Source organism: Burkholderia sp. AU45251, from assembly GCF_030482905.1.
In the GTDB taxonomy this organism is placed as follows: domain Bacteria; phylum Pseudomonadota; class Gammaproteobacteria; order Burkholderiales; family Burkholderiaceae; genus Burkholderia; species Burkholderia aenigmatica.
The window spans coordinates 402,381-457,864 of the sequence record NZ_JAUJQH010000002.1 but is presented as its reverse complement, the minus strand read 5'-3'; the positions used below and the strand labels follow the sequence as shown (position 1 = coordinate 457,864).

General features: G+C 66.4%; 56 protein-coding genes (2 of these 56 cut by a window edge). 26 read left to right on the top strand and 30 right to left on the bottom strand.

Translation table 11 applies throughout. From position 1 onward, the window contains the following. The 5 genes from QZM67_RS08795 to QZM67_RS08775 form a co-directional block, all read left to right on the top strand. Positions 1–331, top strand: the final stretch of a protein-coding gene (locus tag QZM67_RS08795) for an NADH-quinone oxidoreductase subunit C (RefSeq protein WP_301801905.1). The gene continues 1,232 nt to the left of window position 1, outside the view; only the last 331 of its 1,563 coding nucleotides appear in the window; the start codon falls outside the window, past its left edge; its stop codon occupies positions 329–331. Then, positions 331–846: an NADH-quinone oxidoreductase subunit B family protein gene (locus tag QZM67_RS08790; protein WP_301801903.1), complete on the top strand. Its 516-nt coding sequence runs from the start codon at positions 331–333 to the stop codon at positions 844–846. The genes QZM67_RS08795 and QZM67_RS08790 overlap by 1 nt, the downstream gene beginning before the upstream one ends. 284 nt (positions 847–1,130) lie before the next feature. Then, entirely contained in the window at positions 1,131–1,865 is a 735-nt protein-coding gene (locus QZM67_RS08785; RefSeq protein WP_235995867.1) for a fused MFS/spermidine synthase, read from the top strand. 155 nt (positions 1,866–2,020) lie between these two features. Further along, the gene (locus QZM67_RS08780; RefSeq protein WP_175021766.1) at positions 2,021–2,218 is read left to right on the top strand and encodes a DUF2970 domain-containing protein; all 198 of its coding nucleotides are present in this window, start codon (positions 2,021–2,023) and stop codon (positions 2,216–2,218) included. 68 nt (positions 2,219–2,286) lie between these two features. Further along, positions 2,287–2,667 carry a hypothetical protein gene (locus tag QZM67_RS08775; RefSeq protein ID WP_301801901.1) on the top strand — a complete coding sequence of 127 codons (381 nt, stop codon included), beginning with the start codon at positions 2,287–2,289 and terminating at the stop codon, positions 2,665–2,667. A gap of 336 nt (positions 2,668–3,003) precedes the next feature. Here the strand turns inward: QZM67_RS08775 and QZM67_RS08770 are convergent, their stop codons facing one another. The 4 genes from QZM67_RS08770 to QZM67_RS08755 all read right to left on the bottom strand — a co-directional run bounded on the left by QZM67_RS08770 (position 3,004) and on the right by QZM67_RS08755 (position 4,617). Beyond that, positions 3,004–3,543, bottom strand: coding sequence for a GNAT family N-acetyltransferase (locus tag QZM67_RS08770; protein WP_043187854.1), 540 nt, complete (start codon positions 3,541–3,543; stop codon positions 3,004–3,006). A 41-nt stretch (positions 3,544–3,584) separates the two neighbouring features. Further along, on the bottom strand, positions 3,585–3,923 hold the full coding sequence (locus tag QZM67_RS08765; RefSeq protein ID WP_301801899.1) for a hypothetical protein: 339 nt from the start codon (positions 3,921–3,923) through the stop codon (positions 3,585–3,587). Positions 3,924–4,068: 145 nt separating this feature from the next. Beyond that, positions 4,069–4,290, bottom strand: a complete 222-nt coding sequence (locus tag QZM67_RS08760) for a hypothetical protein (protein ID WP_021158205.1) — start codon at positions 4,288–4,290, stop codon at positions 4,069–4,071. 63 nt (positions 4,291–4,353) lie between these two features. Further along, a complete protein-coding gene (locus QZM67_RS08755) occupies positions 4,354–4,617 on the bottom strand; it encodes an HPr family phosphocarrier protein (protein WP_043187851.1) in 264 nt (87 codons plus the stop codon). A gap of 362 nt (positions 4,618–4,979) precedes the next feature. Here QZM67_RS08755 and QZM67_RS08750 point away from each other — a divergent pair, with 362 nt between their 5' ends. Together QZM67_RS08750 and QZM67_RS08745 are read left to right on the top strand one after the other, a co-directional pair. Continuing rightward, complete coding sequence (locus QZM67_RS08750) at positions 4,980–5,324, top strand: zinc ribbon domain-containing protein YjdM (protein ID WP_021158207.1); 345 nt, start codon at positions 4,980–4,982, stop codon at positions 5,322–5,324. A 43-nt stretch (positions 5,325–5,367) separates the two neighbouring features. Further along, positions 5,368–6,204 (top strand): spermidine synthase, encoded by an 837-nt coding sequence (locus QZM67_RS08745; protein ID WP_175021768.1) that lies wholly within the window; start codon positions 5,368–5,370, stop codon positions 6,202–6,204. A 33-nt stretch (positions 6,205–6,237) separates the two neighbouring features. Here the strand turns inward: QZM67_RS08745 and QZM67_RS08740 are convergent, their stop codons facing one another. Then, positions 6,238–6,423, bottom strand: coding sequence for a ribbon-helix-helix protein, CopG family (locus QZM67_RS08740; RefSeq protein WP_021158209.1), 186 nt, complete (start codon positions 6,421–6,423; stop codon positions 6,238–6,240). Between the two features lie 87 nt (positions 6,424–6,510). Further along, positions 6,511–7,269 carry a YoaK family protein gene (locus QZM67_RS08735; RefSeq protein WP_301802205.1) on the bottom strand — a complete coding sequence of 253 codons (759 nt, stop codon included), beginning with the start codon at positions 7,267–7,269 and terminating at the stop codon, positions 6,511–6,513. Between the two features lie 176 nt (positions 7,270–7,445). Here QZM67_RS08735 and QZM67_RS08730 point away from each other — a divergent pair, with 176 nt between their 5' ends. Further along, positions 7,446–7,796, top strand: a complete 351-nt coding sequence (locus tag QZM67_RS08730) for a hypothetical protein (RefSeq protein WP_175021769.1) — start codon at positions 7,446–7,448, stop codon at positions 7,794–7,796. Then, entirely contained in the window at positions 7,793–8,005 is a 213-nt protein-coding gene (locus QZM67_RS08725) for a twin transmembrane helix small protein (protein WP_006489184.1), read from the top strand. Before QZM67_RS08730 ends, QZM67_RS08725 begins: the two co-directional genes overlap by 4 nt. A gap of 308 nt (positions 8,006–8,313) precedes the next feature. Here the strand turns inward: QZM67_RS08725 and gcvA are convergent, their stop codons facing one another. Continuing rightward, positions 8,314–9,204 carry a transcriptional regulator GcvA gene (gcvA, locus tag QZM67_RS08720; protein WP_301801896.1) on the bottom strand — a complete coding sequence of 297 codons (891 nt, stop codon included), beginning with the start codon at positions 9,202–9,204 and terminating at the stop codon, positions 8,314–8,316. A 129-nt stretch (positions 9,205–9,333) separates the two neighbouring features. On the opposite strand from gcvA, the gene QZM67_RS08715 reads away from it, so the two are divergent. The 3 genes from QZM67_RS08715 to QZM67_RS08705 are packed head-to-tail and all read left to right on the top strand — an operon-like array spanning position 9,334 to position 11,578. Then, the gene (locus QZM67_RS08715; protein ID WP_301801894.1) at positions 9,334–10,731 is read left to right on the top strand and encodes an MFS transporter; all 1,398 of its coding nucleotides are present in this window, start codon (positions 9,334–9,336) and stop codon (positions 10,729–10,731) included. Next, positions 10,728–11,351: a glutathione S-transferase family protein gene (locus tag QZM67_RS08710; protein WP_301801892.1), complete on the top strand. Its 624-nt coding sequence runs from the start codon at positions 10,728–10,730 to the stop codon at positions 11,349–11,351. Before QZM67_RS08715 ends, QZM67_RS08710 begins: the two co-directional genes overlap by 4 nt. Then, complete coding sequence (locus tag QZM67_RS08705; RefSeq protein WP_301801890.1) at positions 11,348–11,578, top strand: hypothetical protein; 231 nt, start codon at positions 11,348–11,350, stop codon at positions 11,576–11,578. The genes QZM67_RS08710 and QZM67_RS08705 overlap by 4 nt, the downstream gene beginning before the upstream one ends. A 372-nt stretch (positions 11,579–11,950) precedes the next feature. Here QZM67_RS08705 and QZM67_RS08700 read toward each other — a convergent pair whose 3' ends face one another. From QZM67_RS08700 to QZM67_RS08690, 3 genes are all read right to left on the bottom strand, one after another. Next, complete coding sequence (locus QZM67_RS08700) at positions 11,951–12,505, bottom strand: hypothetical protein (protein WP_301801889.1); 555 nt, start codon at positions 12,503–12,505, stop codon at positions 11,951–11,953. Between the two features lie 407 nt (positions 12,506–12,912). Further along, positions 12,913–13,608, bottom strand: a complete 696-nt coding sequence (locus tag QZM67_RS08695) for a hypothetical protein (RefSeq protein WP_175026580.1) — start codon at positions 13,606–13,608, stop codon at positions 12,913–12,915. Beyond that, positions 13,605–14,159, bottom strand: coding sequence for an RNA polymerase sigma factor (locus QZM67_RS08690; protein WP_175026581.1), 555 nt, complete (start codon positions 14,157–14,159; stop codon positions 13,605–13,607). The genes QZM67_RS08695 and QZM67_RS08690 overlap by 4 nt, the downstream gene beginning before the upstream one ends. A gap of 371 nt (positions 14,160–14,530) precedes the next feature. Here QZM67_RS08690 and QZM67_RS08685 point away from each other — a divergent pair, with 371 nt between their 5' ends. Together QZM67_RS08685 and QZM67_RS08680 are read left to right on the top strand one after the other, a co-directional pair. Next, entirely contained in the window at positions 14,531–15,466 is a 936-nt protein-coding gene (locus tag QZM67_RS08685; protein WP_301801886.1) for a hypothetical protein, read from the top strand. Between the two features lie 114 nt (positions 15,467–15,580). Further along, the gene (locus QZM67_RS08680; protein ID WP_301801884.1) at positions 15,581–16,333 is read left to right on the top strand and encodes a hypothetical protein; all 753 of its coding nucleotides are present in this window, start codon (positions 15,581–15,583) and stop codon (positions 16,331–16,333) included. A 37-nt stretch (positions 16,334–16,370) separates the two neighbouring features. On the opposite strand, the gene QZM67_RS08675 is transcribed toward QZM67_RS08680, so the two are convergent. The 13 genes from QZM67_RS08675 to QZM67_RS08615 form a co-directional block, all read right to left on the bottom strand. After that, positions 16,371–17,993, bottom strand: a complete 1,623-nt coding sequence (locus tag QZM67_RS08675) for a SulP family inorganic anion transporter (protein WP_301801882.1) — start codon at positions 17,991–17,993, stop codon at positions 16,371–16,373. Positions 17,994–18,005: 12 nt separating this feature from the next. Then, positions 18,006–18,440, bottom strand: a complete 435-nt coding sequence (locus tag QZM67_RS08670) for a hypothetical protein (RefSeq protein ID WP_175026585.1) — start codon at positions 18,438–18,440, stop codon at positions 18,006–18,008. Continuing rightward, positions 18,437–19,891, bottom strand: a complete 1,455-nt coding sequence (locus tag QZM67_RS08665) for a caspase family protein (protein ID WP_175026586.1) — start codon at positions 19,889–19,891, stop codon at positions 18,437–18,439. The genes QZM67_RS08670 and QZM67_RS08665 overlap by 4 nt, the downstream gene beginning before the upstream one ends. After that, the gene (locus QZM67_RS08660) at positions 19,885–21,012 is read right to left on the bottom strand and encodes a hypothetical protein (RefSeq protein WP_301801879.1); all 1,128 of its coding nucleotides are present in this window, start codon (positions 21,010–21,012) and stop codon (positions 19,885–19,887) included. Before QZM67_RS08660 ends, QZM67_RS08665 begins: the two co-directional genes overlap by 7 nt. 32 nt (positions 21,013–21,044) lie before the next feature. Next, positions 21,045–21,464 carry a hypothetical protein gene (locus tag QZM67_RS08655; protein WP_155630218.1) on the bottom strand — a complete coding sequence of 140 codons (420 nt, stop codon included), beginning with the start codon at positions 21,462–21,464 and terminating at the stop codon, positions 21,045–21,047. 2 nt (positions 21,465–21,466) lie between these two features. After that, complete coding sequence (locus tag QZM67_RS08650) at positions 21,467–22,435, bottom strand: hypothetical protein (RefSeq protein WP_301801877.1); 969 nt, start codon at positions 22,433–22,435, stop codon at positions 21,467–21,469. Beyond that, a complete protein-coding gene (locus tag QZM67_RS08645) occupies positions 22,428–22,700 on the bottom strand; it encodes a hypothetical protein (protein WP_301801876.1) in 273 nt (90 codons plus the stop codon). The genes QZM67_RS08650 and QZM67_RS08645 overlap by 8 nt, the downstream gene beginning before the upstream one ends. Continuing rightward, complete coding sequence (locus QZM67_RS08640; protein ID WP_301801874.1) at positions 22,697–22,972, bottom strand: hypothetical protein; 276 nt, start codon at positions 22,970–22,972, stop codon at positions 22,697–22,699. Before QZM67_RS08640 ends, QZM67_RS08645 begins: the two co-directional genes overlap by 4 nt. After that, on the bottom strand, positions 22,972–25,968 hold the full coding sequence (locus tag QZM67_RS08635; RefSeq protein WP_301801872.1) for an FtsK/SpoIIIE domain-containing protein: 2,997 nt from the start codon (positions 25,966–25,968) through the stop codon (positions 22,972–22,974). Before QZM67_RS08635 ends, QZM67_RS08640 begins: the two co-directional genes overlap by 1 nt. A 56-nt stretch (positions 25,969–26,024) precedes the next feature. Next, a complete protein-coding gene (locus QZM67_RS08630; RefSeq protein WP_059888653.1) occupies positions 26,025–26,846 on the bottom strand; it encodes a thioredoxin fold domain-containing protein in 822 nt (273 codons plus the stop codon). Between the two features lie 162 nt (positions 26,847–27,008). Then, on the bottom strand, positions 27,009–28,268 hold the full coding sequence (locus QZM67_RS08625; RefSeq protein WP_301801870.1) for a hypothetical protein: 1,260 nt from the start codon (positions 28,266–28,268) through the stop codon (positions 27,009–27,011). A gap of 28 nt (positions 28,269–28,296) precedes the next feature. Continuing rightward, positions 28,297–28,980, bottom strand: coding sequence for a hypothetical protein (locus QZM67_RS08620; protein WP_226112300.1), 684 nt, complete (start codon positions 28,978–28,980; stop codon positions 28,297–28,299). Between the two features lie 19 nt (positions 28,981–28,999). Next, positions 29,000–30,478 (bottom strand): zinc ribbon domain-containing protein, encoded by a 1,479-nt coding sequence (locus tag QZM67_RS08615; RefSeq protein ID WP_301801868.1) that lies wholly within the window; start codon positions 30,476–30,478, stop codon positions 29,000–29,002. A 639-nt stretch (positions 30,479–31,117) separates the two neighbouring features. Between QZM67_RS08615 and QZM67_RS08610 the strand changes: the two genes are divergently transcribed. Continuing rightward, entirely contained in the window at positions 31,118–32,515 is a 1,398-nt protein-coding gene (locus QZM67_RS08610) for a caspase family protein (protein ID WP_301801866.1), read from the top strand. 21 nt (positions 32,516–32,536) lie between these two features. Here QZM67_RS08610 and QZM67_RS08605 read toward each other — a convergent pair whose 3' ends face one another. Then, on the bottom strand, positions 32,537–32,890 hold the full coding sequence (locus QZM67_RS08605) for a helix-turn-helix domain-containing protein (RefSeq protein ID WP_175025586.1): 354 nt from the start codon (positions 32,888–32,890) through the stop codon (positions 32,537–32,539). A gap of 298 nt (positions 32,891–33,188) precedes the next feature. On the opposite strand from QZM67_RS08605, the gene QZM67_RS08600 reads away from it, so the two are divergent. From QZM67_RS08600 to QZM67_RS08590, 3 genes are all read left to right on the top strand, one after another. Beyond that, positions 33,189–33,458 carry a hypothetical protein gene (locus QZM67_RS08600; protein WP_059888641.1) on the top strand — a complete coding sequence of 90 codons (270 nt, stop codon included), beginning with the start codon at positions 33,189–33,191 and terminating at the stop codon, positions 33,456–33,458. 62 nt (positions 33,459–33,520) lie between these two features. After that, positions 33,521–34,804, top strand: coding sequence for a hypothetical protein (locus QZM67_RS08595; RefSeq protein WP_301801862.1), 1,284 nt, complete (start codon positions 33,521–33,523; stop codon positions 34,802–34,804). A gap of 773 nt (positions 34,805–35,577) precedes the next feature. Further along, positions 35,578–36,795, top strand: a complete 1,218-nt coding sequence (locus tag QZM67_RS08590) for an acyl-CoA dehydrogenase family protein (RefSeq protein ID WP_301801860.1) — start codon at positions 35,578–35,580, stop codon at positions 36,793–36,795. Positions 36,796–36,833: 38 nt separating this feature from the next. On the opposite strand, the gene QZM67_RS08585 is transcribed toward QZM67_RS08590, so the two are convergent. Together QZM67_RS08585 and QZM67_RS08580 are read right to left on the bottom strand one after the other, a co-directional pair. Further along, positions 36,834–38,021: an LLM class flavin-dependent oxidoreductase gene (locus QZM67_RS08585; protein WP_301801858.1), complete on the bottom strand. Its 1,188-nt coding sequence runs from the start codon at positions 38,019–38,021 to the stop codon at positions 36,834–36,836. 392 nt (positions 38,022–38,413) lie between these two features. Then, positions 38,414–39,598 carry a porin gene (locus QZM67_RS08580; protein WP_301801856.1) on the bottom strand — a complete coding sequence of 395 codons (1,185 nt, stop codon included), beginning with the start codon at positions 39,596–39,598 and terminating at the stop codon, positions 38,414–38,416. A 486-nt stretch (positions 39,599–40,084) separates the two neighbouring features. Between QZM67_RS08580 and QZM67_RS08575 the strand changes: the two genes are divergently transcribed. Together QZM67_RS08575 and QZM67_RS08570 are read left to right on the top strand one after the other, a co-directional pair. Then, positions 40,085–40,429 (top strand): DUF3088 domain-containing protein, encoded by a 345-nt coding sequence (locus QZM67_RS08575; RefSeq protein WP_301801854.1) that lies wholly within the window; start codon positions 40,085–40,087, stop codon positions 40,427–40,429. Between the two features lie 50 nt (positions 40,430–40,479). After that, complete coding sequence (locus QZM67_RS08570; protein ID WP_301801851.1) at positions 40,480–41,478, top strand: ABC transporter substrate-binding protein; 999 nt, start codon at positions 40,480–40,482, stop codon at positions 41,476–41,478. Positions 41,479–41,612: 134 nt separating this feature from the next. On the opposite strand, the gene QZM67_RS08565 is transcribed toward QZM67_RS08570, so the two are convergent. Further along, positions 41,613–42,224: a hypothetical protein gene (locus QZM67_RS08565; protein WP_235996253.1), complete on the bottom strand. Its 612-nt coding sequence runs from the start codon at positions 42,222–42,224 to the stop codon at positions 41,613–41,615. Positions 42,225–42,348: 124 nt separating this feature from the next. Between QZM67_RS08565 and QZM67_RS08560 the strand changes: the two genes are divergently transcribed. Both QZM67_RS08560 and QZM67_RS08555 read left to right on the top strand, forming a co-directional pair. Beyond that, entirely contained in the window at positions 42,349–46,113 is a 3,765-nt protein-coding gene (locus tag QZM67_RS08560; RefSeq protein ID WP_301801847.1) for a tetratricopeptide repeat protein, read from the top strand. A gap of 282 nt (positions 46,114–46,395) precedes the next feature. Next, a complete protein-coding gene (locus QZM67_RS08555; protein WP_301801845.1) occupies positions 46,396–47,985 on the top strand; it encodes a tetratricopeptide repeat protein in 1,590 nt (529 codons plus the stop codon). Positions 47,986–48,153: 168 nt separating this feature from the next. Here the strand turns inward: QZM67_RS08555 and QZM67_RS08550 are convergent, their stop codons facing one another. After that, the gene (locus QZM67_RS08550) at positions 48,154–49,395 is read right to left on the bottom strand and encodes a glycosyltransferase family 9 protein (RefSeq protein ID WP_301801843.1); all 1,242 of its coding nucleotides are present in this window, start codon (positions 49,393–49,395) and stop codon (positions 48,154–48,156) included. Positions 49,396–49,829: 434 nt separating this feature from the next. Here QZM67_RS08550 and QZM67_RS08545 point away from each other — a divergent pair, with 434 nt between their 5' ends. From QZM67_RS08545 to QZM67_RS08530, 4 genes are all read left to right on the top strand, one after another. After that, positions 49,830–50,261 carry a carboxymuconolactone decarboxylase family protein gene (locus QZM67_RS08545; protein WP_301801841.1) on the top strand — a complete coding sequence of 144 codons (432 nt, stop codon included), beginning with the start codon at positions 49,830–49,832 and terminating at the stop codon, positions 50,259–50,261. A gap of 507 nt (positions 50,262–50,768) precedes the next feature. Continuing rightward, entirely contained in the window at positions 50,769–52,241 is a 1,473-nt protein-coding gene (locus QZM67_RS08540) for a benzaldehyde dehydrogenase (protein ID WP_301801839.1), read from the top strand. A 14-nt stretch (positions 52,242–52,255) separates the two neighbouring features. Beyond that, on the top strand, positions 52,256–53,383 hold the full coding sequence (locus tag QZM67_RS08535) for an NAD(P)-dependent alcohol dehydrogenase (RefSeq protein WP_301801837.1): 1,128 nt from the start codon (positions 52,256–52,258) through the stop codon (positions 53,381–53,383). Positions 53,384–53,549: 166 nt separating this feature from the next. Then, positions 53,550–54,713: a helix-turn-helix domain-containing protein gene (locus tag QZM67_RS08530; protein WP_301802203.1), complete on the top strand. Its 1,164-nt coding sequence runs from the start codon at positions 53,550–53,552 to the stop codon at positions 54,711–54,713. Between the two features lie 249 nt (positions 54,714–54,962). On the opposite strand, the gene QZM67_RS08525 is transcribed toward QZM67_RS08530, so the two are convergent. Further along, positions 54,963–55,394, bottom strand: coding sequence for a MarR family winged helix-turn-helix transcriptional regulator (locus tag QZM67_RS08525; RefSeq protein ID WP_301801835.1), 432 nt, complete (start codon positions 55,392–55,394; stop codon positions 54,963–54,965). Continuing rightward, on the bottom strand, positions 55,387–55,484 hold the 3' end of the coding sequence (locus tag QZM67_RS08520) for an SRPBCC family protein (protein ID WP_301801833.1). Its footprint extends 325 nt past the window's final position; the window shows 98 of its 423 coding nt (coding positions 326–423); the start codon falls outside the window, past its right edge; the stop codon is at positions 55,387–55,389. The genes QZM67_RS08525 and QZM67_RS08520 overlap by 8 nt, the downstream gene beginning before the upstream one ends.

The window sequence follows — 55,484 nt, the reverse complement described above, 5'->3', positions numbered from 1 at the left end:
TGCGCGCGTCGCCGTCCGTTTTGCCGAGATCGACGAATCGCTCCGTTTGATCCGGTTGCTGCTGGCGAATCTTCCGCGGGGGCCGATCGTCGTCGACGTGACGCCCGCAGCCGGACGTTCCCGGGGAATCGGCTGGGTCGAAGGCTGGCGCGGTGACGTGTTCGTTGCACTCGAGACAGCACCGGACGATGCGGTCGTGCGGTGCCATTGCCACGATCCGTCGTGGCAAAACTGGCCGGCGCTTGAGCACGCGATCATCGGCAACATCGTTCCCGATTTCCCGTTGATCAACAAGTCGTTCAATCTGAACTACGCGGGGCATGATCTCTGATGTGGCAACTCATTCGTCAGTTCGTGCGCACTGATTTTCCGAACGAACCCGTGCCTGCGGTGGAAGATGCGTGGCGTCACGAGGCGCAGCGAATTCGCCAGGACATTCTCGATTTGCTTGGGCGAGCACTGTGCATTCGACAGATCGACGCGGGCTCGTGCAATGGCTGTGAGCTGGAAATCCACGCACTGAACAATCCGTACTACAACATCGAAGGACTCGGCATCAAGTTCGTCGCGAGTCCGCGGCACGCGGATCTGTTGCTCGTGACCGGGCCCGTGACGTTGAACATGCGAGCGGCCGTGCTCGCCGCGTACGACGCGACGCCCGCGCCGAAGCTGGTGGTCGCTGCGGGCGAATGCGCGTGTACCGGCGGCATCTTTGCCAACAGCTATGCGGTGTGTGGACCGGTCTCGTCGATCATGCCGGTCGACGTCACGATTCCCGGATGTCCGCCGCCCCCCGTCGACTTGCTGCGCGGCATTTTGACCGCTTGCCGATCACGCGAGGATTGAGGCGCCGTGTCAATGAAAGTGAGTCGAGCCGACGGGACTGCCCATTGGACGGTGAGAGCCGTGGCTCTCCCGAGTCCCTTCCGGGCGCGTCGTCGGGGGATCGTGGAACGGAGAATCGCAACCGATTTGAACGAAATCAGGACCACTGACGCTGGTCAAAACTCTGCGGTAAAGGACAGGAATTGAAAGGATCTTCCTTTGATGTGCTGAAACATGAATCCGTGACCAAGGCCAAGGTTCATGAAAAAAAGCGGGCGAAGAAAAAATATCATCACGTTACGCCAATGGTGATTGAGAACGACGAAACCATTTCCCTCTACTTTGACTCAACAGCGGTCCAGAGCACGATGCTGCTCGATGACCCCTACGTACTAACCTTGGGTTATACGCGAACCATGATGGGATTTTTGCTTTTTAATTCCAATCCGCGACGGATCTCAATGATCGGCCTGGGCGGTGGTTCGCTCGCCAAGTACTGTTATCGGCACCTGCCCGATACGGAGATTGTGGTGATTGAAATCAATCCTGAGGTTATCGCTTTGCGCGATCGGTTTTCAATACCTACTGACGATCAGCGTTTCCAGATTCTCTGCGACGATGCCGCGCATTACGTCAAAGTCAAGAGTCAACGGCCGGACGTGCTGATCGTGGATGGTTATGACGTGGACGGTTTACCCGAGGAACTTGGAAGCCGAGCGTTCTACCAGGCGTGCTATCGTCACTTGAGCGACGATGGGATGTTAGTGATGAATCTGATCACGGACGACCCCGACTTCCACCGCTATTTGAGTGCTCTGAGGGGCATATTTGCCGACGCAATCACGTTGGTTCCCTCGGAGGATAGCGATTCCAATGTTACGGTGTTCGCCTGGAAAGGCGCGCAGCGATTGCCGTCCCTCGCGGATATGCTGGATCGCGCACGCACCTTGGCATCGGGGCATACGGTGAATTTGCATGCGACCGCTACCCGCATCGAGTATGGCAAGCGTTTCAATTGGAAGCGCTATGATCAGCGGTGAAAAAGTCATCGAGAAGCAAGCGTTCAGTTCTTTGCGAAACGAGAAAAATGAAGTTGGCCTGGAAGCGACTCGTCGTGGTTTTATATTCGATAGTCGGCGGAAATTGACTTGCCAAGTGAAGGCCGCAAGCGTTATTCAGTTGAAGGAGAGAGAAGATGGCCGAAAGCGGTAAAGATCAGATTGTTCGTGCATTTCGCGCAGTGTTTTTTGCTTTTTTGGGTGTCAATAAACGAAAAAATCTCGAGACGGACGCGACGCAACTTAACCCCCTTGTTGTTGTAATTGCCGCACTCGTTGCCGTTGGCATATTTATCGGCGTGCTGCTTTTTGTCGTGCATCTGGTCACGGGTTGACCGCCGAACTAACGCGCGGCGCTGCAGCTGACGCCGCATGATCCTGGCCGATCTGGCCATCCGGCGCGATGCTATCGACGATCACCTTCAATTACGACCAACTGACGCAGCGCACCGAAGCGGAGATTCGCGCCTGGATGGCGCGTGCCAATCAAGCCGGCTTGCGCAAACGGGAGCGGGTCCAAGGCCGTGAACGTGCGATCGGAGCGCTACAGCTTTGGCTCGCGCTGACGCACCCACATGTCCTTGGTTCGAGTTTGGCCGTGCGGGTGACGCATGCGGCCGACGCGGCAAGGATGTGCGAGCGGGTCGGTCTGCCCGAGCAGGCCGCCCGCTGGCGTATCGCACCGTTTGCCGGTCGTGGATCGGGAGCGGTCGCTACCTCGGAGCGCGAGGCAGACGAAGCCCCAATACCCTGGCGGGTTTTCGATCGCCCCGGAGGGCGTTGACCTGGGCCGCACCGATGCCGCTTCGACGGCTCAATCAGGCCTCACCGTTCCGGTAGCGGTGCGATGTCGAAAGCGCGTCGGTCATGTCGATCCAGCACGGTGGTTCGTCGATGGCGACCATGATCGGTTGGAGACCCGTGAAGGCGACGAACGCTCGCCACGCCGGAAGGCTGGCGTTCGGTGAAGCCGGGGCTCGATGAGCGCGGAAACTGTTCCGTCCGATGGACAACGGATGCTTTACCCGTCTTTATGCACCGGTTGCGGCGTGAGCGGGGCGGGCGCGCCGGCGCCGCAAGCGCATGCGGCACGCCCGCGATAACCGGTACGCCATCCCGCTTACCGACTCGCGCGCGAAAACAGCAATGAGTCGGTGTCGTTGAACCGGATCCGCGTCGGCTCGCCGTAACCGGCTTTCTCCGCCACGCGGATCGATGCGACGTTGGTCGGCGCGATCACGCATACGCTGCGCTCGAACCGCTGCTGCCCGTCGAGCCACGCCAGCGCGGCCGCGAGTGCCTCGGTCGCGTAGCCCTTGCCGTGCGCCCACGTCGCGAGTGCCCAGCCGGCTTCCGGCACGCCGCGAATCGACGGCTCGATCAGACGGTAAAAATCGGCGAAGCCGAGATCGCCGACATAGCGGCCCGACGCCTTCTCGCGAATCGCCCAGTAGCCATAGCCGAGCAGCGGCCACAGCCCGCGATACGCGAGCATGCGCATCCACGAGTCGCGCGTCGCGGACGGCTCGCCGTTGAAGATGTGCTCGACGACCTTCGGCTCGGCCCACATCGTGGCAAGCGCATCGAAGTCGCCGAGCGGATGGCCTTCGAGGATGAGGCGCGGCGTGTCGAGAACGGGCGGGGAGGAGACTGGCGGCATCTTGATTTCCGGAAAGGAGGGAGCTTGGGACGGCCAGGCCGTCAGCACGTCGATGCCGCGCTGGTCGTGTCCCGTCCGCGCACCCGCTGGCAGATCGGGCGGCGATGTTCCTCGACGAGCAGCGGCGTGCGATCGACGACCGACGACGGCGGCACTCTGCGAGCGGGCATGTCCATTTCGGCAAGACAGGGAGCCGGAATGATAGCAAAACCCTTGCCCGGGCGGGCGCCGCGCCGAGCGGCCGGGATTGACTCCGCCGCATTGGCGGCGGCCGCGAACGGGAAGGGGGCGGTGCCGCCGGCGACCTTGCGGACTTGCGCATAGACGCCGGCGCTTGCGCAGGTGGCGAATTCGATGGCGGGAACGGCGATGCGGCGCATGACTGGCTTCCTGACCCGAACGCTGCCTGATGCCTGTTCGTTCGAGGGGAGGCCACTTCAGAAGTGGCAGCATGATCCGCACAAGACGCACATTCGGCAATACGATGCTCAAAAAGGATCGAGCCGATTCGCCGCCGCTGGCAATCTACTTCCGGCTTTTCAGGAAGGTCCGCCCTTCGGCCGTGATCGACGCGCCGGAGCGGCCATGGGCGGAATGGCTGACGAAGCCCGCGCTGACGAGCTCACGCGCGATCGACCAGCCGAGTGCCGGCGCATCGCGCCCATAGCGGACGTCGGCGAGGCGTTCGAGCGCCCAGATGGCGGAGGCCGACAGGTTCGGGGTGTTTGACGTGAAGTTGTCGCTCATCGCTTCCTCGTGAGGTGGGGATTCGGGGTGGGCGGGATGCCATGACATCGGATGGCGCGCGAATCAGCGCGCCTGCAGCACGGGCAGCAGCGCCTGCAGTGCCGCCTCCTCGTCGGGGCCGGTGGCCAGCACTTGCGCGGACGTGCCGCCGTGCACCTGCAGCGCCGCGACGGCGGCGCTGTCTTTCGCGTCGCTGCTGATCCCGTTCGCGATCAGCAGGATGTCGCTTGCGAAGCCGCGCGCCGCGTCAACGGCTGCTTCTCGTGCGGCGTAGCCGCGGTTGCGGTTCCACGCGGGGCCGATTTCAACGTACACAACGGTTGCCACGATGTCGGAAAGCCTCTGGACGGGACGTCGGAATCGGTGTGCGGCGCCGGGCCGGCAGTGCGCCAGGCACGCGTGAAACGCGCTGCCCCGCACGACTCGGGGCGGCCGGCAGCGCAGCCGGGGTATGTCATCCTGCTTGGATGTGCCGGCATTCTCGGTGAAACGGGCCGCAAATCCGGCGAACGACCCGAAAGCGGGAATTATAATACAGAGGCCAAGATATGTGTATTGCATTATAATGCCGTGTGCGCTGACGGCGGCCCGCCGATCCGTCGGCGCGTGCCTCCCGGCCATTCGGGCGACGCTGCCAGCGCGCCCGGCATTTTTATCGACGACCCAACTCCTCCCGAATGGAAGCTGCAATGAACGCCGCCCCCGCCTGCCCGCAATGCGCGATGGAAAACACTTACCCGGACGGCACGCTGACCGTATGCGCGGACTGCGGCCATGAATGGTCGGCCGGCGCCGGCGCCGAAACGGGCGACGAACCGGCGGGCGACGTCGTCAAGGACGCGAACGGCAACGTGCTGTCGGATGGCGATTCCGTCGTGCTGATCAAGGACTTGCGTGTGAAGGGCTCTTCGATCACGCTGAAGATGGGTACCAAGGTCAAGAGCATCCGCCTGGTCGGCGGCGATCACGAGGTCGACTGCAAGACCGACATGGGCGGCTTCATGCTGAAGGCCTGCTACCTGAAGAAAGTCTGAGCGCGCACACCCCGATCGACCGTTTGCAACCCAATACCCACGTATGGCCGAGGAACGAATTTCCTACGACGCGTTCGTCAGATTCCTGGCGACGCCGCTGAACGACGGCCGGCCATTCGTGCTGGAGACGCAGCACGCGCTTTCGCTGCACTTCGACCATTTCGGCACGCAGAGCTTCATGTCGCTCCGGGATCCGGGGCGGCTTGAGCTCGGCTATACGCGCGTGATGATGGGCTTTCTGCTGTTGCAACCCGAACCCGCGCACATCTGCATGCTCGGGCTCGGCGGCGGTTCGCTGGCGAAGTACTGCTACCGGCACCTGCCCGGCGCGGCGATCGACGCGGTCGAGATCAACCCGGACGTGATCGCACTGCGCGACACATTCAGAATTCCTGCTGATGACAACCGATTCAAGGTGGTGTGCGCCGACGGCGCGGATCATCTGGAGCGGGCGGATATCAGGACGGACGTGATCCTGCACGATGCGTTTGTCGCCGACGGCCTGCGTGGCCGGTGTACGGGCGCCGCATTCCTCGCGGCATGCCGCGAGCGTCTGAGCGAAACCGGCGTGCTGGCGATCAACTTCATGGACGACGATCCGGCGTTGCCGCAGCATCTCGAGCACCTGCGATCGGTGTTCGGTGCGTCGTATACGCTGGTGCCGTGCGGCGACGATAACAACTTCATCGCGTTTGCGTGGAAGGGCGGCACCCGGTTGCCGTCGTTGCGCATCCTGCTCGAACGCGCACTGGCATGTGCCCAGGCTGGCGAGCTCAAGCTGGCAGCGACGGCGCGGCGCATGAAAGCCGGGGAGGGCGTCGAGCCTCGGCGGCTGGTGCAGCGCGCGCAGCCGCACGAGCGATGGGAGATCGGCGCGTAACCGGCGTCGCGGGTGTGGCCTGTGCGGCCGCGCTTACTTCACACGCTTGCCGAGCGCGCTCTTGGTCTTGTACGTCACGCCGTGGCGGTCGAGATACTCGCGGATCAGTTGCCGCACGACCTGCGAAGGCGTGAGATCCTGCTCGGCGCAGAGCATCTCGAAGGCTTCCTTCTTTGCGGGGTCGATCAGGACGGTCAGGCGGGCAGTTTTCGTTTCCATTGCGGGGCGAGGGTGATCGGTATGTTAATCAAATTATAATCGATCCGCCTTCGGCGCCGACGCCGAAAGTGCTCTCCTGGTGCGCGATCAGCGCTTGCTGCGGAGCAGCGCGAGCAGGTCGTCGATCACCGGCACGATCGCGAGCGTGACGAGCACCGCGGCGAGCGGTACGGTCGATACGTAGCCGACATGCGTGAAGCCGATCGCGCCGGCCAGGCCGCCGATGAAGAACGACGCGAGCATCGTCGCGTGAATCCGTAGTTTCGAGCGGTTGGCGATGACCGCATGCGCGTCGACGTCGACCGCCGTCCGGTTCCAGTAGAACAGCTTCCCGAGCTCGATGCCGAGGTCGGTCGCGATGCCGGTCATGTGCGTCGTGCGGATTTCCGCACCCGACAGCTTCGTGATCGTCGCGTTCTGCAGCCCCATGATGAAACACAGCAGCGTCACGGTTACCGGCACGAAGAAGGTTTCCCGCGGCGCGAGGTGGCTGCCGAGCAGCCCGAACAGGAGCAGCAACGCGGCCTCGACCGGCAGCGGCAGCCCGAACTGGCTGTGCAGGCCGCGGCGGCGGCCCCAGTTGACGAGAATCGCCGAGCAACTTGCGCCGACCAGGAACGACCCCAGCGAGCTGATGCCCGCCAGCGCGAGCCGCACATCGCCGAGTGCCGTCTGGTCGGCGATCGCCGACACGATGCCGCTCATGTGCGACGTGTATTGCTTGAACGCGAGGAAGCCGCCGGCAATGGCCGTGCCGGCGACGAACGCCAGCGAAAACCCGGGCTGACGGTTCGCGGTCGCGCTGCGGTGTATTCCCGTCAGGTTTCGAAAGTCCTGCGCTGGCAGCTTCGCTCGATCGCCGAGGATCGCTCGAATTATGTGACGAAAATGATAATAACATTATCATGCTCTGTTAGCCGCATAGGGCTTTCAGTACAATGTCATGCGGCGCGGCCTGACGGCGGCTTCGCTGTCGCATGGCCGCGCCGCCCGCATTCGCGATCACTTCTGCCCACCGCTTCATGACCCCGATCAAGTTCATTCTTCGCTACACGGCGATCCCGTTCACGGCCATCGTGGCCGTGGTGATCTGGACTGTCATACCATCGTCGAAAGAGATCGATGCGAGACAATATGCAGCGCTGTCGCGCGCGTACGCGAGTTTCCCGCTGCCGTTCCGGCGCGAGATCTCGGAAACGATGGACCAGGGCCGGATCAATGACCGGCGCTACCAGGCGCTCGTGCGTGATTCGCTGGGCAATGGCGTCGCGCTGGACTGGCCGGCGTCGGGCGTTGGCGACCTCGCCGACGAGCGGCAAAAACTGGCCGAACTGATACAGGCCGATTCCGATCTTCAAGGGCATCACCAATGAAAACTCTGCTGGTTTCCGTGGCATTCGCGATGATCATCGCGAGCCTGATCTTCGCGCTGTATTTCATGAATCACGATCGCGGCAAGTCCAAGCGGATGGCCTGGTCGCTCGCGGCCCGCGTCGGGCTGTCGGTCACGCTGTTTCTGTCGCTGCTGATCGCTTACAAGCTGGGCTGGATCGAGCCGACGGGGCTGCCGATCGGGCGCTGAAAGACGGACGCCCCGTGGCATGCGGGGCGTTCGCGAAAATGCAGGTTTGGATCTTGAATAGAGCTATTGTGATAAGAATACTTATCCTGATGTGTCGATTTCCTGCTCGAGTTCAGGTTGAGCGCAACGTGTGATCGGGACTGGCGGCGCCGCAACGGCGCCGCACGAAAGCTGACATCGCTCTTCGCGACGCCGCACGGTGCAAATCAATGCCCGGCAGACAACTTGGCCATGGCCGGATCCGGCGACGATAGGGCAGTTCGCCGGTGCGGCGATGACAAGGAAGAACCGATAACGAAGGAGGTTGTTCAGGCCGATGCTTGCGCTTCTTCCTCGATCCAATTCGCGAACGCCTTGACTTCCGGGCGCTGCATGGCACCTGGCAGCGTCACGAGGTAATAGGCGAAACGTGCCGGCCAGGGCTTGTCCAGCACCTGCACCAAACGTCCAGCGGCGATTTCCTCGCGTGCGTATTCCTGCGGCACCAGGGCTAGTCCTTGACCCGCCTCGGCCGCCCGGATCAGCAGGTAGTCGTCCTCGAACGCAGTGCCGCGCTCCGCCCGTGGATCGTCGGTCACGCCGTGCGCCGCGAACCACAGCGGCCAGTCAGCCCGGTCGCAATCGTGCAGAAGCGGGTAGTTCAGGCAGTCTCCCGGTTCTTTGACGGCATGACTGTCTGCCACCAAGCCGGGGCAGGCCACCGGCACCAACACCGGGGCCATCAGGCGAGTGACCTCCAGGCCAGGGTAGTTTCCCAGCCCATGCCGCAGCGCGACATCCACCCGGTCGCGGCGCATGTCTGTCAGCGCTGAAGTCGCCTCGACCCGCACTTCGATCTGCGGATGCCGCTCGTTGAAGCGCCCCAGGCGCGGCACGAGCCACGATGCGGCAAAGGTGGCGACGGTACTGACTGTCAGGGTGTGGCGTCCTTTGATCGCTTCCAGCCTGTCGACGGCCTTGTCGATTTGCGCAAAGGCTTCGAGCAACGACGGATGCACGCTGGCCCCGGCTTCGGTCAGACGCAAACCCTGCCGCTCCCGAGTGAACAGCACCATCCCAAGCCGGTCTTCCAGCAAGCGGATCTGCTGACTGACCGCGCCGGATGTGACGTGCAACGCTTCGGCAGCAGCCTTGATGCTGCCGCGCTGGCCGACTTCAACAAAGGTGCGGAGCGCTTGCAGAGGGAGTGATACGGCCATTTGATTTAGGTTTTCTAAAGACTAAAAGCAAAAATGATCGCTTCTGATTTCTCATAGCGACGGCCATGATGGCACAAGTCTATGGACGATGCGCTGATTTAGTAAACCTATATTGACTGGACGACAACCATGACCCATCCGCATTGGCGGCTATGCCTGATCCTGCTTTGCACGACGCAGTTCGTTGCGTTGCTCGACTTTTCCATCACCATGATCCCGCTGCCCCAAATCCAGCAAAGCCTGGGTTTCACGCCCGGCGGGTTGCAATGGGTCATCAATGCGTATGGCGTAGCCATCGCGGGCTTTCTGCTGCTGGGCGGCCGCGCTGCCGATATGTTTGGCCGGCGACGGGTGTTTCTGATCGGGCTGACGCTCTTTACCGCGGGTTCGCTGCTGGGCGGCTTTGCACAAAGCCCGGCGATGCTGATTACCACCCGCGCCATGCAGGGCTTGGGTGCCGCGATGTTTTCGCCTGCGGCCTTCTCGTTGCTGCTGGCGGTCTTTCTCGACCCTCGGCAACGAAACCGGGCGCTGGGCGCCTGGACGGCGGTGGCCGCTAGCGGGTTCGTCGCGGGCCTGATCCTGGGCGGCATCATCACGGACGTGCTGGGATGGCGCTGGGTGTTGTGGATCAACGTGCCGGTCGGTGTGCTGGTCATCGCCTTGTCGGGCGTTCTGCCGCTCGGCAAGCCGGATGCACACACCGCGTCCGGCCGCCTGGATGTATGGGGCGCGGTACTGGTCGCCAGCGGCGCGGCAACCTTGGTCTTTGCTTTTGCCAATAGCGAGCACGTCGGCCTGGCATCCCCTGCGACCTTCGGGCTGATTCTGCTGGCGCTGGGCCTGCTGGCTGGCTTCGTGCAGGTGGAAAGCAAGGTCGCATCTCCGTTGATGCCGTTGCCGATTTTCTGGCGGCGCTCGACGGGCGGGGCGAACCTCGTCTCCTTGCTGGCGAACACGGCGTTGGGGCCGACGTTCGTGGTGGTCGCGCTCTACATGCAGGAGGTCCTGGGTTTCACCGCAACACAGACCGGGCTGGGCCTGCTTCCGATGGCAACCGCTTTCACGCTCTCCAGCGCATGGGTCGGGCCCGTCCTGATCGCAAGAATGGGCACCAAGCCCGTCATCCTTGGCGGGATGGTGCTGTTCATCGGTGGTCTTGCCTTGCTGGGCACGTCGTTGTCCGCGGATGCCTCGTGGCGCGCGTCCATTCTGCCTGGCACCTTGCTGGCCGGCATCGGCTATGGCGTCGCTTTTCCTGCGTGGACAGTCGCCGGTATCGAAGGCATCGATCCTGCCGATCATGGCTTGGCGGGCGGTATGCTCACCACCACCCAGGAAATCGGCTCGGCAGTCGGCCTTGCGGTCGGTGTTGCCGTGAGCATTGCCGTCCTCGCCAGTGGCGGCAGCGCGGCCCAAGGGTTCAGCGATGCCATCCTCGTTTCCGCCTGCATGGTTCTGGTCGGTCTGGTCTGCGCGGCAGCCATCCTTCCGGGGCAAGCCACCCGTTTGGGCGTGACGCGATGATCGACCTTTACACCGACAGCTCACCCAATGGCTTCAAGGCAACGATCGCCCTGGAAGAACTGGTGCTGCCTTACCGCCTGCATCATGTCCGCATCGAGGCGGGCGAGCATCAGCAGCCGGATTTCCTGGCCCTGAACCCGCATGGCCGCATTCCGGTCATCACCGACGATGACACCGGTATCACGCTGTTCGAGTCGGCCGCCATCCTGCTTTACCTGGCCGAGAAGACCGGCCGGCTGCTGCCGCAGGAGCCGGCGGCACGCTGGGAGGCGATCAAGTGGCTGCAATTCCACTCGTCCAGCGTCGGCCCGATCATCGGGCAGCGGGTGCACTTCGAGCTGTTCGCCGAGGAAAAGATACCCGCCGCCATCGAGCGTTACCGCCGCCTGACGGAAGGGGTGTTCGCCGTGCTCGACAGTCATCTGGCCCGGCGCCCGTACCTGGCCGGGGACGACTATTCCATCGCCGACATTGCGCATTTCGGCTGGACGCACATCGCCCGCATCATCGGCTTCGATTTCGGCCGTCACCGGCACATGAGCGTCTGGCATGAACGTGTGGCGCAGCGGCCCGCCGTGCGCAAGGGCATCACGCTGCCCGAACCGGCAACGGGCGCATGAAGGTCGCTGACACGATGCGCTCCGCCACGATCCCGACCATCAAGGGCGCGTCGTTGTCAGCGTTCCAGGCGCATCCCGGTTACCGGCGCTCGCTCGCGCCACAGCGTCCGACTATTGGTGTTTTCCTGCCGCTGCGCTTCCATGACGGCGACAAGTGCGCGCTGGCCGGACGGGCGGAACGGGTGGAATTTGGCTTTGCCGGGAGGGCGATAAGACCGCAGCCGTGATGCGCGGACACCGGCAGCGGCATGCTGCCCGCGAGATCTTCGCACGATGCAGATTGCCAGCGTGTTCAGCGAAGTTCGAGGTGTTGCGATCGATATCGGATGCAATTGACGCCGACGCATTCAAGCTGGCGCAATGAAGTGGGGGGCTTGTTGGGGGCGATCACCCATCAGGCTGTCCTGCGTGGTGCTTGCAGCAACTGACGCATGCGAATCGCCGGCATTGCGCGATGTTGATCGACCCGGTCAGTACGAACATCAGCGTGCGACCTCGGAACCCCCCGAATCCAATTTCGCGAAGTTGATTCGTCATCCGAAATTAAAAGTGAGGCGGGGCGTATCTTTCAACGCAGGCTCACGTCTTTCCCACGATATCTATTCGACGTCCGAGGACACACGACGGCTGTCCAGGTCCTTCAATGCCGGAAACGCGTCGCGGTCCCACGAATGCAAGCCATACGACTTCCAGACGATATTGCGCCTGACGAATATTTCAAAGGTAGGTGTTCCGGGCGACAGGTTGCCCAGTCGCTGGCGTCGCTCAAACAGCCATTGGACAACCGGAGGATAGCTGTCGATGGTTTCGGGCACGGCGATGGCCTCCCGTTCCACGATGAACAAATGGACGTCGGGATGCGTCTTGGCCCACGACTCGAAATCCCCTTTGCCGCCCAATGAACCTTCCCAGCGCTGGCAATAGACGCAGTCCTTTGCCGAATGCACGATCAGGACGATCGGCTCGCCCTTTCGCACTTTTGCCTGACGAATTCGATCTGCCCAGGAGAGCTTCGGCGCTGGCTCGGGCGTGGTCTGGCCGGTGTTCGCAGTCGGCTCGTCGCCGGCCAGGACGACTTGCGGTGAAACCAGTGCCAGCGATAAAGACGCGGTAGCCACCCATGCCAAGCGCGAGACCCACTTGCGAGGCGCCATTTTCGTGCTCCTGCGAAGAATCGCGGACGTCAATTGACGAAAGGACAGGGTCCGCCACGGAAAATATTGTAGTGACTGCGCATCGGCGATTGCAAACTTTAAACCCCTGTTCGTTCGGCCGTGTCGATGCGTCAACCCTCTCCGCATGATCGCCCGTGCGTCCACGTGTATGCCGCTGCGCATGCAATCGGCCTCGGGGCCGTCGAACGCGTGCGGCATAGTCAAGATTGACCCTGTACGTCTTGCGCGTCTTCGCCGATCAATTCACTGACGCAGCGCGAAGACCAGACTTTGCGTTCGTTTGATTGGCGCGGAGACGCCGGCCATGGCCGCGTAATCGTCTGCGAATCCGCACGCCACCAGACCAACGACGCCAGCTTTCCCGCACCCCGCGCCGAATCAACGCATTACTTTCCGCACCCCTGCGGTCGATCGATCTGTGCGGCGAGTCGTGCAGCTTCGCTGCTTCCCAGCAGCGCCGCGCGCGCGTCCGCATCGGTGGACGCGATACGGTAGCGGCCGGAGCCGTCCGGGCCTGCAACGATGCTGCTGCCGTAGAGCGTCAGCCACTGGCGAATCGCCTGTTCGGTGACGCCGTCCCGGAAAGTGACCCACACGTCGGTGCATTGGCCCGTCGTACCCCGCACGACAGCGTCCGGCACCGTGTCCGGCTCGGTGCCGCGCATCAGTTGCACGATCGCGACGGCCTGTACGACGACGAGCGCGGTCAAGGCCGGCTGCATGACGAGCGAGTGTTCGCGCATCCAGTCCTGCACGCGCGCAAACCAGGATTGGCGACGCTCGGGTTGCGGCGCGCTGCGCGGGGCGTCGGCCGCCGTGCGCGCATGCGCGGCGTCGCGGGCACCGAGCGCGGCCTGAAGCCGTGCGAACGCGGCATCGTTCGTCGCCGCGGTACGCGCTTCCTGCGCGATGTCGGCGGCGGCCTCCAGTACGTCGAGCGTGTCCCGGAGCGCCGCATCGTGTGCGAGCCGCTCGACGAACCGTGCATGTTCGTCCGGCGTGAGTTCGCCCCGCACGTAGGCCAGGGCGAGGTCGCGATCCGGTTCGTCCGGATCGGTGGTGTGGCGGGGTGCGTTGCTCATGCCGTTTCTCCCGTCTGATCCTGCACGCAGGCAATCACGCGAGCCTTTGCTTCGGAAATGCGACGTCGTACCGACACGGGCGAACCGGCCTTCGTCATCTGCTGAATCTCGACATCCTTGTGTCCGCCCAGCGCGAGCATGAACGTCTCGCGCGCCGTCTCCGTCAGTTTCGACAGGCAGCGCTCGACCGCGGCGCGCGTGCGCGCAAGTATCGCGGCGGCTTCGGGGCTCGGCGCCAGTTCACCGAGGTCGGACAGCAGCGCGTCGAGCGCGTGCTCGTTTTCCAGCCACTGCTCGAGCGACGTCAGCCGGACCGATTCGACGCCGAGCTTGCGCAGGCGGGTAATCAGCTGCTTGGTGGCCGCGCCGGTCACGTAGCCCGCGACGCGTGCATCGAACGTCGCGTCGTCCATCCGTGCGGCATCGTCGAGCGAGAACGCGCTCGTCGGCTCGAACAGCGAGAGCAGCGCCGACTGCAGCGCGTCCTCGATGTCGGCGTCGCGGCTCCACGGATAGAGGCGGCGGGCCTGCCGCGCAAATCGGTTGTTCACCTGCCGGAAGAATGCGGCGAAGCGCCCTTTGTCACGTTGCAGCCGCTCAAGGGCGACGACGGTCGTGGATCTCGCGTCGCGGTCATCGGAGGGAAGGAATCGTGGCGTCATCGAAGACATCTTGGGTCGCTTGGAATGGGGACGGCAGCCGCGACGCGTAGGGTGGCCGGCGCCGCCGGAATTATATATGCGGGTGCGAATTCTGCACGGCATGAAAAATCGGGCGAACAAATCGGCGCGGCACGCGAATAGAACGACAAGACGCGAGCGAAGTCCGCCGTCGGCCGTGAGCCGGCGCGGTGAAAGCGAGTGTCGATATCACGGCTCACGCTGCCGCGAACTGCCCCTTCGAACGAGAGAACTGCCAAGCCATGAACGCGACCCATACCTGTACCCAATGCCACTCGAGCATGCCGGAGCGCGTGCCTTTCTGCCCGCGTTGCGGGAGCCGCACCGACGCCGTGGCGGCCACCGCCGCACCGGATTCGCCCGCGAGCACCCGGACGCGCGGCCGCGTGCTGCGCGACACCGTCGCTGGCGACGGCCTGCTGGTCGCGCTCGGACGCCAGTACGCGTTTTCGCTTGAAACGCACTGGAAGAGCGACGTGGCGCCGACGGTCAACATGGCGGTCGACGTCGATTTCGACGGCAGCGGTGCCGTCACCGCGGTGCGCGCGGTCTCCGGCGCGACCGTCGGACAGGAGCGGATGCGCGACGCGGTCGACGGCGTGCGCGAGGTCTCGGGCCGCGCGCTCGGCGAAGCGGCGGCGATCGGCTTGCCGCTTGCCGCGCGCGTCGTGTCGACGGTCGGATACGCGAATCTCGGCGCGATCGCACTGTTGCTGATCGGCTGGTTCTCGCTGAATGCGATCGCGATCCAGGTGACGGCGTCGACGGCGAGCGGGCTCACGTTCTACGACCTGCTGCGCGCGCTGCACTCGATGAACAACTTCTATGCGCTCGAGAGCGTCAGTCAGATGAGCGCTGGATGGTACGGCTTCGTCTGCAATCTGACGCTCGCGCTGTGCCTCGCCCCGTTCCTGTTCCGCCGCAAATCGCTGTGGCTCGGCCTTGCCGCGCCGCTGGCATGGATGGTCGCGGTCTACGCGGGCATCTACTGGAAGATCTCCTCCGCCGTGAGCGAGATCGGCGGTGCGGCCGGGATGACCGGCCTGTCGGCGGACTTCGCGCGCGAAATGGCCGCGGAAGTGTCGAAGGCCATCTCGTTCGGCGCGGGCTTCTATGTCGCCGGCGCGGCTGCGCTCTATCTCGCCGTCAAGGGCGTCAAGCAATACCTGTCGGCCTGAGCGGCCGACGCGCAGGCCCGGCGCGTACGCCGGGCGAAGCGCCGCATATCGCGATTGCCCCGGAACCGGGCTCGCGCACGTTTTCTCATCCACACACGACTGGAGTCCCTCACCATGAAGAAGATGTCTACTGCCGCTACGACCTTGTTGATCGCGCTGTGTGCGTCGGGCCTCGGCGCCTGCAGCAAATCCGATGATGCGCCGAAGGCGCCGGACGCCGCCGCACGGCCCGCGGTGGACCTGGCCGGGCTGGCTTCGCCGGACAAGCAGCAGCAGATCGCCGACCGCGCGCTGCCGCAAGGCGACGCCGCGCGGCCGCTCGCCGACTATCGCGGGATCGATAGCGGCAACGACGTGATGTTCCTGTACTACGGTATTTCGAAGCTGCCCGTCGATTACGACAAGGCCGCGCAGTATTACTCGCGCGATTACCAGAACACGTCGGATGGCTTCAAGAAGCAGGACATGCTGAACACGCTGAAGCCGCGCATCGACGCATTGGTCGCGGCGGCGCAGAACAGCCGTTATGTCGTCCTGACGACGCCGAACGCGACGCTCGACTCGTACGACTTCACGAAGAAGGGTTTTCAGCTGACCAACGTCGCGCAACCGGGCTCGTTCCAGTACTTCTTCGACAACGCGAACTACAAGATCGCGTACACGAACGGGCCGGACTTCAATTTCGTGAAGGTGACCGACGAAGCGCAGGCGCGTTCGATCGAGGATCTGCGCAGCCACTACAAGCCGATTACCGCGCGCGTCTACGCGTACGCGCAGGATGTCGACCCGGCGAACAATCAAGTGAAGCTGCAGATGCTGCATGTGCAGCTGCTCGACGGCGGCGGTCACGTGCTCGCGGCGATGTGACGACCCGGCTCGTCGGTCGCGCAGGCAGGCGGGACGCTCATCCCCGCGTGACCGAGAACGTCGCGAGCGCGGCGCGCAGGTCGGTCTGCCGCGCGGCCAGCACGAAACGCAGCGACACGCCGCGTGCAGCAAGCAGGTCGCCGAGCTGGCGCAGTGACCTGCACGCGGACGCGTCGAAGCGTCGTACGCCGCACAGGTCGATATCGACGGCCTGGATCGCCGTGCCCGGCGCGAGCTGCGCGAGCACCGGCTCCACCATCTTGCGATCGACGAAGCAGCCGATCAATGCGCCGGTCGCGCGCACGGTCATGCCGTCCGGTTGCACGTCGCAGGCGATGGCGAAGCGCCGGGGCGCGCGCAGCAGGCTGAGCAGCGCGGCCACGCAGCCGACCGCGAAGCCTTTGCCCGGCTGTCCCGTGATCGCGGTCACCGCAGTCACCGCCGCGAACGTCCACACGGCGGCGGCGACCACATCCGTGGGCCCGCGCCCGGACAGGCAATGGCCGACGATCTGGCGCGACCAGTCGTCGATCATGTCGAGCGCCATCGCAATCATCACGGCGGCCGCCGCCAGCTTGGGCAGCAGCGCGAGCAGCGACGTGCCGGCGACGACGAGCGCGAGCAGCATCGCCGCGTGCAGCACGGCCACCCCGCGCGTCCGTCCGCCGGCGTTCCACGCGAGCTTGGAGCGGGTCAGCGAACCGACGATCGGCAGCAGGCCGGCCGCCGCCGCGACGAGGTTCGCGACGCCGTGCGCGGCGAGATCGCGGTTGGGCCGCGCCCGCTGGCGGCTGTCCGCTTCGACGTTGCCGGCTGCGATCAGCGTATCGAGCGAGGCCAGCACCCCGATCATCGCGCCGTACAGCACGAGCATCGCGAGCAAGCCAGCGTCGAGGCGCGCGAACACCGACGGCCATTGCAGCAGGCCGGGCCGACCGAGCAGGCCGGGATCGAAACCGACCGTGCCGAACGTGCGGCACGCGAGCGGCGCCGCGTCGATTGCATCGAGGCCGTAGAACGCCGCGGTGCCGGCGAGCAGCGCCGCGAACAGCGACAACCCCTTCGGCCAGCGCAGGCGCGGCGCGAACGTCGCCCACAGGAAATGCGCGCCGACGCCGCTGGCCACGACGACGACCGTCGGCCACCAGTCGAGCGCGCAGCGGGTGACCGCGTGTGCCTGGTCGGCGATGGCCAGTATCGCCGAACCGAACAGCAGGCCGGACAGCGCCGATGCCGGCAGCATGCGCACGAGCATGCCGCCGCGCAGCGCGGCCAGGCCGAGCTGCGTGACACCGGCGCAGGCGAGCGCAAGCGACGCGCACCCCAATGCGCCGAACAGGCCGAGCGATGCGATCGACGGCGTGTTGAGCAGCGTGCCGACGAGTTGCGACATCAGTACCGTCGCGGCGATCCGCGGCCCGGAAATCAGCGGCTGGGTGCCGCCGCCGAAGGCGACGACGAGCAGACCGACGATCGCGGTCGCGAGGCCGATCGCAGCGCCGAGCGCGGCGGCCTGCGCGCCATGCGCGGCCGCAAGCGCCTGGACGCCGAGGCCGATGTACTCGGCGGCGGACGAGGCGGTCAGCAGCAGCGCGGGCACGAAATCGGAGCGCAGCGCCGACGCGGCGCCGGTTGCGCGGGGGCGGGCGGTGTGGGGCATCGTTGCGCGGCCCTAGCGACAGGCGGCCGACAGGCCGAGATCCGCGACGATCGGCGCATCGCGCAGCGCCTGCAACGTGGCGGCACGCGCGTCACCCGGCGCCACGCGCACTTCGTACGCGCCGTTTTCGTCCGGACCGTACACGATCGTCGCGCCGTACTGCACGAGCAGCAGCGTCATGTCCCGCTCGGTCGCCGTGCGGCGGAACGTGACGGCGGCATCCGCACACACGGCGCCCGCCGCCCCGCGCGTCGCACCGGCCTGGGGGGCGCGCTGGGCGCGCAGATCGGCGGCGACCTGGGCGACGCCGAGCAGCAGCCCGGCCTCGAGGAGCAGGAGCATGAGGACGAACGCGCTGCGCGACCCGAGCCATTCGGCGGCGGCGGCGAACGCGGCGGCAGGCGCGCGGGAACGGGCGCGCGGGATGGAGCGGGTCGGATCGGTCATCGGGAGGCGCTCGCCGGCGTCGTGGAGAAGTCGTAGTCGCGGCCGTAGATGCGGCGGTATTTGGCCAGGTACATGCCGAGGTTGCCGTCGCCCGTCACCGCGAGGAGTTGCAGCAGCCGTGGCAGGCTCTCCGCGAAACCGTGGTCGACCGCCGCCCGGAACTCCCGGATGACCGCCGCGCTGTCCGCGGGCGAGGCGACGGTCAGCATCCGCACGCCGGCCCGCATCGCTTCGGCCATCGGATAGTTGCGGTCGGCGGCCGCGTTCATGTACATCAATCCTTCGCCGACCCGGATCTGCGCTTCCTGCGGCGGTGTGCCGTTCGGCACGGCGACGAGCGCCATCGCCAGCGCGGTCATCGCGAACAGGTCGCCGTTGCGGGCGTCGCGCCGCACCTGCGCGACGACGGTCGGATTGACCGCCATCTGGATCACCAGCGCCTGCAACCGCAGCGTTTCGGCACGCCATTTGCGCGCGAGCGCGCGCTCATCGACGGCCATCGGATCGTTGTCGAGGAGCGGGGCATCGAGCGGTGCGTCGCCGGCGCCGGCTGCGTTGTCCGCGAGCGGTGCCTCGCCTGCCGGCGCACCACGGCCGGGCTGCGTGAGCGGCGCGCGTTGCCGCACGCTCGCCTGCGCGGCGGGCGCCGCGGTGTCGGACAGCCGCAGCGTGCCGATCAGGCCGCTGTTGTACCACGGGCGCTGCGCGTCTTCGGTCGCGACGGCCACCGCCACTTGCGTGTTGCGCAGGATCGTCGTGATGTCGCCGGCACTCGTCAGCTCCTGGCTGAGGTAATACGCGAACGGGCTGTGGTTGTGCCGGACCGAACCGAGCGCAAAGTTGTCGAGAGCGACGCCGCCAGGCTGCGTCGCGAACGCGACGAGGGTGCCATGCGGCGCGCGCACCGCCGTCATCGACGCGCCGGTTGCGCCTCGGGTCGCCGAACTGCGGCACGCGTCGAGCAGGATCAGCAGCGCGCGCGGGTCGCCGCGGCTGACCGAACTCTGGATATAGCGCAGCGGCACCGCGTAGCGCTGCAGGTCGCCTTGCGACACCTGGCCGACGCCGACCGGCAGGTCGACCGGAATCAGGTAGTTTTCCCCGCCGGCTTCGAAGCCGTGCCCGGCGTAATAGACCAGCGCGATCGATGCGCCCGCCGCCCGCTGGCCGAAGGCATCGAGATCGGCAAGCAACTGCGCGCGAGACCGGTTCTGCTCGAGCGTGACCTGGAAGCCGATGCCGCGCAGTGCACGTGCGACGAGTTCGGCGTCGCCGGTCGGCGCTTCGAGCCGGTCGGTTCCGCGATAGGTCGCGTTGCCGATCACGAGCGCGACGCGCGGCGCATCCGCGGCACGCGCCGGCGCGATGCCCGCCAGCGCGACGAGCGCGAGCGCCGCCGCGACGTACCGCGCGGCGTCTCGCACGAAGCGCGCAACGACGGCGTTCAGCATCGCAGGTTGTTCGCGGCACAGGTTTCACGTGCGAACGCGTTCCCCTGCGCGGCTGCCATCTGGAGCAACTGCGTGCCTTCGCCGCGATTGCGGTGGAACGGTCGCTGGCCCAGCAGCATTGCTCGTCCCGAGACGGCCATCGCCAGCGTATCGTTGTCGGCCGCGGCGCTGCTGATCAGGTGGTAGACGTCGGAATCGGTCGCGACGCACACATGCGAGTGGGCCGCGCACAGCGCCAGCGTCAGCATGGCCGGCGGGAACGGCAGATTGGCCGCGTCGCGCAGCATGCGCTGGCCGCTCGTCCGGTCGACCGGCAGGCCGCCCAGCCCGAGTACGTTCGCCTGGCCGAGCGGCCATTCGAGATGCCGGTCGTGCGTTTCGCCATAACGCGTCTGCAGCGCGTCGACGGCCGCGGCCTGCTGGCCGGCCACGCCCTGGTTGTTCAGCAGCAGCCAGCCTGCCCACGCGAAGCCCGTATCGTCGCCGATTCGCGCGAGCGCATGGAATTGCGCATACGCATCGACGTAGTTGCGTGCATACGCGGCACGTTGGGCGTTCGCGACGCTCATCGCCCCTTTCCATACGTAGGCCGGCGCCGGCAGCTTGTCGAAGCCGGCGCTTTTCGGCGTGAGCCCCGTCATCCAGGACGGCGCGGCACCCGTGCGCTGCGTCGCGCGGAACATCGCCGGCGCATTGCGTACGCCCAGCGCCAGGAACAGGATCACGATGACGCCTGCCACGATCGCGAGCGTGATCCGCCGGCCGCGCTGTTCCGCGAGGCGTCTCGACAGCATCTCGGCGACGGCACCGTTACCTTGCGCGACGATCCCCGCGCGTTGCTGCTCCACCTGGGCAGACTTGATCAGCGCATTGGCATCGCGCCAGCCGCCGTCGATCTGATCGCGCCAGTTTTCGACTGCCGCGTGCGGACTCCCGTCGGGTTGCGCCGCGTCGTCCGGCTTCAGGCCGAGCGTCGGCGCCGCCGTTTCCTGCCACCATTTGTCGACCCGCTGCCGCACGTTCTGGACATCCGCCAGCCGGCCGAGCGCGTCGTTCGCGCCGGGCGGCAGCATGAAGGTCGAGCCGGGAGTGGGTTGGGTGTTTTGCGAATCCTGCGCCATGTCGATTCCCTGGTATTTCGTCGGATGTCGGTTCAGATGAGCTTGAGGCGGCCAAGGCTGGCGGCCGCGCGGGCGATCGCTTCGTCGCTCGCCGTCATCGATGCGTGAGCGGCATCGACGTGCTGGTTCGACAGTTCGCGTGCGTGCATCCATTTGCGCTCCGCGACGTCGAGGCGGTATGCGTCGTCGGCGAGCCGGAAATGCGCCTGCTGCTGCTGGTCGAGCTTGTCGTGCACGTCGGCAAGCAACTGCTGCGCATGCGTGGCGCTCGCGTCGAGCTGCCAGAGCTGCGACACCGACGCATCACGCTGGCTTTCGAGCGGGTCGAGATAGCGCGCGTAGGCGATGGCGCCGGCGTCGTCGCGCCAGCCGGCCGCCGCAGCGGCGGCCGTGTCGATCAGGTCGCGGCTCATCGCGACGTAGGTCCAGGCCTGTTCTTCGAGTGCCTTCATCGTCATGCTCCCAGGCCGGCCGCGAGCTCGCGGAGCTTGCCGGCTTTTTCGTCGAGAAACCGGTCCGCCGCGCCGAGCAGGTCGCCGGATGCCTGCAGCTGTGCATCCAGACGGTGCTCGTGCGCGCGGATGTCGTCGATGTCGCGCGTCGCCGCCAACGCGGTCGGCGCGATCGCGTCGATCAACGCGCGCTGCTCGTCGAGCGCGCGCCGCATTGCATCCGACAGGCCCAGCGCTTCGGTATGCCAGCGCGTCGCGTCGGCACGCATGGCGTCGGCGCGCGTCATCGACAGTTCGGCGGCGACGGCGGCCGCGTTCGCCTGCTCCGCGCACTCGGCCGACACGCGGCAGAGCGCGAGGTTTTCCTCGATCGCTTCGCTGCGGTCCGCGAGCCGGGCCGCGGTGGCGGTTGCGTGTGCGGCTTCGGCGTCGTGGCGGCTCGCGGCCGCGTAATGCGCGGCACGTGCGGCCGCATTCGGGTCGCCCGGCGATTTCGAGTCGTACGAATGCGTGGGCAGCGCGGCGGCGGCGCTGCGTGCCGCGGCCGCCTGCGCGTGGGCGTTGGCCGCGCTGGCCAGCGCCGCGCTGTGCTCGGCCTGCATGCTGGCGAGGCGGTTGCGCCAGTGCGCGGCCTGTGCCCGCGCGGTGGCGAGCGCCGCCTGCGCCGCTGCGACGCCGGCCGTGGTACGGGCCTGCGCGTCCTCGACGCGCACGCGCAACGCGGCTTCGCCGGTCGTCCGTTCCGTATCGCGCGACGCGGCCTGGGCGACCGCGCGCGTATCGTCGTCGAAGCCCGCGTTGCCATCCGCGATCCGGTCGCGCATCCGCGCGTGCGACGTATGCAACGTGCTGGTGCCTTTCGCGATCCCGTCGCGCGTGCCGTCGATCGAGCCGCGCCATTTGCGCAGGTCGTACAGCAGGTCCTCGATGACGCGCACGAGCAGCGCGGGCCCGAAGCCAGTGTCACTCATGCGATTCGCCCTCGTGCGTACGCGGCTCGGCCGCCGCGGGGATACTGGCGAGCCACGTATCCATCGCGCGCAGCCATTCGTCGACCTCGCGGCCCCAGAAATGCGCGGCATGCGCGATCGGTGCGACGCTGTCGTCGCGAATCGTGGACGTCATGTGCGCGACCGTGCGCGACAGATCGTCCGCGCACGCGCGCAGCCGCGCGATATCGCGCCGGATGCTGGCGTCGGCCACGCGCTGCGGCGTGTCGTCCGATGAGGTCGTCATCCGTTTCCTCCCAGGTAGCGCCGCAGGCGCAACGCGGTGTCGTCGAGCGCATCGGCGAGCCGCTGTTCGCGTTGCCGCAGCGGTCCCGCCGCGGTGTCGCACAGCCGCTGCAGCTGTGGCCGCGACGGGTCGTCCGGCTCGGACGACGCCAGCGCGCGCGACAGCGCCTGGTCGAGCTCACGGCGCAGGTGATGCATGACCGATGCCGCGTCGTCGAGCTGACGCCGCGCGCGTTCGATCTGCGTGAGCCATTCGGCGATCGGACCGTCCATCACGCGGGTTCCTCCGTGCGATCGAGTGCGAGCGCCGCGGCGAATGCGCCGAGCGCGCCGGACAGGTTTTCACGCGGCGAAACGGCGGGCGCGTCGCCGCTCATGTAGGTCTTGAAGACGGTCGACGTGCCGGCGCCGCGCGCGTGATGCAGGGCCATCACCGGACGATCGCCGGCGCTTTGCAGCGCGTGCGCATCCGGACGGCCCATCAGCTTGAGCGATTCGTCGGCCGACATCTGCATCAGCACCTGATGGCCGAACAGATCGAGCTGGCGCCGGATGTCGAACACGCGCTCGAACGCGCGCCGCTGTTCGATCGCCATCACGACGTGCAGCCCCACGCGCGGCCCGTTCTGCACGATCTGCGCGAGCACACGACCCGCATCGGACGGTTCGAAGCCCCATTGCTCGCTGCGATTGCTGACGAGTCCCGCCGTGCGCAACGGATCCGGCACGAACAGCAGGCGGGTCGGTTCGCGGTGCTGGCCCTCGCGATCGAGCGACGCACGGCGCGCGGCTTCATCGGCCCAGCGCTGCAACAGCGCGAGCGTGCCCGCTTCGTCTTCGCCGCTGTCGAATTCGATGCCGGCCGGCGCGCAGACCGTGTCGCGCAATGCGCGCCACACCGGCGCGAGGCCGTTGTCGACGACCCCGATGCCGACATCCGCGCGGCCGCGCGCGGCAAGTGCCGACAGGGCGGTCGCGAGCATCATGCCGACCCGCGCGTTCGCGTTCTGGCCGACGATCAGCACGTTTTCGTCGTCGGCGCGCCGCAGCGCGAACGCCGCATACGAATGCACATCGAGCGCGCGGCCGAGCCAGACGGGCACCGGACGATCGACCGGATGCCATCCAGGCAGGCCGAAGCCGCCCTGGCGTTCGGGCGTCGCCGCCAGGTGCGCGAGTGCGTCGTCGTCGGGCGGTGCGCCGGCCAGCAGCCGCGCGATCGCCGGCGTCTCGAGGAACACCGGCTGCTCGACACCGTCGAGCGTCACGCACACGGCGTCGATGCCGGCCTGCGCGGCCTTCTCGCGCAGCTTGCCGATCAGGTCGTCGCGCGTCGCGCGATCGAGCAGCGCGACCTGCCCCTGGACGTTGTGGCCGGCACGGCCGCTTTCCGCGTTGACGAGCACCTGCCCGGCGGCGGTGAGGCTCTCGATCATCTGCCGGCCTTCGGCGTCGAATTCCGTGATGCCGCCCGTCGAGCCGGCGGTCGCTTTCATCGCGATGCGCAGGTGGATGTTGTTCATGAACTCGCGTGCGCCGATCATCTCGCGCGGCGCGAACTGCTGCGATGCGCAGAACAGGTGAATCCCCGCGCTGCGCCCCTTCGCGGCGAGCTCGATGAGGCGGCGGGAGCCGTCGCCGTCCGGATCCTGCTCGACGACTTCCTGGTACTCGTCGATCACGAGCATCAGGCGCGGCAGCGTCTCGTTCGGGAAGCGCTCGCGGAACGCGCGGTAGCCGTCGACGCCGTGCGCACGGAACAGCGCGTTGCGCCGCTCCATTTCCTCGAGGAGATCGACCAGCAGGCTGCGGGACAGGTCCGGCGGCGTATTCAGCGAGATCACGGCCGCATGCGGCAGCGAACGGTACGGCGCGAATTCCACGCCGTTCTTGCCGTCGACCAGGTAGAAGCGCAGCTCGCGAGGCGAATAGCGGCACGCGAGCGTCGTGATCAGGACATGGAGCAGGGTGGACTTGCCGGCGCCCGAGGTCGCGCTCAGCACGCCGTGGATCGAGAACGACTCGCGGCTCTCGCCGAACATCACGGTCAACGGATCCGACTGGCCGCGGTGGCCGATCTGGGCGCTGACGTGCCACGTGGCGTCTTCGCTCCACCAGCTGTCCGTCGCGCCGATGCCGCTCGCGCTGATGTCGAGCACCGCGCGCTCCGGTTCGAACGCGGCCGCGCGCGACAGCAGGCTTTCCAGCCGCGCGGGCGTCGGCAGCACGTCCGGCGCGCCTTCGCCGATGCGCGCGCCGAGCGTCGCGGGCTGCTGGGGCGCCCACAGCGGATACTGGCCGAGGTCGATGTCGCGCGGCATCGGCGCCGTTTCGTCGAAGTGGATCAGGAAGTACGTCCCGTTCGCCATCCCGTTGCGCGCGAAGCGCAGCAGCTTGGCGGCCGTGACCTCGTCGAAGCCGCGCGGGAAGTCGGCCACGCAGACGATCTGCAGCTTCTCCCGCTGCCGCACCGACGGGGCAAGCTGGTCGAACGACGAAACCTTGTGGTCGAGGTACTGGCTGCTGATGCGCCCGAATTCCGCCTCGATCGCGTCGAGCCTGCGATGCAGGTCGCGGGTCTTCTCCGCTTTCGCGAAACTGTTGGCCCACCGGAACGTGTTGCCGCTGTTGTGCGGATCCAGGAACACGAATTCCGCCATCTTCGGCAGCGTCAGGTGGATCCGCAACGCGAGTGCGCCGAGCAGCTGCAGCATCGCGAGCCGGCTCTCCGGCTTGTCGCTGCGCAGCGTGACGATGCGTTGCCGGCCGATGAACGGCACGAAGGCGGGAATCGTCACGAGGCCGCTCGCGGTGCGCACGCCGATCGTTCCGGCGTACAGGCGGTCCGGCAACGGCCGGCCGGCCGCATAGGCGGCATGCAGCGCGGCCGGATCGCTGGCGTCCCACGCGGGATCGTCCCAGCCGAGCGTTTCGGCCGGATCGACCGCGGCGGACGCCGCACGCAACGTGTCGAGCAGCGGCCCCGATTCTTGCGCGGCATCGCGGCGCAGGTTCGCACGCTGGACCCGCATCGCGTCGCTCGTCGCGCGCAGCTTCTGCTTGAGCTGTCCGATCCCGGTCTCGATGTCCGTCTGCACGCGCTGCATCACGCCGGCCACGGTCTTCAGGTCGTGCAGGCGCAGACGCGGTGCGAGCGTGGCCGCCTGCTTCGCGGCGAGATCGAGCTTCTGAACGGTATCGACGTCCTTGAAGCGTGCGACGAGCGCGTCGACTTCCTGGGGTGTCAAGGGAACCGGTTTGTTGGACATGGCGGATTCCGAAGAGGGAGGATGACGGGGCCGGCCTCGCGGGCCGGCCGGGCAAATCACTGGAATACGAGGCCGCGCGCCTTCATGTCCGCGGCCTTGCGCATCGCGGCGTCGACGTCGCCGCGAATCACGGTGCCGTCGGCAAACAGGAACGCGGGCGTCGCCGAGCGCGGGAAGAACAGCTGCTTCAGGTCCCACCATGCCGCGCGGTCGAAGCGGCTGCACGGCGCGGTGCTGCCGCGCCCGGTGCGCATCAGCTTGTTCCAGTCCCCGAGCGGATCGTCGGCGCAGGCAAGATGCTCGACGACCGGCATCCGCGTCGGGTCGAGCGTGATCGGCAGGATCGCGAAGCTGTACGGGCTGCGCTCCATCGCGGCCTGGTCGCGCCGGCAATACGGGCAGTCCGGGGCGGCCAGGTAGACGAACACGGGGGCGTCGGCGCCTTGATGCACCAGCTTGTCGACGGGCATCGAGCGCAACAGTTGCTGGACGAGGGGCGAATCCTGCGCGACGTTCTCCCAGCCCTTCCAGTGCTTCACGTTCGCGACGCGCCAGTGCTGGTAGTACGGGCTCGACGTGTCGTCGCCCAACGGCGACAGCAGCCACGATGCGTCGCTGTCGAAGAACATCACGGGCATGCCGACGAGCGGCGGCGGTGCGTTGCCGGTTTTCGACACGCGGATCGCGTAGATGCCCGGAAAGGCGGAAACGGTGTAGGCCTGGTCGGCCTCGGGGCGCAGCCCGTCGGGGTGGCTGAAGCGGCTCGTCGTCGCTTCATAGCGCGCACGCACGTCGGGCGGGATCTGCGCATGGGCCGACAGAAGCGGAAGCGCCGCCAGCGCGGCGGCGAAGAGGGTGAGCAGAGGACGACGGAACATGGGGTTCTCCGAAAGTGGACGAAGGGGCGCCGGCATGGGTGGCCATGTGCAGCGCGCCGTTCGTCTCTTCATTCGCGTGAGGGTGCAATTTGTTCGCCCGCGATCGAGGCCTGCGGCGAACCCGCCCGGAAGGCGGTACGCCGGCAGGCCGTCACGCGGCCGTCATGCGGAACGGCGCGCACCGCATTCGCCGCAGAACAGGTCGTCGGCGGCCATGGGCTTGTGGCATTGCGCACACGCTGTGGCATCGTCCGCGGCCGGCGACACCGTTCCCGGCGACGTCAGCGGAGCGGCGCCCGCCGCGCCGGCGGTGCTGGCGGTGCTGGCGGTGTGTGCGTCGCGTGCTTTCGCGAGGCGATCGGCGGCGCGCTCGCGTGCCTGTTCGGCATGACGTTTCGCGTCTGCGACGTGCTGGCTCAGCTTTTCTTCCGTCGCGGAGAAGTCGACGCCGCTGACCGTCTGCAGGTAGATGAGGCACGTGCCGTTGACGAACGTCAGGAACGGAATCACGAGACCGATCGCGAACAGCAGGCCGTTGCCGAAGCCGTACGCGCCCAGGTAGGCCATGCTGCGGTAGTCGAACCCGCCCATCCCGCCGAAACCGCCACCCGCGGCATCCGCGCCGAGACCGTAGGCGCCCATGCCGTACGCGCCGGCGTGGCGGCCGAACCCGCCGAGGCCACCCAGGCCGCCCATGCCGCCGAGCATGCCCAGCAAGCCGCCCAACGGGCTGGTGCCGGTCGCCGCGGAGATCGACGATGCGATCGCGGCGCCTGTGCCGAGGATGCCGAACACGACCGCCGACAGCACGCCGACGAGCAGCAGCAGCCCGAACATCCTGACGATCACGCCCAGCAGCTGGCGGCGGCCGATATGCAGCAGGCGCGCGGCGGTCTGCAGCGTCGTGTTGCCCTGCCAGATGGCGGGGGCGGCGAGCGGATAGCCGACGTACCACATGCCGGCGAAGATCGCGCCCGCGACGATTGCCGCGAGCGGATACGCGATCGCATACAGCAGCGGGCCGAGGCCCGGGATCTTGCAGACCAGGAACACGATCAGCAGCGCGAGCAGCAGCAGGATCCAGCCGACGGCGAGCAGCACGCCGATCCCGAGGAGGCGGTGGGCGGTGAACGTCGCCTGCAGTACCGCATCGACGAACCCGACCGATTCGCCCTGCGCATCGCGCATCAGCACGATACCGACCGCGGAATAGCCGATGAGCGCGGTGGCGAAGGTCGCGATGACGAACAGCAGGCCGAGCACCGGGCTGTGACGGAGGACCTGGATCGTGAGCATGCCCATCAGCATGCTGGCGACGATCGCGAAAGCGCACATGGCGAGCGCGCGCCAGTTCGTGACCGCCTCGGCGGCGCGCAGCAGGCCGAACTTACCCGCCTCGGGTGCGTGATCGAGCGTTGACATCGTTGATCTCCTTGCGAGGACGGGCCGGTCAGTGTGCGGCGGGGGCGTCGAGCAGCGCGACGACGGTGACGCCGTCGACCTGCGCGAGCTGGATGTTCGACTGCCGGATCGTGCCGGGCTTGCCGTTCAGGTAGACCTGGCTCTTGAGCGTGTACGTGCCTTGCGGCGCGCCCGACGGCAGTTTCAGCGTGAAGCTGTTGTCGAATTCGCCGCTGCCCGGCGTCGCGTTGACGACCTTTTCGCCGCGCTTGAACTGCTCGCCCGACGGTGCGTAGACGGTCACGACTTCCTTGACTTCCTGGACGGGCTCGTTCGTACCGGACACCGCGCGAATCTGCGATTCCAGCTTGATCGGATCGCCGGCCTTGACGGCGGAGCGCGGCGTCACGACCGTGTTGTAGGCGTCGATCTTCGCGTACGGCGGCAGGTTGTTGCGATTGCTCGCGCGGTAATCGCGATCGACTTCGGCGGCCGTCTTCGTCTGCCGCGTCGCCACTTCGATCACGGCGCACGCGGCGAGCCCGGCGACCGCGCCGCCGATCGCGCCCTTGGTGCCGCCGATCAGCGCGCCGACGATCGCGCCGCCGGCGCCGAGCGCCGTACAGCGCAGCACGGATTCGGACGAGATCCCGCCGGCCCCGTTCTGGGAAGCGCAGCCGCTGGCGAGCAAGGTGACCGCGCAGGCGGCGGCGAGGGTTTTCTGGATTGTCATGTCGGTCTTCTCCGGCGCTTTATTCAAGTGTGCTGTTGTTGCGCAAGGCATCCATCTGCCGCGCCTTCGCCTTGTCGATGAGCGTCTTCGCCGGACGGTTGCCGGGCTCGAGCGCAAGGACGCTTTCCGCTGTCGCGATCGCCTTGTCGTACTGGCCGCGCGACAGGTCGCCCTGCGCGCGTTTCAGCAGGCCGTCGATCGCGGGCGAGGCCGGCGCCGTTGCGGCGGCCGTGCGGGCGGGCGGCGTCGGGCGCGGCTTGACGTGCGGCGCAGCGGCAATGGCTGCGGGTTCGGACGGCGCGGGCGCGTTGTCCTGCAAGTTTGCAAACGGCGACGTTTGCTGCGCATTCACGGATGCCGGCGCCGCATTCGTGACGACGGCCGGCGTCGAGGCGGGCGCGGGCGCGGTCGCGCTGGCGGCGAGCGCGGCTGCGTTGATCGCGGCCGCATTGATCGGTGCGGATGCCGGAACGTCGGTCGAAGCCGTTGCACCGACTGCGCTGGCGGCGAGCGAACCCGATGCAGCGAGACCCGAGGCGGCGTCGGCCGTCACGGCCGGAACCGCGGACGCGGCGGCAGGTTCGGGGGCGGACGGCGTGCTCGCATGGCGGCCATGCCACCAGAATGCGCCGCCTGCGCAGGCGACGACGAGTGCGACACCGGCCGCGATGATCTTGGGCGTGGCCGACGTGTCGCGGTTCGTCGGGGCGGCCGGCGGGACCGGTTGCGGTGCCGCGCCGGATGCCGGTCGCTCGGGTTGCGCGGACGCGGGCAGCACGATCGTTTCCTCGACCACGGAGACGGGAGGATCGGATTCGCCGGCGTGTGCGACGGCGGTATCGGGCACGTCCGCAGCCGACGCCGACGGGACGTCCACATCCGGTACGTCGCGGGATACGTCGTGACGCTCGACAGCCGCTTCGGCGATCGCTGCTGCGGTCACACTCGCGGGCTGCGGATCCGCGACGGCCGGCGTCGCATGCGAGGTGCCGGTTGCAGCGTCGCGATCGTCTGCCTCGGCCGCACGCGCGGCGGGCATCGCAGGTTCGGGCGATGACACCGGCGCGCTCACCTGGCTCGATGCCGTTTCGGCAATGTCCGTGACGGGGGGCGCGTCATCCACGGCAACATCCGCCTCCGCGGGTTCGACGACGGGCGCCACGTGCGTGCTGGACACCTCGGCGGCGCCGTGCGGAATCCCGCGCGCCGTTTCGGCAGCGACGTGTCCGGACGGCTGAACCGGCTCAGGTGCCCGTACCGGCTCGACAGGCGGTGCGGGCAACTCGACATCGATCACGTCGACGTCGTTCGCCGTCGCGACCGGCGTCCCGCACTTGTTGCAGAAACGCTGGTTCGGCGTCAGTTCGGTGTGGCAGCGCCGGCAGGGGGAGACGGCGGCCTCGATCCGGGGCTGAGCGGCTGCGACGGGGGTGCCGCATTTGATGCAGAACTTCAGGCCGTCCGGCAGTTCGCTCTCGCAGTGCGTACATTGCGCCATAAATAAGTAATCCTCTTCTTTTCGTCGATCGGCATGACGACGCCGCGCGGGTATGCGCATGCTGGTCCGAACCACGGCGTCGCGCTGCACCGGCCGCTCGTCACGCAAATGAACGGCGCGGCGCGCTTAGCGCGGAATATCAGTCGTGATTGGGTCGGTAAGGAGAAGAGGAGGTCTCGTCGACACGAATGGACGCGTACGACGTAACGAATCTGAATGCCCCGGATTTGAATGGCGAATTCACGCTTTCCCCGCTTTAGTCGTCAGCTTTAAACTGACAAACTGCTTTCATTATTTCGATTGCTATTACTAATGGTCTTCTGCAGCGGATACTACACTGAAATTATGAAGTTTCGCCATCCGCAAATTTTGTCATCGAACATCTCATTGCACGCGAATACGGGCCGGATTTGGCGTCCGGTTCGCATGCGGCCGCACTGAAATCCTTCATTCGACCAGGCGGCGCCCCGCTCGGTGTGCCGCAGCTGGATTGCTCTGGCCGGTCATGCTGGTTTCAACCAAACCGATCGACATTGCATTGTGCAATTGCCGTATTCTTCGGCCGGAATGACGTTGGTCAACCGGTGCCGTTCCGATATTCGGAATGACGCTCCAAAACAACAACGGGGAAACGTGCGGATGTTTTTCTTGCGATCGGGCCGCCGCGCATGCGCGTGCGTTGCCGTTCTGGTGGTTGCATCGTTGCAGTCCCGGGCCGGATGGGCCGGCGCAACGATCGACGGGGGCCGCGCGACCGGGACGAAAGTCGCGCTCGTGATCGGCAATGCGGCCTATGACGGCGCCGACCGGCTGGGTTCGCCGGCCAACGACGCGGCGCTGATCGGCCGGACCTTCACGCAGCTTGGATTCGAAACGCGGATCGGCACCGACCTGACCCGCGACGAGTTCAACGCGTCGGTCGACTGGCTTGCCACGCGCGCGCGTGGCGCACAGGTCGCGATTTTTTACTACGCGGGTCACGGCTTTGAATCCGGCGGCGACAATTTTCTCGTACCGGTCAAGACCGGCATCCCGATCGCGGCCATGACGCGTGCCACGCTGCCGCAACGGGGCATTCGATTCAACGCGGTGCGCGCGCAGGTGAAGGCGTCGCGGCCCGACGCGTTTGTCGCGCTGATCGACGCGTGTCGCGTGCCGTCCCGCGGCCGTGCCGGCCAGTCGCTCAAGCGCGATCCGGCGGCGCGCGGCGAGCTGATCGCGTATTCGACCGCCGACCAGGCAGCCGCCTACGATTCGATGCGGACGTTCGGTCAGCCGGTCGACAACGGGCCGTTCGCGTACTACCTGGCGACCTATCTTGCCGCTCCCGGCGCGACGCTCAAGCAGGCGCTCGAGCATACGCAGCAACAGGTCAGCGACGTGACCCAGGGGCAGCAACGTCCGTGGATCGCAAGCGGCCTGATCGGCGACCTGACGATCGCGCAGCCGGGAACCGCCGCCGCGCGGCCCGCCGTTGCGCCGCCGGCGCAGCGTGGCGCGGTGCGCGGGACCGGCGGGGAGCCGGTGTGGCCGGCCGCTGCCGCACCCGGATCCGCGGCTGCGCGCACCGAAACGGATGCCCAGCGGCAGCAGGACTCGTGGACCGACGCGGAGCACCGGATCGAAGCCGCCGCGCAGCACGCGGACGGTGCGTCGATCCGCGCGTTGCGGGCGCGCTCGAATGACGCGGCCGCGTTGACCACGCTCGGCAGGATTGCCGAGGGCGGATTCGGCACGCGCCGCGACCCGCGCGCGGCACTCGCGTATTACCGGCGTGCGGCGCAGATGAATTACCCGATCGCGCAGACGCTTCTCGGCGAAACCTATTTCGAGGGCAAGCTGGTCGCGCGCGACTACGGCGAAGCCGAGAAATGGTTGGCGCGTGCGGCGGCGCAGGACGTCGTGCGCGCCAAGCTCGATCTCGCGCAGTTGCGGGCGGAACGCGGGCAGGGCAGCGACGCGCAGAACTGGTCGGATGCGCTGAACCTGATGCTGCGGGATGCCGGCCATCGCGCCGGGCGCTCCCCGGCGCAATAGCACTGCCGGCGCGGCGCGTGGTCAGTCGCGATGGCGGCGCAGGCGTTGTGCAAACGTTTCCACCCATTCGACCAGCATCTGCCGGTCGCGCGGCGCCAATTCGCGCAGGTTGCGCATGATCGCCAACGTCTGATCGTCGATTCTCGGCGACGCCCCCGTCAGCAATTCCTCGGTCGCGCAGCCGAACAGCGCCGCGAATTCGGCGAGGCGCACGATGGTCGGAATCGACGTGCCACGCTCGATCCGCGCGATCGCCTCCCGCCCGAGCGACAACTGCTCGGCCACCTGTTCCTGGGTCAGGCCGGCTTCCACCCGTTTGCGGGCAATCGCGCGCCCGACGCACTCCGCCAGGGCCTGTGCTTCTTCTTGGTCCATGTGCTCACCTCATGACACGACCTGAATAGTCGCATTGCTACTTGTTGACAGACAGGTCTCAATAAGTTTCAATGCAACCCAAAAGGTAGTGTCATGGCATTCAACGCGACGTCGTCGGTTGGGCGCGACACGAAAAAAAAGTGCTCATCGACCGAACAAATGCCGTGGCGATCCGAATAGACAGGCAAGACGCCCGAACGGAGCGTCGATGCCGCATGCATTCGACGAGTGCGTGCGAATCGGACGAGTCACTGACAGGCTGCAACCATCCATGGAATCCAGGGCACTGCAATTCATCATGAAGTCCGTTCCGCGCGAATTTCATTCGGATACCAACATATTCATCGGCGGATGCTTCATCTGTCTTGCCTGGCCGCGCATCGAGATCAGCGACGGCCAGACCAAGGTCGTGCTGGATTGCCCGACGAACCAGGGCATGTTTTCCCGCGACGACACGGCCCTGATTCCGTTTCTGCGGCGCTTCCCGGAGCTCTGCGCGCGGATGGTCGACGCGCATCCGCTGCTGCGCGCGCGTTTTCGCGCGTTCGATGCCGGCTCGCCGGCCTGAGCGGCGCGCCGGCATCGACCTGTTCATTGAGTCTGTCCAATTGTCACCTTCCCATTAAAACCATGAAATCTTCCAAACTCCTCGTTTTCGGCATCAGCGCCAGCGTATCGATCCTGCTCGCCGCATGCGGCGGCGGCGACTCGGGCAGCCCGACGGCCACGACCAGCCCCGGCGGGACGAACGGGTCGGGCGCCACCAGCGCGGCCGTGACGCCGCTCGCGTCCGGTTCGAGCTATGTCGGCACGGTCGGATTCGGCGACACGATCCGCATCGACGTCGATCGGCCGGCTGCCGGCCAGTTGACGCTGACGTTCGTCAACTCGCAATTCGGCCTGGCCGGCCAGGTGATCGGCACCTACCGGACCGCGGGCAACGGACAGTTCGTGGTGTCGAACCTGGCTGCGGGCCCGGGCGTGACGCTGTCTCCCGATCAGATCGCCGCGTTGTCGCTGTCGCTTGCGCTGACGAAGGACGACAACGGCGCGGGCCTGTTGAGCGGTTCGTTGTCCAACGTGCCGAACCTGCTCGGCGGCGGCGGCTTGCTGCAGGGGCAACTCGCACTGACGAACAACGGCGTGACCGATGTCGCGTCGCTGGCCGGCGCGTACAGCTTCGTGTCGCTGGCCGGGGATCGCCGCCAGGACGGCGTGCCGGTCGGCACGCAGGAGCCGGAGGCCGGGCAGGTTCGGATCAACGCGGACGGCAGCGCCCGCTTCTGCTTCGGCAAGCCGTATGCCGATACCTGCACGAACCTGGACACGGATACCGGGGCGGCACTCGTCGATACCGCGACGTTCGTGCCGGATCCGGACCAGGCGACGTATCCCGGCGCGTTCGACATGATGGTGGGCGGGAAAATCAACGGACGTGCATTCGTCACGCGGCAGGGCGGCAACGTGACGTTGCTGGTCGACCGCTTCGGCACGTCGCCCGAGGGCACCCCGCGTACCGGCTCGATGGTGCTCACGACGACGCGCACGCTCGCGAGTGGCGCCTATGACGGCCAGTGGGTGTGTGTCGAGCCCGACACCACGGTCGGCAACCGGCTGACGGGCAAGGCCGACGTGGTCCAGTCGACGATCAGCGGCACGCAGATGGTGAGCCCGGACGGTCAGACGAAGACCCCGCTCTACTTCAACGCGGCGTTCGACCTCGATACCGCCGCGCGTACCCAGAGCGACCCGATCGTCGCCCAGGGGATCGACGGGCTGATCGCCGCCCAGATCCAGCTCGCGAAGGAAAAGGAAACGACGGTGCTGCTGCCGGTCAACCATTCGACGATGTACTGGCTGGATGAGCCGAACGGCTCCGGCTTCTTCGTGATGGGGCTGTGCAGCAAGCAGTAACGCGGCAGGATACGTGGCCGCGGGTGCCATGATTGCCGGGAGGCCCGGGCGGGCGCGTCTGCGCGACGTGCTCGCCTAGGGTCTGTTCACGCTAATAACGGGCTTGCGAACGTGCCTTTCCGCTCGCAGTGCAAGAAGTGAGGAGCGCCGTTTGGCCGTGCCAAACGCCCCGAAGGAAGTCCCCTTGGGGGACATGCGACGAACGACGCCGCAATGCGGGCGGAAAGGCACGTTCCCCTGTTCGGGGAAATTCATTCGTGGGGCTGGAAGCCCTGGACGGCGGCTGGTACGCGATGCACGGCATGCTGACCGTCGAGCCCGACCCATCCGATCTCGATCGCGGCCAATGCCATCCGGCCGCCCGCCGTCAAGGCCGATGTGGCCCGCACTCGGCCGTGTGCGAAGGCGCCGGCCGCGCGAGCGTGGAGGTCGTGCCACCGATACGCATCCGCGACGAGCACGGGCTGATCGACATCCGGTATCCGAAAGACGCGATGCACGTACCCGCCCCGTCGACGGCGTCGCGACGGCCGCGATCGGCCCGGTTCGTATTCGACACGCGCGACCGCGCAGCGCCGGCGCCGGCGTCGGCTCATCCGACCATGACGCGACGGTGCACGACCATTCCCGGCACACGCATAACAAAAGCTGAAATCGGTTTTTCGCGCGCGCCGGGCGCGTCCCTATACTTTGCGATGCTGCGCATGCGGCGGTTCGCGAATGCCGCGATCGCGCGACGCAGCGCCCGATCTTCTCGAACAAGGACCTGCCGAATGACTGCCCGTGATGCCGTCGATCCGCGCGCCGCGTTGCGCGACGCGCTCGCCGCGCTGCCCGATCTCGCGAATGCGATCGGACAGGATGCCGCGTCACGCGAGGCGCGGCGCGAGCTGCCGTTCGAGGGTTTCGCGATCTTCCGCCGCTCGGCGCTGGGCGTGCTGCGGATTCCGGTCGCACGCGGCGGCCTCGGCGGCACGCTCGTCGATCTGTTCGACACGATTGCGACGCTGGCCGCCGCCGATTCGAATCTCGCGCACGCGCTGCGGATCCACTACGACCAGACCGAGACGCTGCGGCTGTCGCCGCGCACGCCGTTCAACGACGTGCAGCTCGAACGTGCGCGGGCCGGCGCGATCTTCGGCGGCGCGTCGACCGAACGCGGCACGTCGCGGCCCGGCGAGAACACCGCCGTGCTGCGCCGGGACGGCGATCACTATCGCGTGACGGGCCGCAAATACTATTCGACCGGCACCGCGTTTGCCGACTTCGCACGCGTCAATGTGGAAAACGAACAGGGCGACGCAGTCGCCGTGATCATTCCGGTCGCGCGCGACGGCGTGCAGGTGCTCGACGACTGGGACGGCATGGGCCAGCGCATGACCGCGAGCGGCAGCCTGCTGCTCGACGACGTGCAGGTGTTCGCGGATGAAGTGGCCGCGCGCGACGGCTCGACGCTCGTCGGACGCCATTGCGGCGCGCTGCGGCAACTGCATCTCGTCGCGACCGGCGCGGGCATCGTGCGCAACGTGGTCGCCGATGCGCGCCGCTACGTGCTCGCGCACGGCCGCCCGGCGCTGCACAGCCCGGCGCCGACCGCGCGCGACGATCATTTCATCCAGCAGGTCGTCGGCGAGCTGTCCGCGCACAGCCACGCGATCGACGCGCTCGTCCGCGAAAACGCGCGGGCGCTCGACCGCTCCGCCGACGCGATCGAAGCCGGCGATGCCGATGCGCACGCGCTGGTGCTCGACAGTGCGCTCGCCACGGCGCGCACGCAGCTCATCGTCAGCAAGCTTGCGCTGCATGCGGCGGAGCGGCTGTTCGAAGTCGGCGGTGCATCGGCGACGGCGCGCGAACACAACCTCGACCGGCACTGGCGCAACCTGCGCACGATCTTCAGTCACAACCCGCTGCTGCACAAGGCGCGCGTGATCGGCGACTACGAGCTGAACGGCGTGACGACGCACCTGACGGAAGGCCGGGTGTTCTGACCTGGCCGTGCCGGCGCGCGCCGCCCCCCTTCCTGACGTCAGCGCCGCAGGCCGGCGTCGCGCAGCAGCGGCAGCACGCGCTCGCCGAAGAAGTCGAGATCGGGCTTGAAGTCGTAGAAGCTCAACTGGACGCCGTCGATGCCTGCACGGTGCAGTCGCACGATGGTTTCGGCGACTTCGTCCGGCGAGCCCGTGATCGAGATGTTGCCGCCGATTGCACGCGCGGCGGTCTGCGCGCGCTGTTCGAAGCCCCCGCGCCATGCGTGCGCGTCGCTGTCGAAGCGGTGGAAGCTGCCTTCGTCCGCATGCGCGACGATCGCGTCGCGGTACGCGCGCGCTTCGGCCGCTGTTTCGCGGCAGATCACGAGCGGGTTGAGCAGCGTCCGGATCGTGCGGCCGCGCGCCGCGGCGGCGGCCTTCACGCGTGCGGTATGCGCGGGCAGCGCATCGAGCGCGCGTTCGGCGTCGGGGCCGGCCGGGCTCGTGACGAACACGATGTCCGAATAGCGTGCCGCGAAGTCGATGCCCGCGTCGGAGCCCGTCGCGTTGATCAGCAGCGGGCGGCCATGGCACGGCTTCGGCGTCACAAATGCACCGCCCAGCCGCCAGCTCGACAGCGCGGGCGTGTAGCTGAAATTGTCCGGTTGCGCCCACAACTGCTGGACCGCGTCGAGGAACTCGGCGGCCATGTCGTAACGCCGGTCGTGCTCGATCCGGTTCCAGCCGAACATCTCGTGCTCGACCGCGCGGTGGCCGGTCACGACGTTGATACCCCAGCGCCCGCGCGAGATGTGATCGAGCGTCGCGGTGAATTTCGCGAAATGCAGCGGATGCCACGGCCCGTAGAGCACGTGGCTCGTCGCGACGAGGATGATCCGTTCGGTACGCGCGGTCAGCGCGGCCAGCGTCATGAACGAGTCGAGCGCGTGGCCGTCGAACACGCCGCCGTAGCCGCCTTTCGGCAGCCACTGCGACAGCGCGAACACGAGATCGAAGCCGAGCGCCTCCGCGCGCGCGACCAGGTCGGCGTTGTAGTCGAACGTCCAGTCGGTCGTGCGCGGCAGCGTCGACGCGCTCCAGCCGCCGGCCTGGATCGGCAGGAACAGCCCGAGCATCAACGGCTGAGCGAGGACGCGCGACACCGGGCTGTCGGGGAAATCCGCCGGCGAGCGAACGTCGACGAACGGCGTCGGCGCGACCAGCGTGGCGAGGGAGGTGACGCTCATGAGGGCTTCCTTGCGGGTTGGCTACGCACCGGACGACAACGATGGGCGCTGCGACGGATCGCGTCGCGTTCGTGCGGCCCCGGTACGCCGTAGGTTGGCGCGGGCGCGCACGTCCGCCGCGGCACGTCGAGTAGATAGAGCAGGGCGGGCGGCTGGCTCGCGAGCGCACCGCCGGCAGGCAGCATCGCTGCCGCCCATTCGCTGCCGAGCCGGCGTAGTACCACCCGCCGGTTGCTGAGCGGTACGCGGAGAGGAAAACAAGCGTCGATCATGGTCAAACGCGTACCGCACGCGGGGAAACGCCCATTCTCGACAACCGGACACGGCACGGCAAACAACGATTCCCGCTTTGCTTATCGCACCATGCTGCGCCGCGCCTGATGCGCATACCGTCAGAACTTCACGCGCAGCCCGCTGACGAGCGCGACCTGGCGGTTGGTCGACGACGCGCTGCCGATGTTCGAGATCGCAGCGATCGCGCGATAACCGCCCGCCGTTGCCGTGCTCGGATCGCCGGCCGCGAGCTGGTAGATGCCGGACAGGTAGAGGTCGGTGCGCTTCGACAACGCATAGTCGAAACCGAGCGTGAACTGGTGCCAGCGCGGCTTCAGCGTCTGGCCGCCGGTGCCCGGCAGGCCGCTCGCGCGCCCGTCGGTGAACGTATAGACTCCGATCAGCGTGGCCGCCGGCGTGATCTGGTAACGCGCGTTCACGTCGTAGTTGTTGAACTTGCGCGACGAGCCGTCGAGATAGTCGAGCTGCGTGTGGCTCCACGCGAAGCCGAGCGTCGCCCGGCCGAGCGCGTAGTTCGCGCCCACCACGCCGATCTGCTGCTTGCGCACGCCGCCGTTCAGTCCGTAGAAGAACGCGCCGCTGTAGTCGTTGCCGGTGGTCGAGGTCGCGCCGCCCACGGCGCCGCTGGTATTCGACGTCGAATTCGGATGATTGAAGCGCACATAGCCGGCGCCCACCGACAACGGGCCGTTCACGTAGTTCGCCGACGCGCCCCACGCGTTGTTGTTCGAGAACCCGGTGCCCGCGCCGCCGTTGGCCTGGTTGCTGAACGCATAGAGCAGGTCGGCCGTGAAGCCGGCGATCGTGTCGCTGCGGAACTTCACCGCGTTGTTGAGCCGGAAGCTCTGGTTCATGTTGTCGTTGTCGCCCACGTGCGTGGCCGGCGACCAGAAGCCGGACCCCGAGTACTGCGCGACCAGGTCGGTGATCGGCTCGTACTGGCGGCCGAAGGTGAGCGTGCCGATGCCCGACTTGGCCAGCCCCACGTACGCGGAGCGGCCGAACAGGCGGCCGCCCTGGCCGAGCCCGCCGTCGCTTGGCCGGAAGCCGCTTTCGATCGTGAAGACCGCCTTCAGGCCGCCGCCGAGATCTTCCACGCCTTTCAGGCCCCAGCGGCTGCCGCTCAGCTTGCCGCTCGTCTGCTGGATGTTGCTCGCGCCGCCCTGGTTGTTCGTATAAGCGAAACCGGCATCGACGACGCCGTACAACGTGACCGAACTCTGCGCCTGCGCGCTGACCGAAGCGATCGAAACCAAACCCAGGACTACCGATTTTTTGATCATGAATATCCTCTGTTTTTATGAGTACGTCTGCGAGGATCACGATGCTATGGACGACGGTCGCGCCGGCGAACGGCCGATCCGTGGTTTGTAAATCGCGGCGCGGCCGATTTGTAATGTGCGTTGCCGCTAGCCCGGCATGGGCGTCGCGATTGCGTCCGGTACCCCTGCTGCGGCGGCCGCGTCGCGCGAACGGCGAACGTCGAGCGCCGGAAACGCGCGGGCGTCGTCATATCGATCGATGAAATGGTTCGATATCCGCAATACATCCGGACCGGCACACGATGTTTTTATGCAACGCACGCTGTGCGGCGGGTGGCCGATGCGCTACGTGCATCCGCATATCGATTCCGCAAAACGTTGGTAGGGCCGTGAGACGGGTAACGGTAGAGTCGGGCATCCGGCCTCGGGCCGGCATGCTCCGGGAACCGAAGGGTACGCAAGCGCGCGTCCGTCCCGGATGAACAACGAACACGGGAGCCGTTTCACATGAGTCGCGATGTGCTGTTTTTGCTGGAGCCGGGCTTTGCCGATCCGAAGCATCCGGGCCGGCGCTTCGTCTGTCCGCATGGGCTGTCGATCGAGGGGCTGCTCGCGAGCGCGCCGGATCGCGCAGGCCGCATCGACGTGAAACGTGTCGGCTTCGAGCGGCCGCGGCACGCGGTGATCGACGCGCTCGACGATGCGCACCAGGGGCTGCCGGTCCTCGTGCTCGGCCGCGATCAGCCGGCACCGGACGACGCACAGACGCTCGGCGACGTGCGCTTCGTCACCGACGCGCGCCGCATTCTCGAGCTGCTGGCCGAGCGCCACGGATTTCCAGCGCTGCATTGACGCGGCGGTTTTCACGTCCCATCCGATCGACCGACACACAGGAGTATCCGATGTCGTCCATTTCGGCGGCACGCCGCCGTTTGCTGCTGGCCGGCACCGCGGTCGTGGCGGCCCCGTTCGCCGCGAAGGGCGCGTTCGCGGCGGCCGCCGTCACTCCCGATCTCGCCGGCACCACGTTGCGCGTCGCGACCTACAAGGGCGGCTGGCGCGCGCTGCTGCAGGCGGCCGGGCTGGCCGACACGCCTTATCGGATCGACTGGCGCGAGCTGAACAACGGCGTACTGCACATCGAGGCGCTCAATGCGGATGCGCTCGACATCGGTTCGGGTAGCGAAATTCCGGCCGTGTTCGCTGCGCGCCAGAAGGCCAACGTCCGGCTCATCACCCGCGTGCGCGAAGACCTCAACAACCAGGTCACGCTCGCGCGCAAGGAGACGTCGATCCACAGCATCGCGGATCTGAAGGGCAAGCGCGTCGGGTACGTGCGTGCAACGACATCGCACTACTTCCTGTATCGCCAGCTCACGGAGGCTGGCCTGGGCTTCGACGACATCCAGCCGATCAACCTGTCGCCGACCGACGGGTTATCCGCCTACGACCGCGGCGATATCGACGCATGGGCGATCTACGGCTACAACGGCCAGCTCGCGCGCAATCGCTACGGTGCGCGGGTACTGAAGACGGGGAACGGCTATCTGTCGGGCAATTTTCCGGTCTATGCGAACCCGCGCACGCTCGACGATGCGCGCCGTCGTGCGGCGACGGGCGATCTGCTGCTGCGGTTTCGGCGCGCGTATGCGTGGGCGAACGGGCATGTCCGCGACCATGCGCTCGCGCAGAACCGCGAGACGCGCGTGCCGGTTGCCGATCTCGTCGCGATGTTCGACCAGCGCAGCGAAGACTACGCGCTGCTGCCGGTCACGCCCGACGTGGTGGCGCAGCATCAGCAGGTCGCGGATGTGTTTGCGCGGATCGGTGTGCTGGATGGGCCAGCCAATGTCGCGCCGCTCTGGGATACGTCGTTCAACGCGCTGCTGGCGGCGACGTGATCGGAAGCCATGAGAAGACGCTCAGGTGAGCGGGAAATTCGGGCGAACACACGCTGTCGAAAGCGCGGCTATCCGTCCGCGAACCAGGCTTCACGCGCGGCGTGAGCCTCGCCGTAAATGCCTGCGTGACCGGATCAGGCGAACGTCGTCGCCACCATGATGCCGAACACGACGCCGATCACAATCCCGCAGAGTCGGCCATAAATCGACGCGCGCACATTGTCGTCGAGCTCGAACGGCGAGCGCTTGTGCTTCCATACCGTGCTGAATGCGACCGGCCGGGTCAGCAGGGCGATGCACGCGAGCAGGACCGGCGTGGCGATGAGCATCGCGATGCGCTGTCCGTTCCAGTCGACGCCGTGCATCGCCAGCGAAACGATCGCGGCAAGCGGAACCTCGACGCACAGGCCCAGCAACGAACCATTGACGAAGGAATCTCCGGGGGACTGAAACATGATCGGTCCTAGCGTTCGAATGAAATCGGCGCCCGGCTCGAGCTCCCGAAAATAAAAACCACGGCCGTTGCCCGAGGTCGGTCGACCGTGTTCGGCATCAGCCAGGATGACGGCCGGATAGTACGGCAAATCATTGGCCCGTTGACGGTCATTCAAGCTATTTAACAAATGTCGCGGGCAGCGACGCATTTTTATGCTGCATCGGGATGTCGCGCCGTGATAATAATCGGGCACCTTGTCGTCGGTGGCGTGCGTGAAGGCCGCGCTCCGGCATGGCCGCAGTCGCAGCATTGCCGTTCCGGCACGAAATATGACCCTGATCGGTTTCCGAAGCATCTACCGGGCTTGTTCCGGAGCGGGGCACCGGGTCGAATGAACCGATGGCAATGGCGACGCGTCACCCATCCAGTCGAACATGAGCGAACACAACGTTACGGGCAGCGACGCGCCACGCGTCGGCGCGGCAAATGCGGAATTTTCAGCCGGTGTCGCCGCGCATCACGCCGGGCAGGCGGCGGATGCGGCGCGGCATTACCGGGCGGCGATTGCGCTTTACCCCGATCACACCGAGGCACTGAACAATCTCGGCATTCTGCTCGAAGACGAAGGAAATGCCGGCGAGGCGGAGCATTGCTACCGGCGAGCCATCGAGGTTCACCCCGAGAACGTGGACGCGTGCGTCAATCTCGGCCTGCTGCTTCATGACAGGCATCGCTTCGATGAAGCGGAGGCCTGCTACCGCCGCGTATTGGCGTTGCATCCCGGTCATGGTCCGGTGTTGCGCAGGCTCGGCCTGCTGCTGCAGGTCACGGGCCGTCACGCCGAAGCCGAACGCACGTTGCGCGAGGCGGTGAGCGCCCGCCCGGGCGACGCCGTGGTGCATGCCGATCTGGCGATGCTGCTTCAAGTGCTCGGGCAGGCCGGCGAAGCGGAGCAGCATTATCGGGAATCGCTCGTGCACGAGCCGAACGCCCCCGCGACGCTCAACCGGTTCGGCACGCTGCTTCACACGCTCGGACGGTTGCCGGAAGCCGAGACTTGTTTCCGGCGTGCGGTTTCGCTGCAACCCGACGCGCGCGAGGCGCGAGGCAACCTCGGCAACGTGCTGTTCGCCCAGCAGCGATACGGCGAGGCCGAAGCGTGTTACCGCGACGTGCTCGCACACGATCCGTCGTTCGCGGAGGTATGGAACAACCTGGGCCGACTACTGCATGAGGTCGGCAGGCTGGACGAGGCCGCCGCCGCGTTGAGACACGCGCTGACGCTCGATCACGACCGCGTGCCGACCACGTTCAACCTGAGTCTGGTGCTGCTGGCAATGGGGCAATACGAAGCCGGGTGGCGGCACTACGAAGCGCGCTTCCAGCCCTCCTCGCACTGGGGCGACGCTTCGTCGTCTCGCGTTCTGGCCAGCCTGCCGGCGCCGCGCTGGCAGGGCGAACCGCTCGACGGAAAATCGCTGGTCGTCTGGCCCGAGCAGGGGTTCGGCGATGTCGTGCAATTCGCGCGCTATCTGCCGCTGCTCAAGGAGCGCGGAGTGTCGAGGCTGACGGTGGTGTGTCCGGCCGCGTTGACGCGCTTGATCGCAACGGTCGATGGCGTGGATCGTTGCGTCGGGATTGACGAGGCGGCACACGATTACGCCATCTCGATCATGAGTCTTCCGTTGCGCTGCGGCACGACGCTCGACACGATACCCGCGACGGTGCCCTATCTGCACGTGCCGGCACCGCTCGTCGAGCACTGGCGGGGCAGCGTGCCGGCCGCCGGCCTGAAGGTCGGGCTGGTCTGGGCGGGCGATCCGCGCCCCGATCAGCCGCAGGCACACGCGACGGATCGCCGGCGCTCGCTTCCGGCAAGCGCGTATCTGCCGCTGCTGCAGATTCCGGGCGTGAGTTTCGTGAGCTTGCAGAAGGGCGAAACGACCCGCCGGCAGATCGACACGATTCCGCCGTCGCTGCGTCCTGTCGATCCGATGGCGCACGTGCGCGACTTCGCAGACACGGCGGCGATCATCGCCCATCTGGATCTCGTGATTACCGTCGATACGTCGGTTGCGCATGTGGCGGGCGCATTGGGCAAGCCGGTCTGGATCCTGTCGCGCTTCGACGGCTGCTGGCGCTGGCTCGCGGATCGCGACGATTCGCCGTGGTATCCGCGCACGCGGCTGTTCCGTCAATCGGAACCGGGGCAGTGGAGCGATGTCGTCGAGCGTGTTGCGGGGGCGCTCGAGCACCTGCGTGACGAACGGAATGCGTCGCGCGTATCGGCGGCATCTCAGGAAGAGCTGGATCGGCAGTTTTCGCAGGGCCTGCAGCTGTGTCAGCAGCGTCGTTTGGCGGAGGCCGTCGCCTATTACGATGCGGTGCTCTCAACCGCGGCGGATCCGTCCGTTCGAGCCTACCTGCTGGGCTATCGGGCACAGTCGCTCAACGGTCTTGGCCGCGTCGACGAAGCGCTCGAGCAGACCGATCAGGCGTTGCAACTCGATCCTTCCCAGTTGAGTGCGCTATGCACCCGTGCTTACGCGTTGTTGCTGAAGCAACAGTTTCAGTTGTGTCTTGAATGCTGCGACCGGGGGCTGGCATTCCATCCTGACCGAGTTGAACTGCTGCACAACCGGACCGCTGCACTGGCCGGGCTCATGTGCAATGAAGCTGCGCTGGAGACGAGCGAACGCATCCTGGCGCAGAACCCGAACGACGCAAGGGCGCTCAACAACAGTGCGGTCATGCTCGACCGATTGGCACGTTACGACGAAGCGGCCCGGCGTTACAAACGTGCGGTTGCGGTCAATCCCGACGAGCCCTGGGTGCTGGGCGCGTTGTTGACCGCACAATTGCGCACGTTCGACTGGGACGGGCTTGACGGGCTACAGCAGGACATCGCGTCCCGGGTGGCCGAGGGCCGCCCGACCATCGAACCGTTTCGCTACCTGGCCGTATGTGCCGACCCGCAGCAGCAACTGGATGCGGCCCGGATCTATGTGGCCCACCGCATTCCCAGGCCCGCAACGCATTCGGTCTTTCGGGCTGCAGGCATGCCGCGCGAAAAGATCCGCATCGGCTATTTTTCATCGGACTTCCGCACGCATCCGATGATGGAATTGATGGCGGAAGTGTTCGAGCTGCACGATCGGGAGCAGTTCGAGATCCATGCATTTTCGTTCTTCAACGACCCGCGCGACCCGGCACAGATGCGGGCGCGAACGGCCTTCGATCGCTTTCACGATGTCGACGGCATGACATCCGACGAGATCGTTGCCACCGCGCTGAACGAGACGCTGAATATCGCCATCGACCTGAACGGACACACCATGGGCGCGCGGCCGACGGTGTTCGCGGCGCGCGTCGCGCCGGTACAGATCGCCTACCTGGGCTATCCCGCCAGCACGGGCGCCGACCATATCGATTACATCCTCGCCGACGAGGTCGTGATTCCGCGCACGCACCGGCACTTTTATTCAGAGCAGGTCATTTACCTGCCGGGGTCGTTTCAGCCCAACGATCGCCATCGCGAGCAGCCCGGCAGGCAGCTGGATCGTTCGGCCTATGGGCTGCCGGCGCACGGATTCGTATTCAGCTGCTTCAACGATCCCGTGAAGCTGCTGCCGTTCATGTTCGAACGCTGGGTCAGCATCCTCAAGGCGGTCGACGGCAGTGTGCTCTGGCTCCACTGTCGAGACAGCGGAATTGCACAGGACAACTTGCGGCGCGAAGCGGCCGCGCGCGGGCTCGATCCCGACCGGATCGTCTTTGCACCACGCGTGCCGTTGGCCGAACACTTCGCACGGCAGGCCTGCGCCGATCTCTTCCTCGATACCGTTCCGTTCAACGCCGGGGCCACGGCAAGCTGCGCGCTTTGGTGCGGGTTGCCGGTACTGACGGTGCCGGGCGACACGTTTGCCAGCCGGTATGGCGCGAGCCTGCTGGCGGCGCTCGGTTTGCCGGAGTTGATCGCGCCGGATCTCGACGCCTATGAGGCCAGCGCAGTGGATCTTGCACGCTCGCCGCGCAGGCTCGACGCAATCAGGCAAAAGCTCCGTGACGCGCGGGATCGGTCACCGCTCTTCGACACGCGTCGCTTCGTGCATCATCTGGAGCACGCTTACCGCATCGTCGTGCAACGCTATGCCAGCGGATTACCGCCGGACACCCTCGACCTGACGAACGCGGATTGACCACGCCACATGCGCCGGCGCGACGGATATTGGGGAAAAAGAATCTGCTGGATAATGCGCGACACAGTAAAACCTGGCGCTCGCACCGCCAAACGAAATTCGAAAACTGCGGAAAACGCCGGTATGCGGGCCTTGTCGGCCCAGGAGATCGAGTCGCCGCCACACCGAACTGGTGTCGCCGATTGGCAATCGTGCGTTGCGTCGAGCAATGTGGCGTAGCGGCAGAAGCATGATGGACAGATCGATGCTATCGCATCGCATAACTTACTATCGGGGAACGGGATGTCGTTTGATGAGGACTTCAATGGCGTCGCTGCACAGGTGCGCGACGCGGAGGCGGCCGGACAGTTCGACCGGGCGGTTGATCTTTTCCAGGTCCTGTTTGAAAAATATCCACGTCACGACCTCGTTCTGAAACCCTATCTGGACGCACTCCTGCGTCAGGGGCAGACAGAAAAGGCACTCGACGCTTGCGATCGCGCCATCGCCGCGACACCCGAGTCGACCGTGCCGTGGCGCGAAAGGGCGCTGATCTACTTCAATCATCTGAACGATCGCACCGCCGCCATCGCCAGTTTGAAAGACGGCCTGGCCGCATTTCCGTCCAATGCGGAGCTGCATCTGATGCTTGCCGATGCGAGTTTTCAGATGCTCGACTTCGATACGTCACGCCGGCATGGCTTGAAGGCGGCCGAATTCGGCGACCTGACCATCGCGTTGCGGGCACGTCATCGATTCCTCGAAGATCATGAAGGTGCCGTACGCATCGCGCGCGCGATCCTGGCGCAGTACCCGACGGAGATCGGCGCGCTCGTGCAGGGCGGCATCTCGCTCTACTTGCTGGGGCGCTTCGAAGAAAGCCTGGGCTATCTGTACCGGGCCGCCGAACACGATCCCTATCGAGGCGACGTCCTGTTTCCCCTCGCGAATCTGCTCTTGCTGCTGGGTGACAAGAAGGCCGGCTGGCGCCGATATGAAATGCTGGCCGATCTTGCGTCGCTCGGCAGCGGCCCCGGTGTCCTGACCACCCATCACGACCGCTTGTGGCGCGGGCAGTCTCTCGAAGGCAAGCGCATTCTGGTGATCAGCCATCTCGGCCTTGGCGATTGCCTGATGTACGCACGTTACGCCCGGGACCTGAAGGCAGCGGGCGCCCATGTCACGCTCTGCGTCAAGCCGGAATTGATGCAGCTGCTGCGCGAACTCGAAGGCGTCGATGAATTGTTGAGCGCCTGGCCGGTCGAGACCTGGGGCAGCTACGACTACTGGATCTTCGAAAACTTGCTGCCCGCGAGACTGGGCGCGAGCGTAGGGGTGGTACCCACCTACCGGGACGGCTATATCAAGCTGAAGGCCGCGGATGCCGCCAGGGCACTGGATGACCGCCGTCGCGCATCCGATCGGCTGCGAATCGGCTTGTGCTGGGACACGTCACCCAATTATTTTGCGGGGCGCGCTCGCAGTCTTGCGCCTGAAGATCTCCAGCCGTTGGCCGAGATTGAAAACGTCGACTGGTTCGTGCTGCAGAAACATCCGCTGGAGCCGGACTTCGCGACGCGTAGCGGACTGTCTATCCTGAATCGATCCGACGAGTGGAACGATCTTTACGATACGGCGGTATTTGCCGCATCCCTGGACCTGACCCTCTCGATCTGCTCGGCGCCCGTGCACCTGGCCGGCTCGCTGGGCCTGCCCGCGTGGGTCATGCTCGGTGCGCCGGAGTGGCGCTGGGGCGCGCAGGGCGATACGGGGCCCTGGTATCCGCAGATTCGGACCTTTCGTCAGGCGGCACCCGGTAACTGGCGTAGCGTTACCGAGGCGGTGCGTGATGCACTGAAAGCGGAGCGCGGGGGCTTGCGCCGAGTGGAGTGACGGGCGACACGTTGCGGTCGCAACGGATCATCGACGCACGCCCGGCGCGGTGATCGTCGCTTTGACGAGTGATGTGTGCGGTGCCGGGCATCCCGGTGCAATCACGACGCCGTGGGCAATCGTACCGACAGGTGCGCGTGCCGCGGCGCCAAACCTCGGTATCGGCTACTACGCCGAGTCATTGCCGGACAACGCATCCGCCATCTCCCGTACCGGTCTGCTCCAGTCGCCCAACGTCGCCTGCCGATACAACTGCATCGATCGGTACCACGGCGTATCGCGATGGCTGTTGGACCAGCGCTCGTCGCATGCGGCCGACAGCAACACCCACACGGGCCGCCCGAGTGCGCCGGCGAGGTGAGCCGGCCCGGTATCCACCGCAATCAACAAATCCAGCGCATTGAGGACGACGGCGGTATCGCCGAGATCGCTCAGCTCGTCGCCAATGACGCCAATGCCGTATTTATCCAGCAGCGCTTGCTCTTCGTCGGTGATCTTGCCGAACTGCAGCGCGTGGAATCGGGTCGCCGGCGCACCGAACAACGGCTCGAGTTGCGCCAGAGAGATGGATCGATACGGTTCGTGGCGCACCGACGTATTGCTGCGCCAAATCAAGCCTATCTCGCGAACGCCATCGCGTCGATGGTTGAACGTGTCGGCAAGACGTGGCGTCAGTTCTCGTCCGGTTGGCGCCTGTACGTATGAATTCGTCCAGCTGGGGAAGTAGGGCGTCGTCTGATACCGGACAAACAGGTCAAACGTGCAGAGGATGCAGTCGCTTTGATCAATGGCATCGCTGGCGTTCTCGACGATCGTGATCCAGTCATAGGCGGCGAATACCGGTGCCAATATGCCCGGTACCTGCAATACGATGGTCGAGGCACCTTCGTCCCGCAACAAGTGCAGATACCGGGAAAACATGATGACATCGCCAAGACCGCCTTCCTGAAGGATGAGCACGCGCCGTCCGGCGACCGACGCGTCGAATCGAAGCAGCTTGTCGATAATTCGCCCGTACTCGCTCGTATGCGTGGGATAAATGTTTGAAACCACGCCGGCTCGCCCCCACGCATCGCGCGATTTCCGATTGAGCGCGTGGGCTTCGCGGAAATGACCTTGCGCGTAGCGTGCGATCACCAATTCGGCGCTCAACACCCGGAGGTCCGGTTCGTGGTGAAGCTCCGTGAGCGATTGCATCAACAGCGTTTCGGCCTGCGCAAACAGGCCGAGATGGTTCATGTCGATGCCGATCTGCGCGCGCAGAAACGGATCGTCAACCCGGTCTGCAATTTCCTTCACCACCCGGATCGCTTCTTCCGCGTGACCCGAGCGTCTGAGCGCGCGACACAGCGCAAGTCCGGTGCTCGCGGATTTGTCCCGCAGGTAGGCCTGGTATGCGCTGTCGAGCACGGAGTGGTCGCTTGTCAATTTATCCCCTGTGAAATGGAGCCGGCCCAGGCGCGATCATATGCTCGACGTCTGTTTCTGTCTCGGGCACGGTTTGCGCTGTGACGGGCGCTTCAACCTGGCGCAACGAGAGCGACGACCTCGGTGATAGGCGCTCGCTTTCGCACCGGCCTGTGTTGCGGAACGATCCCGATTATCTCGCATTGCTTGCTCGACGCGGTGCGTTCCCGGCAAGCCGGTTGCCAATCGAAACGAGTAGGCGGCAATTGCGTCCCGATAGCGCCGATACCGTTGCATATGGATTGGTACATCGTGCTGCCGGTTCGGCTTCAACGGCCGTACGTTCGCGCAATGTCCCATTCATTCAATCATTTTTTGCACCTTTAGAGTGGGGCAAGATTTTCCTAAGATGCAGGCTTCATGACAAGGAAATCAACATGAACACACTTCGATTGCCCTACCAGACGCTGTCGCCCGACGCTTACCGAGGCTTCGGCGCCACCAAGAAAGCGCTGGAGAAGAGCAGCCTCGGGAAACAGTTGATCGAACTGGTTTACCTGCGGGTTTCGCAGATAAATGGCTGCGCCTTCTGCCTGGAGATGCACGCGGCGGCGCTGCGCGCCGGCGGTGTGCCGGATGCGAAGCTGGACAGTCTGGCCGGCTGGCGCGCGAGTCCGCATTTCAGCGAACGCGAGCGCGTGGCGCTGGCCTGGACGGAATCGCTGGCGGACGTGGCGGAAAGCCACGCGCCCGATGAGGATTTCGAACCGCTGAAAGCACATTTCAGCGAGGCTGAAATCGCCGACCTGAGCTTCGCTGTCGCACTGATGAGTGCCTTCAATCGTTTGGCGATCGGCATGCGTCAGTGAAGTTCGGATGGGTCGCATTCGCTACCCGCGAAGTGCCGGACCAGTCCGGCAACGCGCTTGCCGATCCGACGTTGAGCAGGCCGCTTAAAAAATCGTTCCCCAGGCTTGCCGGGGCCTCACCTCCGCCGACGGCTCGTTCGACTTCGGGCCGGCGGTGCCGGACACGTCGACAGCGCACGCCCGCAACGACCTTTCCCATTCCGTGATCGGGTTTGGATGCACATCGATCGGTGCGTCGGGTCGACCCGCGTCCGGTCGCCCTTGACTGCCGCCAGAGCCGCTTTGGCATGGGCCGTGAGTGTGGAGTCGACACGCCCTTCGCGCGGCGTACCAGAGTGTTCAGTTTCCGTACACGTCGATGCCTCGCCCCACCGACCGGCGCGGGTGCGGCGGGTGGGAACAAACCCGGATAGCGCCGCGTCCTCCCGGTCGCCTACCGTCGCGCGGATGCCGGTCGGGGCGATCACGATCCCGATTCGGCGGGTCGCGATTTCTTCAGGAGCGTACATGGATAGCAGCAACAACACGGCACTGTTCGACGCCGCCCTCTGGCACGGCAACACCTTCAACGGGCGCTGGCACGCCAGCCCGCACGTGGCCGACGTGATCGAACCCGCGACCGGCAACACGCTCGGCCGCATCGGCGTCGCGGACGGTGCGGCCGTGGCCGACGCGGCGGTGGCCGCGCATCGCGCGCAGCGCGCGTGGATCGGCCTGCCGTACGACGAACGCGCGGCCGTTCTGCGCCGCGCGGCAGCCGTCGCGGAAACGCACTTTGATGCGATCGTCGACTGGCTCGTGCGCGAAAGCGGCTCGACGCGCGCGAAAGCGGCGTTCGAGACGTCCATCACGATCAAGGCACTGCACGAAGCGGCCGGGCTGCCCTCTCGCGCGGCCGGCGAAGTGCTGCCGTCGGCGGCGGGCCGGCTGTCGCTCGCGCGCCGCCGCCCGCGCGGCGTGGTCGGCGTGATCTCGCCATTCAACTTCCCGTTGTACCTCGCGATGCGCGCGGTCGCGCCGGCGCTCGCGCTCGGCAACGCAGTCGTGCTGAAGCCCGATCCGCGTACTGCCGTGAGCGGCGGTGTCGCGATCGCCCGCGTGTTCGAGCTCGCTGGCTTGCCGGAAGGCGTGCTGCACGTGCTGCCCGGCGATGGCGCGGCCGGTGCGGCGCTGGTCGCCGATCCGCACGTCGCGATGATTCAGTTCACCGGCTCCACCGCGGCCGGACGCAAGGTCGGCGAAGCGGCGGGCCGCCACCTGAAGAAGGTATCGCTCGAACTCGGCGGCAAGAACTCGCTGATCGTGCTCGACGACGCCGATCTCGAGCGCGCCGTCGCCAACACCGCATGGGGCGCGTACCTGCACCAGGGCCAGATCTGCATGGCGACCGGCCGCGTGCTCGTGCAGCGCAAGATTCACGACCGCTTCGTCGCGAAGCTCGTCGAGAAGGCGCAAAGTCTGCGGGTGGGAGACCCCGCGACCGCGGACGTCGGCCTCGGCCCGCTGATCAATGCCGCGCAGCGCGACCATGCGGCGAGCCTGGTCGACGCGGCCCGCCGTGCCGGCGCACGCGTGGAGACGGGCGGCGGCCATCGCGACCTGTTCTTCGAGCCGACCGTGCTGACCGGCGTCGCGCCGGGCAATCCGGCGTTCGACAACGAGATCTTCGGGCCGGTCGCGGTCGTCGTGCCGTTCGATACCGACGAGGATGCCATCGCGCTCGCGAACCGGAGCGAATACGGGCTGTCGATGGCGATCCTGTCCGCCGACGTCGGTCGCGCGCTCAGGATCGGCGAGCAGTTGAACACCGGGCTGTTGCACATCAACGACCAGACGGTCAACGATGAAGTGATCAATCCGTTCGGCGGCGTCGGCGCATCGGGCAACGGATCGAGCATCGGCGGCAGCGCGAACTGGGAAGAATTCACGCAGTGGCAGTGGCTGACGATCAAGGGTGAAGCGCCGCTGTACCCGCTTTGACAAGGAGACCGACCATGTACACCGAAAACGATACACGCGTGATGACCGCAGCCGTCGCGCGCGCAGCCGGCGCGCGCTTCTCGATCGAATCCGCCCGGATCCGTGCGCCGCGCGGCGACGAGGTGCTGGTGCGCGTCGTCGCGACGGGCCTGTGCCACACCGACCTGATCGTGCGCGACCAGTACTACCCGGTGCCGCTGCCGGCCGTGCTCGGTCACGAGGGCGCCGGCGTGGTCGAGGCGGTCGGCCCGAACGTGAAGACGCTCGCCGCGGGCGATCACGTCGTGCTCACCTACGGCGCGTGCGGCCACTGCACGTCGTGCGTCGGCGGTCACGGCGCGTACTGCCGGCAGTTCTTTCCGCTGAATTTCGGCGGCGCCGACGCCGACGGACAGACCGCGATCCGTGACGCATCCGGACAGCCGCTGCACGATCATTTCTTCGCGCAGTCGTCGTTCGCGAGCTATGCGCTCGCACGCGAGAACAATGCGATCAAGGTGCCGACGGAGGCGCCGCTCGAACTGCTCGGGCCGCTCGGCTGCGGGATCCAGACCGGCGCCGGCGCGGTGATTCATTCGCTCGCGGTGCGCCCGGGCAGCAGCTTCGCGAGTTTCGGCGCCGGCGCGGTCGGCATGAGCGCCGTGATGGCCGCGCGCATTGCGGGCGCCAGCACCATCATCGCCGTCGACATCGTCCCGTCGCGGCTCGCGCTGGCCCTGGAGCTCGGCGCGACGCACGCGCTCAACAGCAAGGAAATCAACGTCGCCGACGCGATTCGCGAGATCACCGGCGGCGGCGTCGACTTCGCGCTCGAATCGACCGGATTGCCGGCCGTGCTGTCGCAAGGGATCGACGCGCTCGGCTCGCGCGGCACGATGGGCGTGGTGGGCGCGCCGAAGCTCGGCACGAAGGCCGAATTCGACGTGAACAGCCTGCTGCTCGGCGGCCACACGATCCGCGGTATCGTCGAAGGCGATAGCGTGCCGCAGACGTTCATTCCGCAGCTCGTGCAGCTCCATCTGCAAGGGCGGTTTCCGTTTGACCGCCTAGTGAAGTTCTACCCGCTCGAGCAGATCAACCAGGCAGCGGAGGACAGCAGCAACGGCCTGACGCTCAAGCCGATCCTGCGTTTGCCGCATTGAGCGCGGGGCGCCGCCGCCATGGGCGACCCCGAGTCGCCCACACGCGGCGGCACCCCCGTGGAAAACACGCTGCTTCGGACCCTGGGCTATATTGCGAATTCGCGCGACACGCCGGGCCGGTACGCCCGGCCCGGACATTCGACCCCATATGGAACGCAGCGTGAAGATGGCCTCCGACTCCTTTTCACGGCCCGTCGACCTCGACCGGCTCCGCGCCCGCTTCGCGGCGGGTGAGCCGCTGCCGGAGACGGCATTGCCGGCCAGCGTCGCGCGCTCGTGGCTGCGTTCGCGTGACGCCGGGCTCCTGCCGTGGCAAACCGCCCACTACGAAATGCTCGGCGAGCTCGATGACTCGCGCGCCGGCCGGCGGCTGTACCGCTGCGTCGCGCAGGAAATCGAATCGCTGTGGGCCGCGTTCGGCGGCAGCGACTGGACGATCTTCTGCGTCGATCCGCACGGCACGGTCGTCCATGTGCGACGCAGCCCGCATTGCGACGAAGCGCTGCTGACGCCGATCGTTGCCGGGCGCCGGATCGTCGAGCCGAACATCGGCACGACCGCGCCGAGCTGCGTGATTCACGACGGTGCGGAGGCGGTCGTCGCGGGCGCCCAGCACTATCTTGACGAACTTTCGCGGGTCTTCTGTCTCGCGGTGCCGCTGGTCGGCTTCGACGGCGAGGTGATCGGCGCGCTCGACATCACCGGCATCGGGCGGCGCAATGTCGTGCAGTTGCATGAACAGTTCCGCCATGCGGCGCTGTCCGCCGAGCAGCGGCTGTATGCGATGCTGCGCGACTGCCATCTGCTGCAGGTGCAATACGATCCGCGCTGGCTCGGCACGCCGCTCGCCGGCGTCGTCGCACTCGACGAAACAGGCTGCGTGCGCGCGGTGAGCCGCCTGGCGCGCCAGATGCTCGATCTCGCGCCGTCCGGGCCGATCGGCGCGTGCGAGGTTCGGCAGTTGTTCCCCGGCGCGACGCCGGCGCAACAGCGTCGTTTGCTGACACCGTCGCGCACGCCGCAGCGGATCGCGCGCGACGACGGCAGTCACGTTTGGGTGCGCACCGTGCGCGCGCCGCTCGATCGGGCGACGACGCCGCGCCAGTCCGATACGCTCGAATACGCAGCCGACGTCTGCGGCACGACGCCGGCTGCCAGTCCGCAGGCCAGCCTGCACGAGCAGTCGCTCGATGCAATCCGCCGGGCGCTCGACGAGCACGACGGCAATGTGTCGGCCGCCGCGCGGCAGCTGGGTATTTCGCGCACCACGCTGTACGCGAAGCTCAGGCAGCTCGATGCAGCGGGACTCAAGCACGGCGGACCGCACTGACGCATCGTGCATTAGCCGGAAGAGACCGGCGCGTTCGCGCCGCGGCATGCGCATCGATTCACGACAGGCGATCTCTCGACGCAAGGATGCGGATGCGCCCAGCCGTCGTCGCACATGGTGCGAGCGGTTCGACGTGTTTTGGCGTGCAATCGGGCCGGCGCAAAGTCGAGGTGGGTAAGGGGGCGCTTGAGAAAACCGTAAATAAAGGACGTTTAGCGGTACGAGACCAAAGCGCCGCATTGGCATGAATCATCGACCCAGCGCTTTTAGCACGGCTATCAGCGCCTGTTGGTCCTCAATGACTTCAAAGAAGGCACGATCCGTATCTTCGACAACCTTCACCGCCCGAACGGCGAGGTCTGCGCCCGCGGGCGTGATGTCGATGATCTGCGCTCGCGAATCAGATGGATCAGGCGTTCGCGTCAGCAGCGCCCGCTCGGCGAGTACGCGGAGGACCTGCGAGGTCATCATCGGGTCGGTATTGGCGTGCTCGGCAATGCGGCGCTGACTTGGCGTCTCCCCGGCAACGCGTGTAATCCACCAGGTACTGGTCAGCAGGACGAATTGAACGTGCGTCAGCCCAAACGGCCTCAGCGCTGCAGTAATACGACGCTGCCAGCCCAGCGTCGCTCGCCACAGCAGAAGTCCGGGACTTTCGCCAGGGTGACGGGATTCACTCACCCAGCTGCTCCGCCCGCAAGCCAAGGGCAGCGATCACGTCTGCGAAGTCAGCAGTGACAGCCGCACCCACAGTCCCGGCTACCGGCTCGG

Coding starts and splice junctions, on each gene's coding strand:
- QZM67_RS08790 (WP_301801903.1), top strand. CDS start 331: ATGTGGCAACTCATTCGTCAGTTCGTGCGCACTGATTTTCCGAACGAA.
- QZM67_RS08785 (WP_235995867.1), top strand. CDS start 1,131: ATGGTGATTGAGAACGACGAAACCATTTCCCTCTACTTTGACTCAACA.
- QZM67_RS08780 (WP_175021766.1), top strand. CDS start 2,021: ATGGCCGAAAGCGGTAAAGATCAGATTGTTCGTGCATTTCGCGCAGTG.
- QZM67_RS08775 (WP_301801901.1), top strand. CDS start 2,287: ATGCTATCGACGATCACCTTCAATTACGACCAACTGACGCAGCGCACC.
- QZM67_RS08770 (WP_043187854.1), bottom strand. CDS start 3,543: ATGCCGCCAGTCTCCTCCCCGCCCGTTCTCGACACGCCGCGCCTCATC.
- QZM67_RS08765 (WP_301801899.1), bottom strand. CDS start 3,923: ATGCGCCGCATCGCCGTTCCCGCCATCGAATTCGCCACCTGCGCAAGC.
- QZM67_RS08760 (WP_021158205.1), bottom strand. CDS start 4,290: ATGAGCGACAACTTCACGTCAAACACCCCGAACCTGTCGGCCTCCGCC.
- QZM67_RS08750 (WP_021158207.1), top strand. CDS start 4,980: ATGAACGCCGCCCCCGCCTGCCCGCAATGCGCGATGGAAAACACTTAC.
- QZM67_RS08745 (WP_175021768.1), top strand. CDS start 5,368: ATGGCCGAGGAACGAATTTCCTACGACGCGTTCGTCAGATTCCTGGCG.
- QZM67_RS08740 (WP_021158209.1), bottom strand. CDS start 6,423: ATGGAAACGAAAACTGCCCGCCTGACCGTCCTGATCGACCCCGCAAAG.
- QZM67_RS08730 (WP_175021769.1), top strand. CDS start 7,446: ATGACCCCGATCAAGTTCATTCTTCGCTACACGGCGATCCCGTTCACG.
- QZM67_RS08725 (WP_006489184.1), top strand. CDS start 7,793: ATGAAAACTCTGCTGGTTTCCGTGGCATTCGCGATGATCATCGCGAGC.
- gcvA (WP_301801896.1), bottom strand. CDS start 9,204: ATGGCCGTATCACTCCCTCTGCAAGCGCTCCGCACCTTTGTTGAAGTC.
- QZM67_RS08715 (WP_301801894.1), top strand. CDS start 9,334: ATGACCCATCCGCATTGGCGGCTATGCCTGATCCTGCTTTGCACGACG.
- QZM67_RS08710 (WP_301801892.1), top strand. CDS start 10,728: ATGATCGACCTTTACACCGACAGCTCACCCAATGGCTTCAAGGCAACG.
- QZM67_RS08705 (WP_301801890.1), top strand. CDS start 11,348: ATGAAGGTCGCTGACACGATGCGCTCCGCCACGATCCCGACCATCAAG.
- QZM67_RS08700 (WP_301801889.1), bottom strand. CDS start 12,505: ATGGCGCCTCGCAAGTGGGTCTCGCGCTTGGCATGGGTGGCTACCGCG.
- QZM67_RS08695 (WP_175026580.1), bottom strand. CDS start 13,608: ATGAGCAACGCACCCCGCCACACCACCGATCCGGACGAACCGGATCGC.
- QZM67_RS08685 (WP_301801886.1), top strand. CDS start 14,531: ATGAACGCGACCCATACCTGTACCCAATGCCACTCGAGCATGCCGGAG.
- QZM67_RS08680 (WP_301801884.1), top strand. CDS start 15,581: ATGAAGAAGATGTCTACTGCCGCTACGACCTTGTTGATCGCGCTGTGT.
- QZM67_RS08675 (WP_301801882.1), bottom strand. CDS start 17,993: ATGCCCCACACCGCCCGCCCCCGCGCAACCGGCGCCGCGTCGGCGCTG.
- QZM67_RS08670 (WP_175026585.1), bottom strand. CDS start 18,440: ATGACCGATCCGACCCGCTCCATCCCGCGCGCCCGTTCCCGCGCGCCT.
- QZM67_RS08665 (WP_175026586.1), bottom strand. CDS start 19,891: ATGCTGAACGCCGTCGTTGCGCGCTTCGTGCGAGACGCCGCGCGGTAC.
- QZM67_RS08660 (WP_301801879.1), bottom strand. CDS start 21,012: ATGGCGCAGGATTCGCAAAACACCCAACCCACTCCCGGCTCGACCTTC.
- QZM67_RS08655 (WP_155630218.1), bottom strand. CDS start 21,464: ATGAAGGCACTCGAAGAACAGGCCTGGACCTACGTCGCGATGAGCCGC.
- QZM67_RS08650 (WP_301801877.1), bottom strand. CDS start 22,435: ATGAGTGACACTGGCTTCGGGCCCGCGCTGCTCGTGCGCGTCATCGAG.
- QZM67_RS08645 (WP_301801876.1), bottom strand. CDS start 22,700: ATGACGACCTCATCGGACGACACGCCGCAGCGCGTGGCCGACGCCAGC.
- QZM67_RS08640 (WP_301801874.1), bottom strand. CDS start 22,972: ATGGACGGTCCGATCGCCGAATGGCTCACGCAGATCGAACGCGCGCGG.
- QZM67_RS08635 (WP_301801872.1), bottom strand. CDS start 25,968: ATGTCCAACAAACCGGTTCCCTTGACACCCCAGGAAGTCGACGCGCTC.
- QZM67_RS08630 (WP_059888653.1), bottom strand. CDS start 26,846: ATGTTCCGTCGTCCTCTGCTCACCCTCTTCGCCGCCGCGCTGGCGGCG.
- QZM67_RS08625 (WP_301801870.1), bottom strand. CDS start 28,268: ATGTCAACGCTCGATCACGCACCCGAGGCGGGTAAGTTCGGCCTGCTG.
- QZM67_RS08620 (WP_226112300.1), bottom strand. CDS start 28,980: ATGACAATCCAGAAAACCCTCGCCGCCGCCTGCGCGGTCACCTTGCTC.
- QZM67_RS08615 (WP_301801868.1), bottom strand. CDS start 30,478: ATGGCGCAATGTACGCACTGCGAGAGCGAACTGCCGGACGGCCTGAAG.
- QZM67_RS08610 (WP_301801866.1), top strand. CDS start 31,118: ATGTTTTTCTTGCGATCGGGCCGCCGCGCATGCGCGTGCGTTGCCGTT.
- QZM67_RS08605 (WP_175025586.1), bottom strand. CDS start 32,890: ATGGACCAAGAAGAAGCACAGGCCCTGGCGGAGTGCGTCGGGCGCGCG.
- QZM67_RS08600 (WP_059888641.1), top strand. CDS start 33,189: ATGAAGTCCGTTCCGCGCGAATTTCATTCGGATACCAACATATTCATC.
- QZM67_RS08595 (WP_301801862.1), top strand. CDS start 33,521: ATGAAATCTTCCAAACTCCTCGTTTTCGGCATCAGCGCCAGCGTATCG.
- QZM67_RS08590 (WP_301801860.1), top strand. CDS start 35,578: ATGACTGCCCGTGATGCCGTCGATCCGCGCGCCGCGTTGCGCGACGCG.
- QZM67_RS08585 (WP_301801858.1), bottom strand. CDS start 38,021: ATGAGCGTCACCTCCCTCGCCACGCTGGTCGCGCCGACGCCGTTCGTC.
- QZM67_RS08580 (WP_301801856.1), bottom strand. CDS start 39,598: ATGATCAAAAAATCGGTAGTCCTGGGTTTGGTTTCGATCGCTTCGGTC.
- QZM67_RS08575 (WP_301801854.1), top strand. CDS start 40,085: ATGAGTCGCGATGTGCTGTTTTTGCTGGAGCCGGGCTTTGCCGATCCG.
- QZM67_RS08570 (WP_301801851.1), top strand. CDS start 40,480: ATGTCGTCCATTTCGGCGGCACGCCGCCGTTTGCTGCTGGCCGGCACC.
- QZM67_RS08565 (WP_235996253.1), bottom strand. CDS start 42,224: ATGCTGCGACTGCGGCCATGCCGGAGCGCGGCCTTCACGCACGCCACC.
- QZM67_RS08560 (WP_301801847.1), top strand. CDS start 42,349: ATGAGCGAACACAACGTTACGGGCAGCGACGCGCCACGCGTCGGCGCG.
- QZM67_RS08555 (WP_301801845.1), top strand. CDS start 46,396: ATGTCGTTTGATGAGGACTTCAATGGCGTCGCTGCACAGGTGCGCGAC.
- QZM67_RS08545 (WP_301801841.1), top strand. CDS start 49,830: ATGAACACACTTCGATTGCCCTACCAGACGCTGTCGCCCGACGCTTAC.
- QZM67_RS08540 (WP_301801839.1), top strand. CDS start 50,769: ATGGATAGCAGCAACAACACGGCACTGTTCGACGCCGCCCTCTGGCAC.
- QZM67_RS08535 (WP_301801837.1), top strand. CDS start 52,256: ATGTACACCGAAAACGATACACGCGTGATGACCGCAGCCGTCGCGCGC.
- QZM67_RS08530 (WP_301802203.1), top strand. CDS start 53,550: ATGGCCTCCGACTCCTTTTCACGGCCCGTCGACCTCGACCGGCTCCGC.